The organism is Jiella avicenniae, assembly GCF_021390325.1.
Lineage (GTDB): Bacteria > Pseudomonadota > Alphaproteobacteria > Rhizobiales > Rhizobiaceae > Jiella > Jiella avicenniae.
This window is the reverse complement of record NZ_JAJUWU010000008.1, coordinates 167,758-224,261: the sequence shown is the minus strand read 5'-3', so window position 1 is coordinate 224,261 and position 56,504 is coordinate 167,758. Positions and strand designations below refer to the sequence as shown.

The window sequence follows — 56,504 nt, the reverse complement described above, 5'->3', positions numbered from 1 at the left end:
AAAGGCAAGATCGTCGACTGGCTTTCCGAGCGAGCCGACGTCGTCGTGCGTTTTCAGGGCGGCCATAATGCGGGTCATACCCTCGTCGTCGACGGCGTCTCCTACAAGCTGTCGCTGCTGCCTTCCGGCGTCGTGCGCCAGGGCAAGCTGTCGGTCATCGGCAACGGCGTCGTCTTCGATCCGCATGCCTTCGTCGCCGAGCGCAAGCGGCTGGCCGAACAGGGCGTCGCCATTGACCCGTCGAGCCTTCGCATCGCCGACAACGCCGCCCTGATCCTGTCGCTCCACCGCGAACTCGACGCCACCCGCGAGAACGCCAATTCTGGGACCAAGATCGGCACCACGGGCCGCGGCATCGGCCCGGCCTACGAGGACAAGGTCGGCCGCCGCGCCATCCGGGTCATGGATCTCGCCCATCCCGAATCCCTGCCCGAGCGGATCGAGCGGCTGCTCGCCCATCACAATGCGCTGCGCCGGGGGCTCGGCCAGGACGAGGTCGACGCCGCGGCGATCCTCGAGGAGCTCACCTCGGTCGCCGGCGAGATCGTGCCGTTCATGGACCGCGTCTGGCGGCTGCTCGACGAGCGGCGCAAGGCCGGTGCGCGCATCCTCTTCGAGGGCGCACAGGGAACGCTGCTCGACATCGACCACGGCACCTACCCCTTCGTCACCTCGTCGAACACCGTGGCCGGGCAGGCGGCAGCGGGATCCGGGCTCGGACCCGGCAGCCTCGGCTTCGTCCTCGGCATCACCAAGGCCTACACGACGCGGGTCGGAGAGGGGCCGTTCCCCAGCGAACAGGACAACGAGATCGGCCAGTTCCTCGGCGAGAAGGGCCGCGAGTTCGGCACGGTGACGGGGCGCAAGCGCCGCTGCGGCTGGTTCGACGCCGTGCTGGTGCGACAGGCGGTGGCCATCAACGGCATCGACGGCCTCGCCCTGACCAAGCTGGACGTGCTCGACGGTCTGGAGGAAATCAGGGTCGTCACCGGCTATGAATTGGATGGGAAGCGGATAGACTATCTTCCGGCAAGTCTATCCGAGCAGAAGCGGGTCGAACCGATCTACGAAAGCTTCGAAGGCTGGCAGGCGACGACGGCCGGCGCCCGCAGCTGGAGCGACCTGCCGGCCCAGGCGATCAAATATGTCAGACACATAGAGGAGCTGGTCGCTGCGCCCGTGACGCTTCTTTCGACCTCGCCCGAGCGCGAGGACACAATACTTGTTCGCGATCCGTTTCAGGACTAGAGTCGGGATCGCAGGGACTTAATCCACCACGACAAGCGAGTGACTGCATTCCATGGCGGATCTGAGCGGCGTTCTTCGCAAGACCATCGACGGCCTGCCGCGCGCAACGCCGCAAATGCGGGAAAAGGTCTACGAAAAGGCCCGGGCCGCGATCCAGCGGCAGATCGGCGCGGCCAGCCCGCCGCTCGCCGACAACGTCGTGGCGGCGCGGCTCGCCGCGCTCGAAGATGCGATCACCCGCACCGAAGAGCACTACGTCGCGCAGGAGGCTGCCGCTGCGGAGCAGGCGGGGGCTCCGGCATCGCCGGCGCCTGCCGCCGCAGCCGAGCCCGCCGCGCCGAAACCGGCCGGCCCCGTGCCGCCGCCGGCACAACCCGCCCAACCGGCCCCCACCCAACCGGCACCCGTCCAGCCGGCTCAACCGCCGCGCCCACAGCCGCCGGCGGCGGCGCAGCCCGCGGAAAATCGTCCTGCGCCCGCCCCGCAACCCGGCCCTGCCGCCGGTCCGGCGCCTCAGTCTCCGCCGCCGCAACGACCGGCGCCCGAACCGGCAAAAGCCGCTCCGGCCCAGCCGCTGCAGGCGCGCCCGGACCAGGGGCCGCCCAAGGCAGAGGCTCCCGCCCCCTCGGCGCCGAAGCCGGCGCCCCAGCCGAGATCCGACGCTCCGGCGCCCGCTGCGCCGCAGCAACGATCCGTCGAGGCCGGGGAAAGTCCGCGGCCGCAGCAGCAGCCCGCGCAGGCCCGGCCGTCGCTTCCGGCTGCGACCATGCCGGGGCAGGCGGCGGCACGAACCCCTGACGGTGTGCGGGACGAGGGGGCGTTCTTTCCCCCGGAAACCGCGGAACCCGACGCCGGCGACCAACCGCCGGCGATCGGGGCGCCGTTCCTGGTGCCGGAGGAGCGGGATGCCCGTCCCTCCGGCGGCGCGGCGCCCGGCCCGGCAGCGCATGAGACGCCGCGCGACGACGACTTCGACGGCGACCTGCGCGTCCCCCACGACATCCGTGTCGACGACAACGACATCCCGGAGGCGGACGTCAGCGCGCCGCGCTATTCCGCCCGCCGCTCCGGGCGCTCTTCCGGCCGCGCCGGCAAGGTCGCGGCAGCCGCCGCCGTCGTCCTGCTGCTCGGTGCCGCGGGCACCGCGGGGTGGATCTACCGCGACGACATCGAGGCCCTTCTCGTCACCCCTGCGGACATCGGCACGATCGCCGAGCGGTCGGGCACGGAAGCTCCGCCCACGACGAACGAAAGCGCGCCGGCCCCGGGCGAGACGGAAAGCCAGACCGCCTCTGCCGAGGAGCCGCCGGCATCGACCCGGCGGTTCACCCAGCGGCTCCTGCCGGATGGAACCGAGGTCGACGAGGGACCGGCGCAGAAGACGCCCAATGCCTTCGACGAAGGCACCAACGTCGCGGCCGCGACGAATGTCGACACCAATGCTCCGCCGGCGGGCGCGACCCCGACGATCTCGAGCGAGATCGGCGAGGACCCGGCGATCGTCGGCGGCGAGACCGAGGCGCCCGGCGTCGCGGCGCCCGAGGCGGGCGCCGATGCAGAGTCCCCGGCCGGCGTCGCGACGGATTCGTCCGCCTCAACGCCATCGGCCGCGCCGGACGCGGCCCCGGGCGAGAACGGGCTGGCCGTCGCCCAGAAGGCGGTCTTCTATCAGGAAAAGACCGAGGATCTTCCGGGCACGCAGGAGACCGGCACGGTGGTCTGGTCGCTGGTGGACGAGCCCGGAGCGGACGGTGCCTCGGCGGAGCCGGCCGTCCGGGCCGTCGTCGACGTGCCGGAAGAGAAGCTGAAGATGACCATGACGATCAAGCGCAACGCCGATTCGACGCTGCCGGCGAGCCACGTCATCGAACTGGAATTCGACGTGCCTCAGGACTTTTCCGGCCGCAGCGTCGCCAACGTCCAGCGGCTGGCGCTGAAGGAGACCGAACAGGCGCGGGGCGAGCCCCTGATCGGCGTCGCCGGCAAGATCTCCGACAACTACTTCATCATCGCCCTCAACAATCTCGACCAGGCGGTCCAGAACAATCTGGCGCTGCTCGAGAACCAGAAATGGATCGACATCCCGATCGCCTATCAGTCCGGCCGCCGAGCGCTGATCTCGATCGAGAAGGGGATTCCGGGCGAGCGCGTCTTCAAGGACGCGCTGAAGGCCTGGCAGGCGAAGACGTGAACCGATGGGAAGGGGGGCGACGTCCCGCCCGCCCGACATGTCGCAGCGCGATTTCGGCGCGAGGCCGAAGGTGCGGCGATATCGCAGTGCCAACCGGGGACATCGCCTCGCGAGCCCGCCGATGAGCCTCTGATCGAGGATCGCCGAAGGCACCGCCGCGCCGACCCGGAAGGTCTCGGGCTGGCCGTCAGCCGGCCTGCCGGCCGAGACGCTGCATCAGCGCCATGGCGCCGTGCGGCGCACGGGGTTTTCCCGACCGGATGAAATAGGCGAAGACGTCGCGCGGCGCCTTCTCGATGGGCGCATCCGGCGCGGCCTTGCAGAGGTCGCCGGGCTCGCCGCCTGCTGCAAAGGTTGCGAGCCGCTCGGACCATTCGTCCAGCGCGTCGGGCGGGTAGCAGGTCTCGACCGCGGCGTCGCCGCGCTGCAGGCGCAGATAGACGAAATCGGCGGTGACGTCGGCGATCTGCGGATGATCGTCGCTGTCGGCGCAGACGATGGCGACGCCGGCCTTGCGGCAGAGGCCGGCGAAATCGGGCGTGACGAAGCTTTCATGCCGCGGCTCGACCACGTGGCGGAGCGCAATGCCGCCGGCCGATTTCGGCAGCAGCTTCAGAAAGCCGGCGAAGTCGTCCGGGTCGAACTGCTTGGTTGCCGCGAATTGCCAGAGGATCGGGCCGAGATGCTCCCCGAGTTCGGCGATGCCGGAATTGACGAAGCGCTCGATCGACTCGCCACCTTCCGAGAGAATCTTGCGATTCACCGCGAAGCGCGGTGCCTTCAGCGAAAAGACGAATCCCTCCGGCACCTCGCTCGCCCATTTGGCGTAGGTCTCGGGCTTCTGGCTGCGATAGAAGGTGCCGTTGACCTCGATCGTCGTCAGCTTCGAGGCTGCATATTCGAGTTGCCGCTTCTTCGGCAGGTCGGAGGGATAGAAGGTCTCGTCCCAGGGCTCGAAGGTCCAGCCGCCGATGCCGGTGCGGATCGTGCCGCTCATGATCGTCTCCCGATTGTGGTTGGCGAAGGCGCTCGCTACATTGATGACGTGCCGAAGGAGAAGAGGATGGCTGTCGTCACCATACAGAAGGCGGAAACCGGCCTTGCGGAGCTTCTGGACCGGGTGGAAGCGGGCGAAGAAATCGTCATCGCGCGGGGCGACGAGCCGGTGGCGAAGCTGGTGCGGGTGGACCCCGACAAGCCCAAGGTTCGCGGATATGGTGCCCTTGCCCATTTGCGCGACAAGATCCCGTCCGACCTCTTTCTCCAGCCGATGTCCGAGGACGACTTGGCGGCTTGGGAAGGCAAATACTCGTTTCTCGGCGATAATGGCGAGTGAGAGTACTTCTCGATACTCACGCATTTCTCTAGTGGCTCACCGCCGATCCGCATCTCAGCGATGCGGCCAAATCGACGATCGAGGACATCGAAACGGATCGCTACGTGAGCGCGGTCACGGCCTTCGAACTCGCGAATAAAGTCAGAATTGGTAAACTGGAGGTCGCGCGGGAGATCATCGAAACGTTCGATGATTTCATTAGGCAAGGCCGCTTCTCCAAACTGCACGTCACCCATTCCCATGCGCTCATGGCTGGCCAGATGCTCGGAACCCACAAGGACCCGTTCGATCGTCTACTTGCCGCTCAGGCGAAGATCGAAGAACTGGCATTGATCACGGTCGACCAGGCCTTCGATCAGTTTGGCATTACACGGCTTTGGTAACCGAGAATGCCTGCGCAACGGCCTTGGAGCTCGCGAACCCTACTCCGCGGCCTCCTTCTTCACCCGCGGCCGCCGCTCCAGAAGCTCCTTCAAGAACTGTCCCGTATAGGACCGCTCGACCGTGATGACGTCCTCCGGCGTGCCGGTCGCGACGATCTCGCCGCCGCCGTCGCCGCCTTCAGGGCCGATGTCGATCAGCCAGTCGGCAGTCTTGATCACCTCGAGATTGTGCTCGATCACCACCACCGAATTGCCGCGGTCGACGAGGTCGTGCAGCACTTCGAGGAGTTTCGCGACGTCGTGGAAATGCAGGCCCGTCGTCGGCTCGTCGAGAATGTAGAGGGTCTTGCCGGTGGCCTTGCGCGACAGCTCCTTGGCGAGCTTCACGCGCTGGGCCTCGCCGCCGGACAGCGTCGTCGCCTGCTGGCCGATCTTGATGTAGCCGAGCCCGACCTCGTTCAGCGTCACCAGCTTGTCGCGCACGGCGGGGACGGCGGCGAAGAAGTTCACGCCTTCCTCCACCGTCATGTCGAGGACGTCGGCGATCGACTTTTCCTTGAAGGTGACCTCCAACGTCTCGCGATTGTACCGCTTGCCCTTGCAGACGTCGCAGGTGACGTAGACGTCGGGCAGAAAGTGCATCTCGATCTTGATGACGCCGTCGCCCTGGCAGGCCTCGCAGCGCCCGCCCTTGACGTTGAAGGAGAAGCGGCCGGGCTGGTAGCCGCGCGCCTTGGCTTCGGGCAGCGCCGCGAACCAGTCGCGGATCGGGGTGAAGGCGCCGGTATAGGTGGCGGGGTTCGAGCGCGGCGTGCGGCCGATCGGCGACTGGTCGATGTCGATCACCTTGTCGAGCAGTTCCAGCCCTTCGATCCGGTCGTGCTCGGCCGGGATGTCGCGACCGTTGGCGATACGGCGCGAGGCGGCCTTGAACAGGGTCTCGATCAGGAAGGTCGACTTGCCGCCGCCCGACACGCCGGTGACGCAGGAAAACACCCCGAGCGGCAGTTCGGCCGTGACGTTCTTCAGATTGTTGCCGCGTGCGCCGACGACCTTCAGGCGCTTGCCCTTCGGCGCCTTGCGGCGCTTCTCCGGCACCGGCACGCCGAGATCGCCCGAGAGATACCGGCCGGTCAGCGACTTCGGATGGGCCATGATCTCGCCGGGTGTGCCCGAGGCGATGACCTCGCCGCCATGGATGCCGGCGGCCGGGCCGATGTCGACCACGTAGTCGGCGGCAAGGATCGCGTCCTCGTCGTGTTCGACGACGATGACGGTGTTGCCGATGTCGCGCAGATGCTTCAGCGTGTCGAGCAGGCGGGCGTTGTCGCGCTGGTGGAGGCCGATCGACGGCTCGTCGAGCACGTAGAGCACGCCGGTGAGGCCGGAACCGATCTGCGAGGCGAGGCGGATGCGCTGGCTTTCCCCGCCGGACAGGGTGCCCGAGGCGCGCGACAGGGTCAGATAGTCGAGGCCGACGTCGTTGAGAAAATTCAGCCGCTCGCGGATCTCCTTGAGGATGCGGACGGCGATCTCGTTCTGCTTGTCGTTCATCGCGGCGGGCAGCGCCTCGAACCAGCCGGCCGCATCGCGGATCGACAGCTGCGTGACCTCGCCGATGTGCCGGCCGGCGATCTTCACCGCCAGCGCCTCGGGCTTCAGTCGGTAGCCGCTGCAGGCGGGGCAGGGCGTCGCCGACATGAAGCGCTCGATCTCCTCGCGCATGAAGGCGGAGTCGGTCTCCTTCCAGCGGCGGGCGAGATTGTTGACGACGCCCTCGAAGGTCTTGGTCGTGGTGTAGGAGCGGATCCCGTCCTTGTAGCGAAACTCGATCTTGTCGCGCCCCGTGCCGTAGAGAATGGCGGTCTTCGCCGCGTCCGAAAGTTCGACCCAGCGGTCGGTCTGCTTGAAGCCGTAGACCCTGCCGAGCCCGTCGAGGGTCTGGCCGTAATAGGGCGAGGTCGATTTCGCCCAGGGCGCGATGGCGCCGGCTTTCAGCGTCAGGGCGTCGTTCGGGACGATGAGCTTCGGATCGACCGCCTGCTGCGAGCCGAGGCCGTCGCAGGTGGGGCAGGCGCCGAAGGGATTGTTGAAGGAGAAGAGGCGCGGCTCGATCTCGGAAATGGTGAAGCCGGATACGGGGCAGGCGAACTTTTCGGAAAACAGGAGACGCTCGTGGGTCTCGTTCTTGCTGCGATTGGCGCCCGCATCCGCGAGCCGCTCCTTGGGCAGGGGCTTGTCGGCGAATTCGGCCACCGCCAAGCCATCGGCGAGCCCCAGCGCCGTCTCGATGGAATCGGCGAGGCGCGCCTTCATGTCCTCGCGCACGACGATGCGGTCGACCACCACGTCGATGTCGTGCTTGTACTTCTTGTCGAGCGCCGGGGCGTCGGCGATCTCGTGATACTCGCCGTCGATCTTGACGCGCTGGAAGCCCTTGCGCTGCAGCTCGGCGAGTTCCTTCCTGTACTCGCCCTTGCGGCCGCGGATCATCGGGGCGAGGAGATAGAGCCGCGTTCCTTCCTCCAGCGCCAGCACCCGGTCGACCATCTGGCTGACCGTCTGGCTCTCGATCGGGAGCCCGGTCGCCGGCGAATAGGGCACGCCGACGCGGGCGAAGAGCAGCCGCAGATAGTCGTAGATCTCGGTGACGGTCCCGACCGTCGAGCGCGGGTTCTTCGAAGTGGTCTTCTGCTCGATCGAGATCGCCGGCGACAGGCCGTCGATCTGGTCGACGTCCGGCTTCTGCATCATCTCGAGGAACTGCCGGGCATAGGCCGAGAGGCTCTCGACGTAGCGGCGCTGGCCCTCGGCATAGATCGTGTCGAAGGCGAGCGACGATTTGCCCGAGCCGGACAGACCGGTCATCACGATTAACCTGTCGCGCGGCAGATCGAGATCGACGCCCTTCAGATTGTGCTCGCGCGCGCCGCGTATGGAAATCGTCTTCAATTCGGCCATGAGATCCGCCGGTCCGTCCGTCGTCCGTGTCTGAGAGGCAAGGCGACTACTTAAGACTCCCGCCCGTCGACTCCAAGGCAGGGAGGAGCCGGGGATCGAATTCGCGACTCGCCTCTTGCGTGTTCATACTTTGTTCTGTAGCGTATTTCCAGTCCGGAGGCGTCTTGCCGGGCACGTCAGTTGCGAGAAGCCGGCGGATCGTGGTGGACACGGGACGCCGTCCGGAAGATGGGGACGGCGGCGCGGCGCGCCTTTCGCCGAGGGTGCGGCTCGTCTAGGGTCGGGGCGATTTTCGGAAATTTGGAGTGCGATCATGGCGGGAAGCGTCAACAAGGTCATTCTGGTGGGCAATCTCGGCGCCGACCCGGAAATCCGGCGGCTGAATTCCGGCGATGCCGTCGCCAATCTGAGGATCGCGACGTCCGAGACGTGGCGCGACAAATCCTCCGGCGAGCGCCGCGAGCGAACCGAGTGGCACAATGTGGTGATCTTCAACGAGAACCTCGTGAAGGTCGCCGAGCAGTATCTGAAGAAGGGCTCGACCGTTTACGTCGAGGGCCAGCTCCAGACCCGCTCCTGGGAGGATCAGTCCGGGCAGAAGAAATACACCACCGAGGTGGTTCTGCAGCGCTTTCGCGGTGAGATGCAGATGCTCGGCGGTCGGGGCGAGGGCGGCGAAGGCGGCAGTCGCGGCGGCGGATACGATCGTGGTGGCGGCGGCGGCGGATACGACCGGGGCGGGCCGGATCGCGGCGGCGGCGATCGCGACTATGGCGGCGGACGGTCGAACGACCTCGACGACGAGATCCCGTTCTGAGGGCGTTCGTGGATCATTCGGCGCGCTGCGCCTGAACGAGGTGCGGCTGAACGAGCGGAGACGAGACGCGATGCCGTCGACAGCGATTGCCGGACGACTTGCCGCGGCCGTCGGCGGCTTCACGCGCAGGGCCGCCGTGCTGGTTCTGCCGGCGGGTCTCGTCCTGGCCTCGTTCGCGGGCGCTGCGACGGCCGAGGGCGCAGCCACGTCGCCGGCGGCAGCGGCCGCCGCTCCCGCGGCGCAATCCGACGCCGCGACGAACACCGTGCCGCGGATCGCGGTGGTTTCCGCTTTCGAGCCGGAATGGCAAAGCCTTCGGGCGGACCTTCTCGACCCCGAGACGGTAAGGATCAACGGCACCGATTTCGTCACGGGCGAACTCGCCGGCAAGGACGTCGTCCTGTTCCTCAGCGGCGTCAGCATGGTCAATGCCGCGATGACGACGCAACTCGCTCTCGACCGTTTCGACGTCGAGGCGATCGTCTTTTCGGGGATTGCCGGCGGCGTCGATCCGGCGCTCGACATCGGCGACGTCGTGGTGGCCGAGCGGTGGGGCGAGTATCTGGAGGCGGTGTTCGCCCGCAAGGAGGGCGAGGGTTGGACGCTGCCGCCCCACGCGGCGAAGTCCTTCGCCAATTACGGCATGATCTTCCCGCAGGACGTCGAAGTTCGGTCCGACCGGGCGGATGAGCCCGAAAAGCGGTTCTGGTTCGGGGCCGACGAGGAGCTGCTCGACGTCGCCCGCGCGGTGTCCGAGAAGGTTTCGCTGGAGCGCTGCGCCGAGGCCGACACCTGCCTGTCGCGTTCGCCGAAGATCGTCGTCGGCGGGTCGGGCGTCTCCGGCATGGCCTTCGTCGACAATGCCGATTTCCGCAAATACGTGGCGGCGACGTTCGGTGCCTCCGTCCTCGACATGGAAAGCGCCGCCGTCGCCCATGTCGCCTATGCCAACGACGTGCCCTTCATCGCCTTCCGAAGCCTGTCGGACCTTGCCGGCGGCGGCGAAGGCGCGAACGAGATGGCGACGTTCTTCGCCCTGGCGTCGGAAAATTCGGCCCGCCTGGTGAAGGCGTTCGTGAAGGCGATGCCCGCGGAGGCAAACTGACCCGACTTTTGTCCGTTGCATGCGCCGAATTCCGGTTGCCCGAACGAGCCGGCCGCGGCGGATACCGCCTCGCCGTCGCGGCGGGAGCCGGACGGCAGATGGGCAGATCAGACGGCGGGCCCCTCACGTCGCCGGATTTTCTTCCGCATCCTGCGCCGCCAGGTCGCGATGGCCCGATTGCGACTGGACCTCGATGTAGACCTTACGGATGATCGGGAAGCGCTCGCGAATCCGTCGCTCCGTCTCGCTGACCATCGCCTCGATCCGCTGCGACACGACGTCGTCGCGGAAGTCTACGCTCATCGTCAGGAGGACGTCTTCGGGGCCGAGATGCAGCGTGCGCAGTTCGTTGACCGCGACGATCTCCGGCCGGTCGCCGAGCCTTTCGCGGATCAGGTTCTCGATCTCCGGGCCGGCCGGTTCGCCGATGAGCAGGCCCTTCACCTCGATGGCGAGGAGAACGGCGGTCACGCCGAGGAGGATGCCGATGACGATCGAGCCGATGGCGTCGAACTCGTGGATGCCGGTCGACCAGGACAGGCCGACGCCGATCGCGGCGATGACGATGCCGATGCAGGCGGCGCTGTCCTCGAACAGGACGACGAAGATCGACGGGTCCTTCATGTCGCGGAAGTCGCGCAGCAGGCTCTTGCCGTTGCGACGCTGCTGGAATTCCCGGAAGGCGACCGACCAGGAATAGCCCTCGAAGCAGAAGGCGAGGAACAGGACGCCGAGGGCGACGAGAGGCGAGGTCAGTTCGCTCTCGCCCGACAGGAGGCCCATCACGCCTTCATAGGTCGAGAAGCCGGCACCGAGGGCGAACAGGAAGATCGCGACGAGAAACGACCAGAAATAGATCTCGGCGCCGTAGCCGAAGGGGTGTTGGGCATCCGGGGGCTTCTTCGACTTGGCAAGACCGATCAGGAGAAATCCCTGGTTCGCCGTGTCGATCACCGAGTGAAATCCTTCCGCCAGCATCGAGGACGAGCCGGTGAACAGCGCAGCGCCGAATTTCGTGACCGCGATGGCGAGATTGGCTCCGGCGGCCGCGATGATCGCTCCCTTGCTCCCCTCGGAGCCGCCCGAATTCTGCGCCTTGCGGCTGGATTTCGCCATGGTTCGTCCTTCCGGTTCGTCTGCCGCGATGATGGCGTAATTCGCCCGGCCGCTTTTGGTTCACGCGCCGCGTGATCATTGCGTGATCGCGGGGCCCGGCGCGGGTCGGACGGCTGAATCGAGGCGGGCCTGCCGGCAGGGCGAAAGCAAGGGCGGGAGAGGGTCAGATGGCGGCCGGGGCGACGTAGGTGGTCGAATGGAGCAGCGCCGCGACGCCGTCGGCGACGAACTGGACGGCTAGCGCTGCGAGCAGCACGCCGAGAAGCCGCGAAATCACCGCCCGGCTGGTGACGCCCAGAAAACGGTCCAGGCGGTGGGCCACCGCGAGGAAGGCGAAGGTGACGAGAACCGCCGCGAAAATGACCGCGAGGAGGGCGGCCTTGCCGGTGATCCCGGGGAGATTGCCGGCAAGCAGGATCACCGCCGAGATCGCGCCGGGACCGGCCATCAGCGGGATGGCGAGGGGAAACGCCGCGACGTCGGCGGTCTCGTCGTCGTCGAGGACGCGACTGGCGCTCTGTTCCTTGCGTTCGCGCCGGCGCTCGAAGACCAGCTCGAAACCGATCCAGAACAGGAACAGGCCGCCGGCGAGACGGAAGGCGCCGAGCGTGATGCCCAGCGCTTCCAGGACGGCGAGGCCGGTGAGGGCGAAGAGCGCTAGGATGGCGAAAGTGATCGCCGACGCCCGAAGCGCGATCTTGCGGCGCTCGGTGGCGCCGGCGCCCGGCGTCAGCGCCAGGAACAGCGGGACCAGCCCGAGCGGATCGAGAATCACGAAGAGGGTGGTGAAGCCGTTGAGGAGGACGTCGAACATCGTTCCGGCCCGAAGCGCGAGGGACTGACGATGGGTAACAGGTTCGACCGCCGGAACAAGCCGGGCAGCGGCCTTTCCGGTATTTCCGGCGACGATTCGCGTCTTGGGCGCCTTCGACACGGGAATGTCGCACCAGGCGCGGGAGAATTCTTTGCTCGATCTCGCAAAGCTCTGAAAGTCATGAAGAATTTATGGTCGCCGCAGGACGCCGAAATTTGCGCTCGCGGCCTTGCCGGGCTATAGCGAAGGCTGAAATTCCCGCTGATCAGGACATCTTCTTGGCAGACGAAAACGACGACACGACGCCGCCCGCTCCGCCTTCCGGCCCGGGCAGCGGAATCGATACCATCTCCATCATCGACGAGATGCAGCGCAGCTATCTCGATTACGCCATGAGCGTGATCGTCTCGCGCGCGTTGCCCGACGTGCGCGACGGCCTGAAGCCGGTGCATCGGCGCATCCTCTATGCGATGCACGAGATGGGGCTGAACTCCACCAAGTCCTACCGCAAGTCCGCCGGCGTCGTCGGCGAGGTGATGGGTAAGTTCCATCCGCACGGCGACTCGGCGATCTACGATTCCCTCGTGCGCATGGCGCAGGACTGGTCGCTGCGTGCGCCGCTGATCGACGGACAGGGCAATTTCGGCTCGATCGACGGCGATCCGCCGGCGGCCATGCGCTACACCGAGTGCCGGCTGCAGAAGATCGCCGATCCGATGCTCGAGGACATCGACAAGGAAACGGTCGATTTCCAGGAGAATTACGACGGCCGCGAAATGGAGCCGGTCGTCCTGCCGGCGCGCTTCCCCAATCTTCTCGCCAACGGCTCCGGTGGCATCGCCGTCGGCATGGCGACGAACATCCCGCCCCACAATCTCGGCGAGGTGATCGACGGCACCATCGCGATGATCGACAATCCGGCGATCACGCTGGACGAGTTGATGGAGCACATTCCGGGGCCGGACTTCCCGACCGGGGCGCTGGTCCTCGGCCGGGCGGGCATCCATTCGGCCTATTCGACCGGCCGCGGCTCGATCCTGATGCGCGGCAAGGTGCATGTCGAGACGATCCGCGGCGAGCGCGAAGCGATCGTCATCACCGAGGTCCCGTTCCAGGTGAACAAGGCCTCGATGATCGAGAAGATGGCCGAGCTCGTGCGCGACAAGCGCATCGAGGGCATCTCGGACATCCGCGACGAATCCGACCGCGAGGGCTACCGCGTCGTCGTCGAACTGAAGCGCGACGCCTCGTCCGACGTCATCCTCAACCAGCTCTACCGCTTCACGCCGCTGCAGACGTCCTTCGGCGCCAACATGGTGGCGCTGAACGGCGGCAAGCCGGAGCAGATGACGCTGTCCGACATGCTGTCGGCCTTCATCGCCTTCCGCGAAGAGGTGGTGAACCGGCGCACGAAGTACCTTCTGCGCAAGGCGCGCGAGCGCGCCCACGTGCTGGTCGGCCTCGCCATCGCCGTCGCCAATATCGACGAGGTGATCAAGCTGATCCGCCAGGCGCCGGATCCGGCAACGGCGCGCGAGCAGCTGATGACGCGCGAATGGGACGCCAAGGACGTCGCGCCGCTCATCCGGCTGATCGACGATCCGCGCCACCGCATCTCCGAGGACGGCACATACCGCCTGTCGGAAGCCCAGGCGCGGGCGATCCTCGACCTTCGCCTGCAGCGGCTGACGGCGCTCGGCCGCGACGAGATCGGCGACGAGCTGAACAAGATCGGCGCCGAGATCCGCGAATATCTCGAAATCCTCTCCTCGCGGACCCGGGTGCGCGAGATCATCAAGGCCGAACTCGCCGCCATCCGCGACGAGTTCGCGACGCCGCGCCGCACCCAGCTCACCGAGGGCGCGGCGGACATGGAGGACGAGGACCTCATCCCGCGCGAGGACATGGTGGTGACCGTCTCCCACGGCGGCTACATCAAGCGCGTGCCGCTCGGCACCTACCGCGCGCAGCGCCGCGGCGGCAAGGGCCGCTCCGGCATGTCCTTGAAGAACGACGAGGATTCGGTGACGCGGCTGTTCGTCGCCAATACCCATACCGCGGTCCTGTTCTTCTCCTCGCGCGGCATCGTCTACAAGGAGAAGGTCTGGCGCCTGCCGCTGGCGACGCCGCAGTCGCGCGGCAAGGCGCTGATCAATCTCCTGCCGCTGGAAAAGGGCGAGCGGATCACCTCGATCCTGCCGCTGCCGAGCGACATGGACGCGGCGGAGCGGCTGAACGTCATGTTCGCGACCACCCGCGGCACGGTCCGGCGCAACAAGCTGTCGGATTTCGTCCAGGTGAACCGCAACGGCAAGATCGCCATGAAGCTCGACGAGGAGGGCGACGAGATCCTGGCGGTGGCGACCTGCACCGAGGACGACGACGTTCTCCTCACCGCGAGTTCCGGCCAGTGCATCCGCTTCCCGACGACGGATGTGCGCGTCTTTGCGGGGCGCAATTCGGTCGGCGTCAGGGGCATCTCGCTGGGCAAGGGCGAGACGGTCGTCTCGATGGCGATCCTTAGGCACGTCGATGCCACGCCGGCCGAGCGCGCCTCCTATCTGAAGATGCGCCGCGCCGTCGAAGGCGATCTCGGCGGCGATCCGGGCGGCGATGCGCCGAGCGTCGACGAGGAAGGCGTCGAGGACGTCGCGATCGATCCGGAGCGCTACGGGGAACTCGGCGCGAAGGAGGAGTTCATCCTCACCATCTCCGAATATGGCTACGGCAAGCGCTCGTCGTCCTACGAGTTCCGTACCTCCGGGCGCGGCGGCAAGGGCATTCGCGCCACCGACACAAACCGCCTCGACAAGCTCGGCCAGCTGGTCGCCGGCTTCCCGGTGGAGAGCGAGGATCAGCTTCTGCTTGTGACCGATCGCGGGCAGGTGATCCGGGTGCCGATCGAGGGCATCGGCATGAAGGGCCGGGCCACCGGCGGCGTCACCATCTTCCGCACCGCAGACGGCGAACGCGTCGTCTCGGTCGAGCGGATTCCGGATCAGGGTGCGGACGAGGCCGGCGAGGCGGAAGAGGATCTGACCGGTCCGAGCGCCGAAGGCGAAGGTGGCGGTGTGGACAGCGGCGGGGACGACTCGGCGCCGGACGAAGGTCCCGATGCGACCCCGGACGACGGGACCGACGATCCGCAGGACTGAGCTGCAAACCGAGATCCAAAGACGAACGGCCATTCCGCGGAGGCGGAATGGCCGTTTGCACGATGGACTATCGCAGCTTGGGTCGCGTCAGAACAAGACGGTCGGAATAAAATTCGTTTCAAGCCGGAATTGCGTTTCGCCGCCGACCCTTGCGGGTGCCGAAAAGTCGCACAAGTAGCCGGATGTTGAGGTCGGCTGCAGCACAGGCGCAACTTTCCCATGCGGGGCTGACTGAACGGGTGCCCCTCAGCGGCGGAGACCCTGGTCATCCAGCGTTGCCGCCGCATGACGGCCGCTCGCGCGAGCCCGCCTGAGATATGCGAAATCGGCAAGACGATCGCCGAGTGACCGAGTGACGATCAGGGCCCGAATGTCAGCGGGGGCCGAGGCCGAAACCGCTCTGCTTTTTCGCCAGCACCTTGACCCGGGCATCCTGGCGTTCTTCGTTCATCGCGATGGCGGTCGCCGTCACGAGGGTCACGACCATGGTCATCGACAGGGCGATCATCAGCATGTGCGCATCTCCATTTTCACCCTCAAACTGCCGAAGAATGCAATTCGTTCCAATTTTTAGCGACTGCGCGTCGTGACGGGGTGCGGTATGTCGGCGCGTAGACGTCTCATCCTCCGGGTGTCGACGTGACGAAAGTGTATATGCGCGCGGTCCGAGGCCAATAAACTTTCGTCCGCGGCGCGCAAATGAGCGTGATGAGGAACGGGACATGACGAGACGAGCATTCTACCCGGGCTCCTTCGACCCGATGACCAACGGCCACCTGGCGGTTCTCGAACAGGCGATGCGACTGTTCGACGAAATCGTCGTCGCCATCGGCGTCCATCCCGGCAAGAAACCGCTGTTTTCCTTCGAAGAGCGGGCGGCCCTGATCCGCGAGGCGACCGCAGGGATGGAAAGTGCCGCGGTGGTCTCCGTCGTCGCCTTCGAAGGGCTGGTCGTGGAGGCCGCGCGCGAGGCGGGGGCGGTGGCGCTGATCCGCGGAGTGCGCGACGGAACGGACCTCGACTACGAGATGCAGATGGCCGGCATGAACGGCGCCATGCAGCCGGAGATCGTGACGCTGTTTTTCCCGGCGACTCCGCAGACGAGGCCTATTACCGCCACATTGGTTCGCCAGATCGCGGCCATGGGCGGGGATGTTTCGCGTTTCGTTCCGGCCCATGTCGCGACGGCGATCAGGGGGAAACGCAGCTCGCAATAGCGGGCCGGACATCGATTGGGGTGACAGGATGAAATTCATTGCAACGCTCGGCTTGGCAGCCGTGCTCTCGCTCGCGGCCGCACCGGCTTTCGCACAGTCGAAGGCCGAGCCCGAGAACACGCTGGTGATCACGACCAAGGACGGCGAGATCGACATCCAGCTGCGCCCGGATCTGGCGCCTCAGCACGTCGCGCGGATCAAGGAACTCGCCCGCCAGAAGGCCTATGACAAGGTCGTCTTTCACCGGGTGATCGACGGCTTCATGGCGCAGACCGGCGACGTCGAGTTCGGCAAGGAAGGGGCCGCGAGTTTCGATGCGAGCCGGGCCGGCATGGGCGGCTCCAAATTGCCCGATCTGAAGGCCGAGTTCTCGCAGGAGACCTTCGATCGCGGCACCGTCGGCATGGCGCGGGCGCAAGACCCGAATTCCGCCAATTCGCAGTTCTTCATCATGCTGGCGGACGGCGATTTCCTCGACGGCCAGTACACCGTCGTCGGCGACGTGATCTCCGGCATGGACGTCGTCGACAAGATCAAGAAGGGCGACTCCCAGGCGAACGGCGCGGTCGACGATCCCGACGAAATGCTGAGCGTCCGCGTCGCGGCTGACGAAAAATAGGCCGAGCTCCGACGGCCCGCCGCTCTTCGCTTCGCGCGGGCCGCGGCGGGTCCGATCCGGCCCTCCTCTTGCGTGTCCGGCCAAAAACGCCCAAACAGCCGCGATAGACAGCCGGGGCGCATCGACGCCCCGCAACGCAAACGGCAAAGAGGACGTCCCATTGGCTTACGAAAACCCCGAAGACACGCTCGTTCTGGAGACCACCAAGGGCAAGGTGGTGATCAAGCTGCGGCCGGACATCGCTCCGAACCATGTGGCGCGGGTCAAGGAACTCGCCCGCGAGGGCTTCTACGACGGCGTGGTGTTCCACCGGGTGATCGACGGCTTCATGGCCCAGACGGGCGATCCGACGGGGACCGGCAGCGGCGGTTCGGACAAGCCCGACCTCAAGGCGGAATTCTCCGACGAGCCGCACAAGCGCGGCACCGTCTCGGCGGCGCGCACGGCCAATCCGAACTCGGCCAATTCGCAGTTCTTCATCTGCTTCGAGGACGCCCCCTGGCTGAACAAGCAGTATTCGGTCTGGGGCGAGGTGATCGAGGGCATGGACGTCGTCGACACGATCAAGCGCGGCGAGCCGGTGCGCGATCCCGACCAGATCACCACCATGCGAGTCGCCGCAGACCTCTGAGGCCGTCGTCGCGCACTGCCACCGGCGAGTGACGCCACACGGCGGCGCACGGCAACACGGTGAGCGAGGGAACGGGCGCCGAACCATGCGCGTCGATCTTTTCGATTTCGAACTGCCGGAGGAGCGGATCGCGCTCCGGCCAGCCGTGCCGCGCGAAGCGGCGCGGCTTCTGCATGTCGGCGCGGGCGGCAGGCTGGCGAATCGTCACGTCCGCGACCTGCCTGGGCTGCTCGAGCCGGGCGACGTTCTGGTCTTCAACGACACCAGGGTCATTCCCGCGCGGCTGACCGGCATCCGTCGCCGCGACGGCAGAGCCGACGGCGAGGGTGTGGCGCGGATCGAGGCGACGCTGCACATGCGGCTGTCGCCCGAGCGCTGGAAGGCCTTCGTCAGGCCGGCCAAGCGGGTGAAGGTCGGCGACCGGATCGTCTTCGGCGCCGAACGGGACGGGGCCTGTGCGATGTCGAGCCTCGTCGGCGTCGTCGAGGAGCGGGGCGAGGGCGGCGAGGCGACGCTCTGCTTCGAGTTCTCGGGGCCGGCTCTCGACGAGGCGATCGCGGCGGTCGGCGCCATTCCGCTGCCGCCCTACATCGCCTCCAAGCGGGCCGAGGACGCGGCCGATCGTCGCGATTATCAGACGATCTTCGCCAAAGAGAGCGGCGCCGTCGCGGCTCCGACGGCGGGGCTGCATTTCACGCCGGAGCTGATGGAGGAGTTCGCCGCGCGCGGCGTCGGCACGGCCTTCCTGACGCTGCATGTCGGGGCAGGGACGTTCCTGCCGGTCAAGGCGGAGGATACCGGCGACCACCGGATGCATGCCGAGATCGGCCATGTGGACGAGCCGACGGCCGAGCGGCTGAACGAAGTTCGAAGAAGCGGCGGGCGGATCGTCTCCGTCGGCACGACCTCGCTGCGGCTCCTCGAAAGCGCCGCCGGCGAAGACGGCGTGATTCGCCCGTTTTCCGGGCCGACCGACATCTTCATCACCCCGGGCTACCGGTTCCGCGCGGTCGACCGGCTGTTGACCAACTTCCACCTGCCGCGCTCGACGCTGTTCATGCTGGTCTCGGCCTTCGCCGGCCTTGAGGCGATGCGGGGCGCCTACGCCCATGCGATCGAGACGGGCTACCGGTTCTATTCCTACGGCGACGCCTGCCTGCTCGATCCCGCCGGGCGCTGACAGTTCCCCTACGCAAAAAAAAGACGGGGCAGTTCGTGCCCCGTCCATCATTGCTGCGGGTCCTCGGACCGACGGTCAGTCGAGGATCTGGATGACGTTGCGGTTCTCGTCGACCACGACCGTACGGCCGTCGACGACGCCGTATTCGTAGGGGCCGACGTCGTCCGGAAGCCGGTAGAGCGGCACCGGCTCGGGCAGCGGCGTGCCGACGGTCACCGTGTAGCCGGTGGGCGCAGCCACGGATTCATGACGCTCCTTGGTGACGTAGGTACGGATCGTGCCGTAGTCCGGTTCCGTGGTCTGGACGGTGGTGGTCGTCGTGGTGGTGGTCTGGGCGAGCGCGGCCGCCGGTGCGCCGGCGGCGATCGCTGCGGCGAGGAGCAGGTGTTTCATCGTACAAGTTCCTTTCGGATTTCGTCCCGCCTCGAAAACTCCGTTCGCGCATTCCCGTTCCCGCGACCCGGTCGCGTATCGTATCGCTCTGCAACAATTCTCGATGGGCGGAAGACAAGTCGTCAGGGGCGGGATAGTCGGCTCCACGCGATGCGGGGCGTGAGGCGCGTTGCCAGCGGGCGCCGGTCGCGCTACCGGATGCCGGCCATGACAGAACGCTTTTCCTTCCGCCTTACCGCCACCGACGGCAAAGCCCGCCGCGGCGAGATCACCATGCCCCGCGGGATGGTGCGCACGCCCGCCTTCATGCCCGTCGGCACCGCCGGCACGGTCAAGGCGATGTATCTGTCCCAGGTCCGCGAGCTCGGCGCCGACATCATCCTCGGCAACGTCTACCATCTGATGCTGCGGCCGGGCGCCGAGCGGGTGGCGCGGCTCGGCGGACTGCACGAATTTGCCCGCTGGCCGTATCCGATCCTCACCGATTCGGGCGGCTTCCAAGTGATGTCGCTCGCCGATCTGCGGAAGCTCGACGAAAAGGGCGTGACCTTCCGCTCGCATGTCGACGGCTCGGTCCATTCGCTGACGCCGGAACGCTCGATCGAAATCCAGGGTCTGCTCGACAGCGACATCCAGATGCAGCTCGACGAATGCATCCGCCTGCCGGCGGAGCGCAAGGAGATCGAGCGGGCGATGGAGATGTCCCTGCGCTGGGCGGAGCGCTGCAAGACCGCCTTCGGCGATCAGCCGGGCAAGGCGATGTTCGGCATCGTCCAGGGCGGTACCGAAATCGACCTGCGCCAGCGCTCGGCGGCGGGCCTGTCGGCGATGGATCTGAAGGGCTATGCCGTCGGCGGGCTGGCGGTCGGCGAGCCGCAGGACGTCATGCTGGCGACCCTCGACGAGACGCTGCCCGTCCTGCCGCAAGAGAAGCCGCGCTATCTGATGGGCGTCGGAACGCCCGACGACATCATCCAGTCGGTGGCGCGCGGCATCGACATGTTCGACTGCGTGATGCCGACGCGGGCGGGGCGCCACGGCCTCGCCTACACCCGCCGCGGCAAGATCAACCTGAAGAACGCCCGCCATGCCGAGGATCATCGTCCGCTCGACGAGGAATCCGATTGCCCGGCCGCCCGCGACTATTCGCGCGCCTATCTCCATCACCTCGTGCGCTCGGACGAATCCCTCGGCGGCATGCTGCTCACCTGGAACAACCTCGCCTATTACCAGGACCTGATGGCCGGCATCCGCGGCGCGATCGAGGCCCGGCGGTATGGGAATTTCATGGGCGAGACGAAAGAAGCCTGGGCGAGGGGCGATCTGCCGCCGCTCGGCTGACATCGGCCGTTCCTTCGCCCGTCACCGCCTTTCGCTGCAGCGAAAGATTGCTCAGACCGCGACGTCGTTGCCCTTGCGCAGCGAGCAGCCGGTGATCTTCATCGACCCGTCCGGCTGGCGCTGCAGCGTGTAGCTGGCGATCCAGCTCTTGCCCTTGCGGTCGGTGAGGTAGACCTCCTGACGGAAGCCGTCGCCCTCCGGCTTCAGCGCGCCGAAGACGGCACTTCGGGAATGATAGACCGGATCGTAGGCGGACTGCACCATGCCCATGAACTGGCCGGGGCTCGGGAAGATGGCCTGAATGTTCGGCGCGGCGTAGGAATAGGCTTCGGCGCCGTTGCCGGCGTTGAAGGCCTCGAGCTGGGCGGAGATCGCCGCGCGGATCTCGCCGGCATCGTCGGCGCGGGCGGAAACCGGCGCCGCGAAGGCGAGGGCGGCGCAAAGCAGCAGGGTCGGCGCGGATGTCATCGGCGGTCCTCCGTGGTCTCGATGCGGAAGATTCGCCCATGTCGCCGCCACGGACACCGCCCCCGCGGTCAATTGCCCGTGATGACCGGATATCTGCCGACGCCGTCACGCCTCCCGATCACGCCGATCGCGCGGGATCGGGATGTCAGTCGTCGTTGGCGGAGGAAAGGTCTTCGGGCCGCAGGCCTTCCTGATGGGCGCGATGGCCGAGTTCGACGACGTTCACCTCGGGACCGGGACCATCGGGTGTCAGCGGCTCGCTGACGATGGCGATCGACAGGGCCACGTCCCGGCGCGCCGCCTCGCGCAGGGCGTCGTTCAGCGTCTCCGCCGCGGCTTTCGCCCGGGCGAGGATGTCTGCGGTGCCGGCGGGAGCGCCGGGCGTTTTGTCGGTGGTGTCCATGCCCGCACATTCGAGCAAGCGCGCCGGGAAGGCAAGCGCGTCCGGGCGGATGGTCCATTCGCCGGGCGTGTATTCCCACTTCGAGGCCGCCCTCTTCTTCAACTCGCCACGAATCATAGGCAAGAGGCCTACGGGGCTTCAGACGTCGTCCTCGACGCTGCTCGGCGGTTTGCGCCGCCGACGCTCGCCGGCGTCTCGGGTCATGACATCGGAGATCTCATGCGCAAATTCCACATGATCACCACGGCCACGCTCGCGGCGCTTCTGGCGACGACGGCGCTCGCCGGCGCCCAGTCTTCCCAGCCGAACGCTCCGGCGCCGGCGGCGAGCCGGGCCGGCGGCGCGGCGCTTTCGGCGTCGGCCGAGCCGACCCGCACCGGCGACATCCGTAGGATCGTGCTCTATTCGGGCGGCGTCGCCGAGATCGTTCGCTCGGCCGAAGTCTCCGGCGATGCCACGATCGGCATGGAAGTTCTTCTCGACCAGGTCAACGACGTCCTGAAGAGCCTCGTCGTGCGCAATCCCGGCGGCGGGGTCGGTCAGGTGTCGCTGGAAGGCTCGGTCAATGCCCAGGAGCTTTCGCGCGCCGCCCTGTTCACCCCCGCCGATCTCGATTCGCTGCCGCTGCTCCTGAACAAGCTGAAGGGCGCCAGGGTGCGCATCGAGGGCGACCGCTCGGTAACCGGCACCGTGCTCGGCACCTCGCAGCCGCCGGCAGGCGAAAGCGCGGAAAAGTCGCAGAGGCCGCTCGCCATCGTGGCGGTGCTGGACGAGACCGGCTCCGTCCGCTCGCTGCCGGTCTTTGCCGACACTTCGGTGGAGATCCTCGACGAAGACACGGCCGAAGAGCTGAAGAAGGCCGTCCAGTCGCTGTCGCGCAGCCTCTCCGACGACAGCCGCCTCGTCTCCGTCAAGGTCGACGGGACGGGCGCGCGGACCATCGAGTTCGACTATGTCGTCGCCGCGCCGGTGTGGAAGTCGTCCCATCGGCTGGTGCTCGGCAAGGACGGCAAGGGCCGGCTGCAGAGCTGGGCGGTGATCGAGAACGCCACCGGCGAGAACTGGAGCGACGTCACGGTCGCGCTGTCCTCGGGTTCGCCCGTGACGCTGCGCCAGAACCTCTTCGATCCGTTTTTCAAGGAGCGGCCGGAAGTGCCCGTCTTCGTTGATAGGCAGTCGATTCCGGATGCCGATCGCGGGACGGTGCCGAGCCCTGCGATGAGCGCCAAGGCCGGCCGGTCGGTGGGCGGCGCCGCTGCCTTTGCCGACAATCTGATGGCCGCCGCGCCGATGCCGGAATCGGCCGAGTTCTCGATCGGCGAGGCGAGCGAGGTCGGCGAGGCGGTCGAGGGCGACGTCTCCGTCACCTATCCGCTGCCCCAGCCGGTGACGCTCGACGCCGGCTCGACGCTGTCGGTCCCGGTGGTCGATTCGGATGTGCCGGCCGAGCGCATCGCCGTGTTCACGCCGGATCGGGGCGAGATCCATCCGACCGCGGCGGTCCAGCTCGACAACGAGACCGGTTCGGCGCTGCCGGCCGGGATCGTCACGGTCTACGATCCCTCGGGCTATGTCGGCGATTCGACGCTTCTGCCGGTGCCGGCGGGCGAAGAGCGGCAGGTCCAGTTCGCGCTCGACCGGAAGCTGACGGTGAACACCACCGAAAAGCCGCAGGAGCTCGTCAGCGAGCTGCGCGTCGTCGACGGCGTGTTGCGCTACAAGTCGATCCAGGAGCGCCACACGGTCTATACGGCGCAGAATGCGGCCGAGGACGAGCGCAAGCTCGTCATCAACCATCCGAAGCTGTCCGGCTGGCAGCTCGTCGCCGACGGCAGGGTCGGCGAGACGGAAGACTCCTATCGCCTCGAAGCGGTGATCCCCGCAGGCGGGACCCGCGACATCGCGGCCACCTATCGATTCGTGCGCGACGAGGGCTTCGCGCTGGTCGACGCCAGCCAGTCAGAACTTCTGCGTTTCTCCAGCCAGTCGCAGGATCCGGCGCTTTCGGCCGATCTGAAGGCGATCGCCGGGATCCAGGGCGAGAAGACCGATCTCGACCGCCGGATCGACACCCTCAGCGGCCAGAAACAGGACATCTATGCCGCCCAGGACCGCATCCGCGAGAACGTCAAGGCGGTGGGTCCCGGCGATCTGCGCGACCGCTATCTCGACACGATGCGCGATCAGGAAGATCAGCTGAAAGCCATCGACCGGGAGATCGCGACGCTGAAGAGCCAGCGCGAGGAAGTCGAGGCGCGGCTGCGGGAGAAGATCGGGGCAATCTGAGGGGCCGAGGGGCGAGAGCGCAGCTGTCGCAGAGGGTCGGCGCCCTTCGCGCCCCCCTCTGTCCTGCCGGACATCTCCCCCTCGAGGGGGGAGATCGATCTCGTTCGGACGAGCCCGCAAGCCAGTCGACGGTCGGGTCGGAATCGACGCCGCAAAACAGCGCTCGGCCGCTGCCGCTGCCTGATCTCCCCCCTCGATGGGAGATGGGCGGCCGCCCAGAGGGGGGGCGCCGTAGAGCGCTTCCGTTCGCTGTAGACGCCGCGGACTTTCTTTAGCGCGTCGAAAAGCCAACGCACCTCACCCCCACAGCCGCGGGTCGGGCGGGGAGACCATCGAACCGGCATAGGTGAGGGGATGCGGGCGGTCCTTCGCCAGGAGCAGCGGGCCGTCCAGATCGACGATGTCGGCGGTCTGGGCGAGGAGGATGGCCGGGGCCATGGCGAGCGAAGTGCCCACCATGCAGCCGACCATGACGCCGAAACCGTGTCGCCGCGCTTCGCGCGTCAGCCGCACCGCCTCGGTCAGCCCGCCGGTCTTGTCGAGCTTGACGTTGACGAAGTCGTAGCGGCCGAGGAGGTGGTCGAGATCCTTGCCGACATGCAGCGATTCGTCGGCGCAGACCGGCACCGGATGGGGAATCTCCGCAAGGATCGCGTCCTTGCCGGCCGGGAGCGGCTGCTCGACGAGGACGGCGCCGGCGGCCGCGGCGGCGAGGAGATGGTCACGCAGATTGGCGTCCGTCCAGCCCTCGTTGGCGTCGAGAATGAGCCTCGCGCCCCGGGCCGCGGCCCGCACCGCGCGGATGCGCTCGCGATCGTCCTCGGTGCCGAGCTTGATCTTCAGAAGGTCGCGGCCGGAAGCTCTGGCGGCGCTGGCCATCGCGTCGGCGCTGTCGAGGCTGATCGTATAGGCGGTCTCGACCGGCCGCGGCGTCTCGCCGCAGACGATGGCCGAGACGTGGCCGCCGGTGGACTTCGCCTCGAGATCCCAGAGGGCGCAGTCGAGGGCGTTGCGGGCCGCGCCGGCGGCGACCGCCTCTGCGAGACTGTCGCGCGAACCGCCCCGTTCGATCAGATCCCGGACCCCCTCGATCTGATCGCAGACGCTCTCGATGCTTTCGCCATAGCGCGGATAGGGAACGCATTCCGCCCGGCCCCTGCCGTATTCGTCGGCGATCTCGCAGCTCACCACGGCGGCTTCGGTCTTGACCCCCCGCGCGATCCGAAACGGCTGGAGCAGCGGAAAATGCTCCACTGTGACCGAAAGACGACGCGGCATGGTAAATGATCTCCTTCACGGCGGCTTTGGTTTATTCCCACGAAGCCCTGTGCCAGTGAAGGGGGGTGCCGCGACTTCGCCGGACGGATCGCCGCGGATCTTCGGCGGACCTCGGGGAGACGGCCGATGCCGACGGCCGGAATGAATGCGGATCGAGGAACGATGCTGGAGGCCGTGAAGCCCGAGGAGACCGCCAAGCGCGGCCGCCTGTCTGCCGTCAAGCCTGCTCTCGAAGGCGAGAAGCAGGACGGCGGCGTGCGGCTCGTCGCCAGCGGCGACTGGCTGGCCCGCACCGTCGGAGCGATGGAATCCCTCCTCGCCGAAACCGCCGGCTCCGATCTCGGCAAGCGGATCACCGTCGACTGCTCGAAGGTCGGCCGGATCGACACCGCCGGCGCCTTCGTCATCGAAAGGCTGTCGCGCGAACTTTCGGGCGAGGGGCGCGATGTCGAACTCGCCGGCGTCTCGAAGCGGGACGCGGCGCTCTTCGCGGCCGTCCGCGGGACGATGGACCGGAAGGTGCCGCCCGGCAAGCCGGCGCAAGTCTCGCCGCTGACCGGCTTTTTCGGGGCGATCGGCGGCGGCGTCTACGGCGCCCGGGACGAGGCCGTCGCGTGGCTGAACATCATCGGCGGTGCGATCTACGGCGCCGGCTACCGCCTGACGGGCCGCACCCGCTCGCGCCCGGCCGCCGTGTTCAACCAGCTCGACCAGATGGGGGTGAAGGCGATTCCGATCATCGTCCTCATCACCTTCCTGATCGGCGGCATCATCGCCCAGCAGGGCGCGTTCCAGTTGCGCCGCTTCGGCGGCGAGGTCTATGCGGTCAATCTCGTCGGCATCCTGGTCCTCAGGGAAATCGGCGTGCTGCTCGCCGCGATCATGATCGCCGGACGCTCGGGCAGCGCCATCACCGCCGAGATCGGCTCGATGAAGATGCGCGAGGAAATCGACGCCCTGCACGTCATCGGGCTGAACCCGATCGGCGTCCTGGTGTTTCCGCGTCTCGTCGCCCTGACCATCGCGCTGCCGCTCCTGACCATCCTCGCCAATCTGGCGGCGCTGCTCGGCGGCATGCTGACGCTGAAGCTCTATTCCGACATCTCCTTCGCCAACTACCTGCAGGGCATCCAGAACAGCGTCGATTTGTTCACTGTCTTTGCCGGCCTGATCAAGGCACCCTTCATGGCGATCGTCATCGGCATCGTCGGCGCCCTGGAGGGAATGAAGGTGGGTGGCAGTGCCGAAAGCCTCGGCCTCCACGTCACCTCCTCCGTGGTCAAGTCGATCTTCCTCGTCATCGTCATGGATGGCCTGTTTGCGATCTTCTACGCCTCGATGGGACTGTGACCCGGTGACACTCGACCCTGCGGTTCAGAACGAAGAAACTGCGGATCCGGCCGCCTCGGCGGCACCGGATGCGGCGGACGACGTGCTGATCCGCGCCCGCGGCGTGAACGTCTCCTTCGGCTCCAAGAAAATCCTCGAAAACCTCTCGCTCGACGTCAGGCGCGGCGAAATCCTCGGCTTCGTCGGCCCGTCCGGCGCCGGCAAGTCGGTGCTCCTGCGCACCATTCTCGGCCTCAATCCGAAGCAGGGCGGCACGATCGAGGTCTTCGGCATCGACTATCACCAGGCGAGCGAGCGCGAAAAGCTCTCGGTCGAGCGCCGCTGGGGCGTCCTGTTCCAGCAGGGCGCGCTGTTTTCGGCCCTGACGGTCGCCGAGAACATCGAAGTGCCGATGCGCGAATATCTCGACCTGTCGCCCAAGCTGATGCGCGAACTGACCCGGCTGAAGATCGATCTCGTCGGCCTCGCCCAGGATGCGGCGGACAAATATCCGTCCGAGCTGTCCGGGGGCATGATCAAGCGCGCGGGGCTCGCGAGAGCGCTCGCCCTCGATCCGGAGATCGTCTTCCTCGACGAGCCGACCTCCGGCCTCGATCCGATCGGCGCGGCCGATTTCGACCAATTGATCATGACGTTACGCGACACGCTGGGTCTCAGCGTCTACATGGTGACCCACGATCTCGACAGCCTGTTCCAGGCCTGCGACCGCATCGCCGTCCTCGGCGACCGCAAGGTGCTGGTCGAGGGACCGCTGTCGAAGATGCTGGCCTACGATCACCCCTGGGTGAAATCCTACTTCCACGGCAAGCGCGCCCGCACCATCGTCACCGACGATGCCGAGGCGGCGCGGCCGATGCCCTCCGATGGAGCCGCCTGATGGAAACCAAAGCCAACTACGTCCGCGTCGGCATCTTCACGCTCGTCGTCCTCGCGCTCGCCGTCGGCTTCACCTATTGGAGCGTCTTTGCCTCCAGCGGCGACAACCGCGTGCCGCTGCTGGTCAGGATCGAAGGCTCCGTGACCGGGCTCCAGCAGGGCAGTCAGGTGCTGTTCAACGGCCTGCCGGTCGGCCAGGTGACGTCGCTGCGGATCGACAACAACAATCCCGGCGTCGTCATCGCCACGACGATGGTCGACCCGTCGATCCCGATCAAGGAGAACACCCAGGCCAATATCGGCTTTCAGGGACTGACCGGCTACGCCTTCATCGAACTGAAGGGCGGCAATCCCGCGGGTGACAATCTCATCGACGAAGCCAGGCAACAGGGCGTCACCCCCGTCATCCGCGCCAATCCCTCGGACGTGACGGACATCCTGGCGACGGCGCGCGACATCGCCGACCGGGCGAACACCATCCTCGGCGAATTCGAGAGCATCGTGAAAGGGGCGGGGCCGGGCGTCCAGACCACGGTCGCCAACGTCGCCAAGACGTCGGAGAACGTCGAGACCTTCACCGCCGCACTCGCCCGCAACACCGACAACATCGATTCCTTCGTCGACAGCCTGTCCGCCCTGACCGTCAGCGCACGCAACGTCGCAGATGCCTTGCCCGGCGCGATCGAGCGGGCGCAGGACATTCTCGCCTCCGTCGACACCGACGAGGTCGGCCAGATCGTCGACAACGTGACGCAGGTGACGGCGAACATCCGCGAAGGCTCGGAACGGATCGGCAGCGTCATGGATTCGGTCCAGTCGGCGGCGAACGGTGTCGGCAAGATCGGCGACGTGATCAACCGGAACGCCGACGGCATCGACAATTTCGTCAGCGCGCTGGGTCCCTTCGCCGTCACGGCGACGGGTGTCGCGAACCAGCTCGACACGACGCTCCAGAGCGCCGATCGGGTGATCGCCGCGGTCGACCCGGAGAAGGTCTCGACCACTCTCGACGGCGTCTCGACCACGGCGACCAACGTCGCGGCGCTGAGCCAGAAGCTGAGCGACCAGTCGGGCGCGATCGACACGATCGTGCAGGGCGCGTCGAACGCCGTCACCAACGTCGAAGCCGTGACCCGAACCGTCGCCGACCGTCGCGAGGATCTCGACCGGACGCTCGCCAATCTGGCACCGCTCTCCGACACCGCGAACCGGGTCGCCAACCGTCTCGACGTAACGCTGCAGAACGCCGACCGGGTGGTCGCATCGATCGATCCGGACAAGGTCGCCTCGGCCGTCGATTCCTTCTCCGCCGTCGCCAGCAACGCCGCATCGATCACCGACACGGTGAACCAGCAGAAGGAGGCGATCTCCTCGGCGATCAGCGGGCTGTCGAACTCGGCCCAGAACGTCGACCGGATCACCACCACCGTCGCCCAGCGCTCGGACGACATCGACGCGCTGCTCGCCAATCTCGGGCCGGTATCCGATCAGGTCGGCCAGGCCGCGACGACTTTGAACCAGACGCTCGACTCGGCCAACCGGGTGGTGGCGGCGGTCGATCCCGAAAAGGTCTCGGCGACGCTGGACCAGGTTTCCAGCGCGGCGACCGACGTCGCCTCGATCACCCGGACGGTGGATCAGCAGAGGGAGGCGATCTCCTCGGCGATCAGCGGCTTCGCCAACTCGGCGCAGAACGTCAACCGGATCACCACCACCGTCGCCCAGCGGATGGACGCCATCGACCAGCTTCTCACCAGCCTCGGCCCGATCAGCGCCAACGTCACCGAAGCCTCGACGAAGCTCAATTCGACCCTCGACAGCGCCAAGGGCGTGGTCGATTCGGTCGACACGGCGATGATCAACAAGTCGCTCGACAACGTCGGCGCGATCACCGATGCGGTGCGCGAGAAGACGCCGGAGATCCAGTCGATCGTCGAGCGGGTGAACTCCGCCGTCCTGACCATCGACACCGCCGTCAAAGGCTTCTCCGAGACGCGGGCGCAGCTCGACACGCTCCTCGCCAGCATCGATCCCGGCAAGGTCAACCAGGCGGTTGAGAACGTCTCGGCGGCCACCGACAACGTCGCCAAGGCCGCCGATTCGATCGCCGGCGTTGCCAACGACATCGGCGAGAAGCGGCCGCAGATCGACAGCATCATCGAGAACGTCCAGACGACCAGCGAGAGCCTGAAGGCCGCCTCGGCGAAGATCGACGGCGTGTTGACGTCGATCGACGGGGTCTTCGCCGGCGCCGGCAACGGCACGCAGCTCGGCTCCGACCTTGCGGGAGCGCTCCAGTCGGTGCGGGGGGCGGCGCAATCGATCCAGGAGCAGGTGACGCCGATCTCGGCCAATCTGCAGCGTTTCTCCACTCAAGGGCTGCAGCAGTTCCAGTCGCTGGTCCGCTCGGTCGACAGGACTGTGAACCGCATCGACGATGCGGTCTCAGAGTTCTCCGACAATCCGAGCCGTATCCTCTATGGCGGTGACAACGTGAAGCAGTACGACGGGCGGACGCGGCGCTAGCCGAGCCGCCCGGCCGGCCCACACACCTGAAGACGGCGTCGAACGCCATCTCCGGCTGCGGTTTGTGGCAATCTCGTCCCGCCGTGGAAGTTTGTGCGCAAGCCGCCTGGGCGCGGCCTTTGGTGCGATTGACAGGCCCGGTTGCGGATGCAAGCAACGGGGTGGCCTGCCGAACCGGCGGGCTTCCGGGCGTCTTGCGGAAAGCCATGCCGCCGCGCCGTTGGAAGAGGGGATGACCGCGACGATGACCGGCGTGAAGCTACCAATGATGGCCGCACTCGTGGCGGCTCTTCTCGCCGGCTGCAGCTCGGTGCCGCCGGACACGTTCGAGATCGCTTCGCCGACCAACGTCGCCGTGCGCAGCGGCAGCCGCGCGCAACTGCTCATCCCCGAGCCGACCGCGATCAAGACGCTCGACAGCGACAAGATCGTCGTCAAGACGTCGCCTTACGCGATCGAATATCTCGGCCAGAGCCAGTGGAGCGACAGGCTGCCGCGCATGGTGCAGCTGCGGCTGCTGCAGGCCTTCGAGAATACCGGCCGGATCGGCGCCGTCGGCGTGCCGGGCCAGGGGCTGGCGATCGACTATCAGCTGATCATGGAAATCCGCCGCTTCGAGATCGACACGGCGGGCGCCGCGACGGCGCGGATCGACATTTCGGTGAAGGCGCTCAACGACCGCAACGGCACCGTCCGGCAGACGAAGATCTTCTCCGCCTCGTCGCCCGTCTCCGGCGCCGGCAATTCCGCCTATGTGGCAGCGCTCAACCGTGCCTTCGACCAGATCTCGGGCGAAATCGTCACCTGGACCCTCGGGCTGATCTGAACGGCAGAGGCGTACGGCGCTCGTTGGGCTTGCGTCGTCGGGGGCGGGGTCGGGGACCTACAGCATTCACACGTCTCATCTCGCCCTTCAGCGGTTGGCGCAGCGCTTCGACGTCGCAGAGTGGGCCGAAGCATCACCGCTTCGTCATCCCGGGCTTGACCCGGGACCCATTCCAAATCGGTGACGCCGTTTCGCCTGCCGTTCCCAACGCATTGTTTCTTGCAACGAATAGGCGCTTCGAGACCGAGGAATGATCCCGGCTCGGGGGCCGGGATGACGAAGCTTTGGGCCTTGCGCCGATTGTTAGAAGCGCATGCCATCGCCCTTCCTGGCTGATCCCAGTTGCATCTGCCCGGATGCGCTCCGGCGTCTTCCTACGGTCCGCCACCCTCCGCGAGCCGGGTCGTCGAATGGCGGACGCTCGCCACGGTCGCCTCGACGTCCTGCCAGGGGAGGCGTCCCCGGGCAAACTGGCTGCGGACGTAGCGAACGAGGTCTGCGATCTGCCGGTCCGTGAAGGTCTCGGCGAAGCCGGGCATGGCGCTGTGCGCGCCGCTCTTCGCCGGCTCGACGCCGGAGAGAATCACCTGGATCAGATTGTCCGGGCGTTCGGCGCCGACCGCGCTCGTCAGGGCGAGCGGCGTGCCGGCATTGAACAGCGTTCCTTGCGCCTCGCTGCGGTGGCAGACGGCGCAGGCGCCGTCATAGAGGCGGGCGCCCGAGCTTCGGGCGGGGCGGATGTCCGCCTCGCTGTCCGCCACCAGTCGTGCCGCCGAGGCCCTGCCATCGCTCGTCGGCGCGGGCTCGTCACGGGATGCCAGATAGACGGCCATCGCCCGGATGTCGGCGTCCGGCAGTTCGGCGAGGGAGGCGACGACCGGCGCCATCGGCCCGGCGGCGGCGCCATGTTCGGCAGAGCGGCCGGTCCTGAGATAGGCGTAGAGCGCATCCTCGGTCCACGGCACAGGGGCGTCGCTCGCTCTGCCCAGCGCCGGCGCCTGCCAGCCGTCGACGAAGCCGCCGGCAAGATGCGCCGAGCCACGCTTTTCCGCGCCCAGCGCATTGCGCGGCGAATGGCAGGCGCTGCAATGGCCGAGGCCTTCGACGAGATAGGCGCCGCGATTCCATTCCGTGCCTCGGGCCGGATCGGAGACATAGGGTGCCGCCTTGTGGAACAGCGCGTTCCAGCCGGCCATCAGGGCACGGACGCCGAAGGGAAAGGCAAGGGTGGTCTCCGGCGCTTTCGCGCGCACCGGCGGCGCGGCCATCAGATGGGCGTAGAGCGCCTGGAGGTCGGCCTCGGAGGTCCGGGCGAAGGACGTATAGGGAAAGGCCGGGTAGAGATGCCGGCCGTCGCGGGAGATGCCCTCGCGCATTGCGCGGGCGAAGGCCGGGTAGGACCAGGCGCCGATGCCGGTCTCGGGGTCGGGCGTGATGTTGGTCGAATAGACGGTGCCGAACGGCGTCTCGATCGCCCGTCCGCCGGCATTCGTCGCGCCGCCCGGGCTGGTGTGACAGACGGCGCAGTCGCCGAGAGCGGCGAGCTGGCGGCCGCGCGCCAGCGTTTCGGCGGAATAGACCGTGGGGTCCGGCGGGGCGACCGGAGCGATCGGCGCGCGCAGGGTCAGGCCGACAGCGGCGGTGCCGAGCGTCGCCGCAAGGCCGGCGGCGAGCGGCGCGGCAAGGCGGCGCCAGAGTTTCGGGCGGGCGGGAGGAGCCGAAGCCGCCGGCCAATCTGACGGAGAGCCGCCGAGCTTTGCAGCTTCGGGCTTCGCGCCGGCCGCGGCGTCGAGACCGGCCTTGATCCGTTCCGGCGTAAAGGGCAGCTCGCGGAACCTCACGCCGGTGGCGTCGAAGATCGCGTTGGCGATGGCGGCAGCGCTCGGCACCGAGGCGGATTCGCCGACGCCGAGGGGCGGCTCGGCCGGGCGCGGCAGCATCAGGACGTCGACGTCCGGCACCTCGGGGAAGTTGGCGATCGGATAGCTGCCCCAGTCGCGGCTCTCGACGGTCGAATTCTCGAACGTCACCTCTTCCTTCAGCACCCGGCTGGCGGACTGGACGACGTTTCCGTGAATCTGATGCTGGACGCCGGCGGGGTTGATCATCATTCCGGCGTCGTGGCCGACGGTGACCCGCTCCAGCGCAACCTCGCCGGTGCGCCTGTCGACCGCGACCTCGGCGATCCAGGCGGCATGGGCAGCGGCCGTGCCCGGGAAGGCGCCGTGGACGTAGACGGCATAGGCGAACCCCTGGCCGTAGAGCGTCTCGCCGTCGCTCGTGCGCCGGGGCGCGGTGCGCTCGACCCAGTTGCCGCGCTCAGCCGTCGCGCGGACGAGCTCGGCGGCGCGCGGGTCCTTCAGATGCTTCAGCCGGAAGTCGACGGGGTCGGTGCCGGCTTCGGCGGCGAGTTCGTCGACGTAGCTTTCGTGAGCGAAGGAGTTCGGCATGGCCGAGACGCCGCGCATCCACGAGGCGCGGACGATCGGCGCCATGTCCTGAACGCGGATGCGCTCGGTCTCGTAGCGATAGGGCGGGATCGCCGTGCGGTCGCCCATGTCGGAGGGCTGCGGGTCCGGCGTGATGGCGCCGGTGAGAAGCAGCGCGAGGTTCGGGCCGCGATTGGAAGGGTAGCGGGTCTCGAAATCGTAGGCGGCGAGGGCGCCGTCTGCGCTAAGGGCGCCGTCGATTTCGATGAGCTGCGCCGCGCCCTTCGGCTCCCAGGCATGTTCCTGCTCGCGGGTGAGCTGTACCCGGACGGGACGCCCGACCGCGCGGGACAGAAGACACGCATCGGCGCTGACGTCGTCGGCACAGTTGCGGCCGTAGCAGCCGGCGGCCTCGTGCCGGCGGATGTCGATCGATTCCGGCCGCATCTGGAGAAGCGTCGCAAGATCGCCGCGCAGCATGTGCGGGTTCTGGGTGCCGGACCACAGCGTCAGGAAGCCGCCGCGAAAATCGGCCACCGCGCAGGAGGGACCGATCGAGGCGTGCATCTGATAGGGCCAGACGTAGCGCCTTGTCAGCCTGTGGGCCGCGCCTTCGAGGGCGGCGTCGACGTCGCCTCGCTCCGAAAGGGTTCGGGGCTTGCCGGGATGGGTCTTCAGCGTTTCCGCGACGTCGTCCATGTCCGGCAGCGGCGGCGGGACGGCCCACTCGATCTTGAGGCGTCGGGCGGCTTCCGCCGCCTGTTCCTCGCGCTCGGCGACGACGCCGACGAAATCGCCGATGACGACGAGGTCGACGAAGCCCGGCAGCGCGGCGACGGAGCCGCGGTCGACGGCGATCAGGCTTCTGCCGATGAAGTCGCCGCTGTCGCGCCCGGCATAGGGCGGGCGGACGACGCGGCCGTGCAGCATGCCGGGAACACGGACGTCGTGGACGTAGATCGCTTGGCCGCTCGCCTTGTCCGGGATGTCGACGCGGGGCTGGGACGTGCCGACGAGACGGTAGCTTTCGGGTGCCTTGACCGGTGCGGCGTCGTCGAGCGCCACGCGGGTCGTCTCGCCGCCGAGGAGTTCGCCGAAGCCGAGGCGGCGGTTGCTGGCGGGCGCGAAGACGAGACCGTCCTCGATCCGGAGCTCTTCGGGCGAGACGTCGAGGATCGCCGCCGCCCTTGAAAGGAGGACCTGCCGGGCCGTTGCCGCGGCCCGGCGCAGCGGCACGGCGGCGACCTGGATCGTCTCGCTGGCGATGGTCGGGCCCTGGTCGGGGGTGCGCGCCGTGTCGCCGAGCACCATGGCGACGGTGTCGGCGGAGACGTCCAGCTCCTCGGCGACGATCTGGGCGAGGGCGGTGGCGATGCCGGTACCGAGATCGACGTGGCCGTTGTAGCCGGTGACGTGGCCGTCGGCATGGACGACGAGGAAGGTTTCGGTGGTGCCGCCGCCGGCGGAGATGCGCTCGACGACGAGGGTGGCGGCGGTCGCGGCAGGGGCGCGCTCGTCCGTCATTGGACGGAGCTTTCGGACTGAACCCTGCCGGATGTGCGTGTCCCTTCGAGGCATTCGTGGCCGCGGCCATGCTGACGGTTGGGCGCGGCCTCCGAAACCTCGTCATTCTCGGGCACCGTCCCGAGAATCCAGAGATCGAAAGGCGCGATCGGCTTCAGCTCCGAGAGGCGCAAGCGGCAGGCGTCGCGGCAGCCGCCCCTGGATTCTCGGGACGGGGCCCGAGAATGACGAAGCGGCGGGGTTTCGGCATCGCCGGTCAATGCAGACACCGTTGGGTTTGCCGCTGAAGCCGCTTTGAGGTGTGTTGGCCCTGCAGAGATCGGCTTGCGACGAAGCGTCGACGTTTGCGCCCCCAATTCATGCCCCCGCGTTATTTTGAAGCTTTGTCGGAGGATGTTGTCTAGGTGTCGTTTCCTCGCCATTGTGCATCTTTTGCAGCCGTTCCGCTGGGGCCAACCCACAGGCTCGCCGCGCGGCGGCGAGGATCTCCAGATGCGTCCCGCAGCGACAGAGGTTGTAGCGGAGCGCCTCGCGGATCTGCCGTTCGTCGGGTGCGGTTTCGCGAAGGGTCAGCGCCTTCAGCGCCATGATCATGCCGTTGAGGCAATAGCCGCACTGGGCGGCCTGCTCGGTGACGAAGGCCTCCTGCACCGGGTCGAGACGGCCGTCTTTCGCGAGGCCCTCCAGGGTGACGATGCTGCGGCCGGCGAGGGAGCCTACGGGAATCGTGCAGGCGCGGGCCGCCATGTCGTCGATCAGCACCGTGCAGGCGCCGCACTGGCCGAGGCCGCAGCCGAATTTCGGACCGTTCAGTTCGAGATCATTGCGCAGGACGGTGAGAAGCGGCGCGGTGGCGGGCACGGCGAGGCGGTGGCTCGTGCCGTTGACGGTGAGGGTGATCTCGGCATCCGGTGAGGGGGACATGGCGCTGCGTCAGACGGCGAGATACTGGTCGCGCACCGCCGTATTCGCCTCGAGTTCGGCGATCGTTCCGGAAAAGCGGATGCGACCCTTTTCGAGGATATAGGCGCGGTCGGAGATCAGCCGGGCGAAGTGGAGGTTCTGCTCCGACAGAAGGATGCTGAGCCCCTCGCGCTTCATGGCGAGGATCGCCTCGGCCATCTGCTCGATGATCTTGGGGGCGAGGCCTTCCGACGGCTCGTCGAGAAGGACCAGCGACGGGTTCCCCATGAGCGTCCGCGAGATCGTCAGCATCTGCTGCTCGCCGCCGCTCATCTGGCCGCCGGGGCGCCGCCGCATTTCGGCGAGGTTGGGGAAGAGGTCGTAGAGCCGCTCCGGGGTCCAGGTGGTGACGCCGTCGCGGGCCGGCTGGCGGCCGACCTCGAGGTTTTCCTCGACGGTGAGTTCGCCGAACACCCGCCGGTCCTCCGGCACGTAGCCGAGGCCGCGCCTTGCGATCTCGTATGTCGGCTGCCTGGAAATCTCGGCATCCTCGAAGCGGATCTCGCCCTCGCGCCGGTCGACGAGGCCCATCAGCGACTTGAAGGTGGTCGACTTGCCGGCGCCGTTGCGGCCGAGAAGGGCGACGACCTCGCCACGGCCGACCGAAAGGCCGACGTCGAAGAGGATCTGGATCGGCCCGTAGAAGCTGTTCAGCCGGGCGACGTCGAGCTTTGCCGCTGCATGCGTCATGCGCTCGCCCTCCTCGCCGCGGCCGCCTGGTCGTAGACGAGGCCTTCTCCGAGATAGACGGCCCGAACCTGCGGGTCCTGGCGCACGTCCTCCGGCCGGCCCTCGGCGATCAGCCGGCCACGGTTCAGAACCATCATCCGGTCGGCATGGGCGAAGACGACGTCCATGTCGTGCTCGGTGAAGAGGACGCCGATCTGCCTCTCCTTGGCGATCCGCGCCGTCAGCCCCATCAGTTCGACCCGCTCCAGCGGCGCCATGCCGGCGGCCGGCTCGTCCATCAGGAGCAGCTTCGGATCGTTGGCGAGGGCCATGGCGAGTTCCAGCCGCTTGACGTCGCCATAGGCCATGTCGGCACAGGGACGATCGGCGAAATCGGCCATGCCGATGAGGTCGAGGACAGCCTCGGCTTCGGCGCGATGGGCCTGGCCGGCCCGGGCGAGAAAACCCCAGCCGCTTTCGCGCGAGGCGAACACGGTCTGGACGTTCTCGCGCACGGTCATGGACTTGAACACCTGTGCCACCTGAAACGTCCGACCGACGCCGAGATGCCAGATCTGGCGGGGCGACAGGCCCGAGACGTCGCGGCCGTCGATCCTGACGCGGCCGGAGCCGGCGGGGATCTGGCCGCCGACCATGTTGAAGCAGGTGCTCTTGCCGGCGCCGTTCGGCCCGATCAGCGCCAGCATCTCGCCGGGGTGGAGTTCGAAGGAGACGTCCTGAACGGCATGGACGCCGCCATAGGACTTCGACAGATGCTCGACCTGGAGCAGCGGCGCGGCGCTCATCGGGAGCCCTCCGCCGGCAGGGCGATGGTTCGCTCGGTCCGGCCGCCGCTGCGCCAGCGCTCGACCGGGCCGGCCACGAAGGCCGAGAGCGAGCCGACGATGCCCTGCGGGAAGGCCACGACGAGGAAGACGATGAAGCCGCCGAGGACGAGCCGCGACAGATCGGTGGCGCTCATCAGCCAGATCGAGGCCATGGTGTAGACGATCGCGCCGACCACCGAGCCCGAGACCGTGGCGACGCCGCCGAGCAGCACCATGACGAGCGCGTCGATCGAGGTCGGGATGGCGAGGACGTCGGGAAAGATGCTGCCCTTCAGGAACGCGAAGAGCGCGCCGGCGAGGCCTGCCGCCGTGCCTGAGATGGCGAAGGCGACGTATTGCGTGCGCTGGCGGGAGATGCCGACCGCCTCGGCCCGGACCGCCGAATCCCGCACTGCCCGCAGCCGGTAGCCGAAGGACGAGAAGACGAGATGGCGCAGGGCGAGGACCGCGACGACGGCCACGGCAAGCGTCAGCCAGTAGAAGGTGGCGGGGCTCGACGCCCAGTCGGCCGGCCAGACCCCGAGAATGCCGTTGTCGCCGCCGGTCACCTCGACCCACTGGAAGGCGATCGACCAGGTGATCTGGGCGAAGGCTAGGGTGAGCATGGCGAAATAGACGCCGGAGAGCCGGACGCAGAACCAGCCGAAGACCAGGGCGCCGACGAGGCCGGTCAGCGGGCCGACGAGGAGCGCCAGTTCCATCGGCAGGTCGAACCATTCGACGGTGAGCGCCGCGCCATAGGCGCCGAGGCCGAAATAGGCGGCATGGCCGAAGGAATCGAGGCCGCCGGTCGACATCTGGAACTGCAGGCTCATGGCGAAGACGACGGCGATGAGGATCTGCGCACCGACGCTGAGGCCGTAGGAGCCGAGGACGAGCGGCAGCAGCGCCGCGACGAGGACGGCGGCGGCGACCGCGGCGGCGGTGGCGTTCGACCAGGGCCGCCAGGGCCGCGTCGCCTCGCCGATGGTCGTCACGCCGGTCTGGATCGGCTTGCCGAGGAAGCCCCAGGGCCGGATGACGAGGACGACGGCCATGACCAGGAACATCAGGACGAGCGAGATGCCGGGCAGGACGAGAATGCCGAAGGCGTTGAGTTCGGAAATCAGCACGGCGGCGAGGAAGGCGCCGGTGATCGAGCCGAGGCCGCCGATGACGACGACGACGAAGACCTCGGCGATGATCGTCAGATCCATCTGGTGGGTGACGGCCGTGCGGGGGATCTGCAGCGCGCCGCCGAAGGCCGCGAGGAAGATGCCGAGGGTGAAGACGCCGGTGAACAGCCATTTCTGATTGACGCCGAGCGCCGCCACCATGTCGCGATCCTGGGTCGCGGCGCGCACCAGGACGCCCCAGCGGGTGCGATGCATCAGGAGCCAGAGCGCGCCGAGGACGAGGGGGCCGAGGACGATCAGCAGGAGATCGTAGGTCGGCACCGGCAGGCCGAAGACCGGTACGGCGCCCTCGAGGCCCGGTGCGCGGGGGCCGACGAGGTCCTGCGGACCCCAGATGATGTGGACGAGATCCTCCACCATCAGCGTGACGCCGAAGGTGGCGAGTAGCTGGAACAGCTCCGGCGCTTGGTAGATACGGCGCAGGAGCAGCATCTCGAGGATGGCGCCGAGAACCGCGACGATGGCAGCGGCGAGGAGGATGCCGGCCCAGAAGCCGAAGACGCCCTCCAACCTCAGGGTCAACGAGTACGCGACATAGGCGCCGAGCATGTAGAAGGCGCCATGGGCGAAGTTGACGATCCGGGTCACCCCGAAGATCACCGACAGGCCGCATGCCGCCAGAAAGAGCGACGAGGCGTTGGCGAGCCCGGTCAGGAACTGCGCGATATAAAGTGCCATCGGTCCGCAGTCCCTGCCCAGATTGCGTTGCTGCCTCGCGCCGTTCTCAGTTCTGCGGCCGCAGCTCCTTCACCTCGTCGTCGGACGGCAGGTAGTCCGCCCCGTCCTTGTAGGTGAAGTCGACCATCACGCCCTTGCCGTCCTTGACGGCGGTCTTGCCGACATAGGCGCCGAGGGTCGACTGGTGATCGATCTCCCGCAGGGTGATCTCGCCGAACGGGGTGCCGAGCTTCAGGCCCTTGGCGGCGGCGATCAGGTCTTCCGTCTCCGTCGACCCGGCCTTCTTCAGGATTGCGGCGATGGCCTTGAACTCGACATAGCCGACGAGCGAGCCGAGATAGGGGTGCTCGCCGTATTTCGCTTCGTAGGCCTTCATGAAGGCGGTGTGCTCGGGCGTCTCGATGGCGTACCAGGGATAGCCGGTGACGATCCAGCCCTCCGGCGCCTCGGCGCCCAGGGGCTCGAGATATTCCGGTTCGCCGGTGAGGAAGCTGACGACGGAGCGATCCTCGAACAGGCCGCGGGTCGTGCCCTCGCGCACGAACTGAACAAGATCGGCGCCGAACTCGACGTTGAGGATCGCCTCGGGATCTGCGGCGGCGAGCGCCTGAGCGACGGCACCGCCGTCGATCTTGCCGAGCGGCGGCCACTGTTCGGCGACGAATTCGACGTCGGGCTTGGCCTTCTTCAGGAGTTCCTTGAAGACCTTCACCGCGGACTGGCCGTATTCGTAGTTCGGAGCGACGGTCGCCCAGCGCTTGGCCGGCAGCTTCGCCGCCTGCTCGGCGAGCATCGCCGCCTGCATGTAGTTCGATGGGCGGAGCCGGAAGGTGTATTCGTTGCCCTCGGACCAGGTGATCGCGTCGGTCAGCGGTTCGCCGGCGAGATAGAGCACGTCCTTGTGGCTGGCGAAGTCGGCGATGGCGAGACCGACATTGGAAAAGAACCCGCCGGTCAGAAGCACGACGCCGTCGCGCGAGACGAGTTCGTTGGCGGCGGTGACGGCCGCCGCCGGCTTGCCGCCGTCGTCCTTGGAAATGACGGTCAGCGTGTCGCCGTTGATCCCACCATTCGCGTTGATCTCCTCGACGGCCAGCTGCCAGCCCTTGCGGTAGGGCTCGGTGAAGGCGGGTAGGGCGGAGTAGCTGTTGATCTCGCCGATCTTGATGTCGTCGGCCCAGCCGGTGGCGCCGGTGGCCATGAGGCCTGCGCCGACCAGCATCGAGATGCAGCCCAATCGAGACAATGTCTTCAGCATTTCCAGCCTCTCGTCCTGTTGCTCGTAGGCCGCCGCCGCGCCCTCGCGAACGTCCGGCCCTCGGTCCATGCCGTTAGTATACGAACGATCTTTCTGCCCGCCGTCAAGTCACTTCGCGGCTGCGCCCAGAATTTGTTCAGGCGTCGGCCGGGCGCGGCGCCGAGCCTCGACTGTGGCCGCTTCGCCCGTTCACCGCAACGCCCTGAGGCAGCGCAGGAACACCGCGCGATCCCGCTCGTCCAGGACGGAGAGGGTTCGGTCGCTGGCCTTGCGGGCATTGGCGAGATGACCCTCGAAGGCGGCGCGCCCCTCGTCCGAAAGCGATATCAGCAGCTGCCGGCCATCGTCCGGGTCCCGCCGGCGCAGCACGAGACGGCGGGCCAGAAGGCGTTGCACGACGCCCTTGATCGTGGCGACGTCCATCGCCGTGTAGCGACCGAGCAGGTTCTGGGAGCATTCGCCGATCTCGGCGAGTTTGGCGAGGACCGCCCACTGGGTCGGCGTCACGTCGCCGCCGAAACACTCGGAAAACAGGCCGGCGTGGCGCTGCTGGGCCTGGCGGAGCAGGAAGCCGACCTGCTCGTCGAGAATGTAGTCCCCGGCTTCGTTCGGCGCGTCGGCGAGATGTCGTGCTGTGTCCAAACCGTCGTTCCCCTTCGTTGCCCGGCCGGGCAGCCGCCGGCAATCATACGATGTATTCGCCCCGCGGCGCACTGGCGTCCCGCCGTCCCGGGGAGCCGCCCGGTTGCCAAAGCCTGCTTCGCGCATCATAGTCCGAAGATCGTTCGTATGCGAATGATATGTCGAGACACTCACCGGAAAGAAGAGGGGCCGTGCATGGCGCATGAGGTGCAGCAGGCGGGCAAGCCGGACGAGAAGCTGGTGATCCGCAATGTCGGGCTGATGCTGTCGGGCGACATCGAAACGCCGATCCTCGATGCGGACACCATCGTCTCGGTCGGCGGGCGCATCGCCGCGATCGGCAAGGCGGCCGATCTCGATCTCGACGGGGCCGACACGATCATCGACGCCAACGGCACCGTCGTGGCACCGGGGCTGATCGACAGCCACGTCCATCCCGTGGCCGGCGACTGGACGCCGCGCCAGAGCCAGCTGAACTGGATCGACTCGACGCTCCATGGCGGGGTCACCACGATGATTTCGGCGGGCGAGGTGCACACGCCGGGCCGGCCGCGCGACGTCGCCGGCGTCAAGGCGATGGCGATCTACGCCCAGCGGATCTTCTCGAACTTCCGCCCGAGCGGCGTGAAGGTTCTCGCCGGTGCGCCGGTCATCGAGCCCGGCATGGTCGAGGACGATTTCGCCGAGATGGCGAGCCAGGGGGTGAAGTTCCTCGGCGAGGTCGGGCTCGGCGGGGTGAAGGACGGTGCGACGGGCCGCGAGATGGTCGCCTGGGCGCGCAAGCACGGCTTCAACTCGACGATCCACACCGGCGGCCCGTCGATCCCCGGCTCCGGCCTGATTGACGCCGACGTGGTGCTGGAGGTCGATCCGGACGTCGTCGGCCACGTCAACGGCGGCCACACGGCGCTGCCGGACGGCGAGATCCGCTGCATCTGCGAGGGCTGCCGGCGCGGCCTCGAGCTCGTCCACAACGGCAATGAACGCGCCGCGCTCTATACGCTGAGAATTGCCCAAGAAATGGGCCAGCTCGAGCGGGTGATCCTCGGCACCGACGGCCCGGCCGGCTCGGGCGTCCAGCCGCTCGGCATCGTCCGGATGGTGTCGATGCTTTCCTCGCTCGGCGAGGTTCCGGCCGAAATCGCCTTCTGCTTCGCGACCGGCAACACCGCGCGGATGCGCGCCCTCGACTGCGGGCTGATCGAGGTCGGCAAGTCGGCCGACTTCGTCTTCATGGACAAGGCCCAGCATTCCGCCGGACGGGACTTCCTCCACTCGATCGCGCTCGGCGACCTGCCGGGAGTCGGCATGACGGTGATCGATGGCGTCGTGCGCTCGCATCGCAGCCGCAACACGCCGCCGGCGGAGAAGATCCCGAGCCTCGTCGGCGGGTGAGGAAGGGCCGCGCGGCGACCTTTCCCTCTCTCGTTTTCCGGCGCGCATCGGAAGGTTTTCCGGCGCAGCCGATGGGAAAGCGCCGGAGCCGCGGCCCGGCTATTCCGGCCGCACCAGGACGTGTTTCTTGCGCCCGACCGAGAGCTTGATGACGCCGTCCTTGAGATCGGCCTCGCCGAGGCTCGCGCGGGGATCGGACACCGTCTGGTCGTTGACGCGCACGGCACCGCTCTGGACGTGGCGGCGCGCCTCGCCGTTCGAGCCGGCGAGACCGGCCGCGACGACGAGCGACAGGAGCCCGGCGCCGCCGGCAAGTTCGGACCGCGCCACCATGACGGTCGGCAGCGTTTCGGCAATCGCACCTTCCTCGAAGGTCACGCGCGCCGTCTCGGCGGCTTCCTCGGCGGCTTCGCGGCCATGGACGATCGCGGTCGCCTCGGTGGCGAGCACCTTCTTGGCCTCGTTGATCTCCGCCCCGCCGAGCGCCTCGAGCCTGGCGATCTCGTCGAGCGGCAGGCGCGTGAAGATCTTCAGGAAGCGGCCGACGTCGGCATCCTCGGTGTTGCGGAAATACTGCCAGAAGTCATAGGGGCTGAAGAGGTCGCCGTTGAGCCAGACGGCACCCGACGCGGTCTTGCCCATCTTGGCGCCGGAGGCGGTGGTGAGCAGCGGCGTCGTCAGGGCGTAGAGCTGCGGCGTGCCCATGCGGTGGCCGAGATCGACGCCGTTGATGATGTTGCCCCACTGGTCCGAGCCGCCCATCTGCAGCCGGCAGCCGTAGCGGCGGGAGAGCTCGACGAAGTCGTAGCCCTGCATGATCATGTAGTTGAATTCGAGAAAGGACAGCGACTGCTCGCGGTCGAGCCGGATCTTGACGGAATCGAAGGAAAGCATCCGGTTGACGGAGAAATGCCGGCCGACGTCGCGCAGGAACTCGACGTAGTTGAGCTTCAGCAGCCAGTCGGCATTGTTCACCATGACCGCGTCGGCCGGCCCCTCGCCGAACTTCAGGATGCGGGCAAAGATCTTCTTGATCCCGCTGATGTTCTCTTCGATCGCTTCGACCGTCAAAAGCTTGCGCTGCTCGTCGCGGAAGGACGGGTCGCCGACCATCGAGGTGCCGCCGCCCATCAGAGCGATCGGCCGGTGGCCGGTCTCCTGCAGCCAGTAGAGCATGGTCGCCGAGATCAGGTTGCCGATGTGCAGGCTCGTCGCCGTGGCGTCGTAGCCGACATAGGCCGTCACCGTCTCCGTGGCGAAGAGTTCGTCCAGCCCGGTCTCGTCGGAGACTTGGTGGATGAGGCCGCGCTCTGCGAGCGTGCGGAGAAAGTCGGACTTGAAGCCGGTCATGGGGGTGCAGGTCCTGTCGATAGGGTCGCGGTTGGCTGTGGCCATACCTGCGGGGTGTTTAACAGCCTGCGGCACGATTTCCAGATGCGATGGGTAGATTCGCGAGCGTGGCTGGGTTGGGTGGTGGATGCATGATCCAACGGCCTCGATTTTCCACTGGAAGCGCGCCGGAGGCTCGCAACATGTTGTGTTTTCGGCTGAAGCGACACATCGTCCGTTTGCCATGCCCGCCAACAAGTCTCAGCACTTTGTACCTCGGTGTTATCTGCGCGCCTTCTGCACGGACGTTGAAGGCGCCGCCATCAATCTATTCAACATGGCTCGCGAGCGACCGATTGAAGCGGCGCCGGCGAAGGGACAGTGCGCAAAACCTTATTTCTACGGGCGCGACGGCGCTCTCGAGCAAGCGTTGCAAGGGCCCGAAGGTGAATACGGCGAGATTATCCAGCATGTCTCCGAAGATCCTGCTGCCGCGACAACAGAGGACGTCCGACGCCTTCACGCGTTCATGCTGCTGCAGTCCTACAGGAGCGCAGCATGGATAGACGGCGCAATGCGGTTGGCGGAGGCGGAACGGATGATGGTAGCCGACGAGGCTACACCAGAGTTGCTGGAAAGCCTAGTTATGACGCACGAGATGGCCCTTCATCTCGCGCTCAATGCTTTCAAGGACAGCGTGAGAGATACGGCCCACCTACGCACGCGGGTTATCCTTAATTGCACGGCGGTGCCATTCTTCACATCCGACGATCCGGTAATCTACACTAACCGCTTCCACCTGCAAAAGGACGTGTTGGGAGGGGCAGGCCTTGGCAGTCCGGGCGCCATGATACTCATGCCGCTAACGCCACAGCTTCTGCTGCTGTCATTCGACCCGGCCATCTACCGTCTAGAGAAAAAGCTGGGTGAACTTGGTGTCATGGAGCGTGCCACAGACGTGGCCGCCTTCAACGATCTGCAGGCGGTCCGTGGTCATGCCAATCTATATTTCCGGGACTGGAGTGACCGGCAGATGGTTGCGTCAACTTATCAGAACGCTAAGTCGCGTCGCAGGTCGACATGGTTCAGCGTGGAAATGCTGCAGGAGACAGCTCCCGAAAGCCATACCTTCGTTGCCGTATCAGGCGACCGGGTCGACGACCCTAACCGCAGGGAAATCATTCATACGCAGCGTCATGTACCTGCGCCGGCGGCGTGGCCCATGTTGTTGACATACACGGCGCACGCCCGACGCGCCCGACGTGGCGTCAACTCTGCCACCCTGTGGGGATGAACTTCGCAACTGCCAAGCCCGTTCAAAGATCGACATTGCCCCGGGTCTTTGATTGGCAACGATCCGCAACGCTCTCAACGTCTGCTAGCTTATTCTCGGCATCTAAATGTACTAAGCGACTCAAAGCCGCGGGGACCTCCCTGCGGCTTTTCAGTCTCGTCCGATTGCGCGAATTTGATGGTTCAGCGCAGGCGCTTCGGTCGCGGATCGGAGAGTTCGCCGGCGAGCCGCCGGTCGAGATAGTCGGCGCATTCGGCGATCAACTCGTCGGTGTGCTCGGTATAGAAGTGGTTCGCCTCTTCCATCGTCTTCTGGGTGATGACGATGCCCTTCTGGGTCTTCAGCTTGTCGACCAGGGTCTGGACGTCGCGCGGCGGAGCCACGCGGTCCTTGCCGCCATGGATGATCAGGCCGGACGAGGGGCAGGGGGCGAGGAAGGAGAAGTCGTAGGAGTTCGGCTGCGGCGAGACCGACAGGAACCCCTCGATCTCCGGCCGGCGCATCAGGAGCTGCATGCCGATCCAGGCGCCGAAGGAATAGCCGGCGACCCAGGTCTGCTTGGAATCGGGATGCAGGCTCTGCACCCAGTCCAGCGCCGAGGCGGCGTCGGAGAGCTCGCCGGTTCCGTGGTCGAACTCGCCCTGGCTGCGGCCGATGCCGCGGAAATTGAAGCGCAGCGTCGTGAAGCCGCGCTCCACGAACATGTAGAACAGCTGATAGACGATCTGGTTGTTCATCGTCCCGCCGAAGCGCGGATGCGGGTGCAGCACGATCGCGATCGGGGCGTTCTTTTCCTTGGCGGCCTGGTATCGGCCTTCCAGGCGACCCGCCGGGCCATTGAAGATCACTTCGGGCATATAGATACTCTCTGATCGCGGGCGGAACCGCAGCATTGGCGACGGTTGACGAAGCCAGGCCGGCTCCGTAGGTTCCAGTTTGGAAGAATTCAAAACTGGCGCTGCCGTGTAAGGGCGCTTTCTAGTCCTTTCGGGGACGAAATTTCAAGAAATTTGCGTCGGCGATACGAGACGACCTCTGCGAGTTGAGATGACCGGGCGCCGCGAGCGGATCTATCTGGACCACAACGCCTCGGCACCGCTGCTGCCCGAAGCCCGGGACGCGGCGGTGGCTGCGCTCGACCTCGGCAATCCCTCCTCGGCCCACCGCGAAGGCCGCGCGGCCCGTGCCGCCTGCGAAGAGGCCCGCGCGTCGGTGGCACGGCTGATCGGCGGGGCAAAGGGTTCGATACCGGCCGAGAACGTCGTCTTCACCAGCGGCGCGACCGAGGCGGCGGCGCAGCTTCTCTCGCCGCACTGGCTCGTCGCCGGCCAGCCGGTCGAGATCGCGCGGCTCGCCGTCGTCGAGACCGATCATCCGGCGACGCGGGAGGGCGGCGCCTTCGCAGCCGAGGCGGTCACGCGGCTGCCGGTCGACCGGAACGGCATCGTCGATCCCGGCGCGCTGGCGGCGTTCGTCGAAGCGGCCGGGTCGGTCGGCCCAGCGATGCTGGCGGTCTCCTGGGCCAATTCCGAAACCGGCGTCATCCAGCCGATCGAGGCGATTCGGGCGGTGCTGGAGGCGCGGCGCGGGGACCATCCGGTGCTCGTGGTGCTCGACGCCGCCCAGACGGTCGGGCGCATCGCCGTCGATCTCGCCGCCACGGGCGCCGATGCGATCGTCCTGTCCGGCCACAAGATGGGGGCTGCGAAGGGCGTCGGCGCGATCGCGCTCCGGAGCCTCGCCACGCGCCCCTTCGCGCTCCTGCGCGGCGGTGGACAGGAGCGCGGCATGCGCGCCGGGACCGAGGCGCTGCCGGCCATCGCCAGTTTCGGCGCGGCGGCCGGAGCCGCGTTTGCGCGAGGCACCGGGGCCGGGGAGCGGCTCGGCGCCCTGCGCGATCGCCTGGAACGGGACCTGCTGCGGCGCCTGCCGGAGCTCATCATCCTCGGAAAGGACGCCGAGCGGCTTCCCAACACGGCCGCGATGGTGCATCCCGGCGTCAAGGCGGAGACGGCGCAGATCGCCCTCGATCTTTCCGGCATCGCCGTATCGGCCGGCTCGGCCTGTTCGTCCGGCAAGGTCGGGCCGAGCCATGTCGTCGCAGCCATGGCGAAAGCGGGACTCGACGTCGATCCGGCGCTCGGCGCGATTCGCGTCAGTTTCGGTCCCGAAACCAGCGAAGGGGCTCTCGAACGGTTCGTTTGCGAGTATGAGAAGCTGGCCCTTCGGGCGGTCGCGAGAACGGGATCCGCAGCCGCCGCCTGAGCGCTTGCGATTATTTGGAATGGCACTAAAAACGCGGCCATTCGAGACTTATCTTGACGAGCGGGAGCAAGTTTTCCCAATCGTATCACCCGACCACCGGACCTTGACTCCGGCGAGTATGGAGCGAGACGTATGCCTGCAGTCCAGGAGACCATCGACCAGGTCCGACAGATCGACGTCGACCAGTACAAATACGGCTTCGAGACGCTGATCGAGATGGACGTCGCCCCGAAGGGGCTGAACGAAGAGATCATCAAGCTCATCTCGGCCAAGAAGGGCGAGCCCGACTGGATGCTCGCCTGGCGGCTGGAGGCGTTCGAGCGCTGGAAGACCATGGAGAGCCCGGACTGGGCCCGCGTCGACTATCCGCCGATCGACTATCAGGACATCCACTACTACGCCGCGCCGAAATCGATGTCCGGCCCGGCCTCGCTGGACGAGGTCGATCCGGAGATCCTGCGCACCTACGAGAAGCTCGGCATCCCGCTCAGGGAGCAGGAGATCCTCGCCGGCGTCGTCAAGCCCTCGGAGGAGGACGTCACCGAAGACGACGATCGCCTGCCGGCGCCGAGCGGCCGCGTCGCGGTCGATGCGGTGTTCGACTCGGTCTCCGTCGCGACGACCTTCAAGAAGGAGCTGCAGAAGGCCGGCGTGATCTTCATGCCGATCTCCGAGGCGATCCGCGAGCATCCGGAACTGGTGAGGAAATATCTCGGCTCCGTGGTTCCGACGTCGGACAATTTCTTCGCGACGCTGAACTCGGCCGTCTTCACCGACGGGTCCTTCGTCTACGTGCCGAAGGGCGTCCGCTGCCCGATGGAGCTGTCGACCTATTTCCGCATCAACGAGCGCAACACCGGCCAGTTCGAGCGAACCCTGATCATCGCCGACGAGGGCGCCTACGTCTCCTATCTCGAAGGCTGCACCGCGCCCCAGCGCGACGAGAACCAGCTTCATGCCGCCGTGGTAGAGCTCGTCGCGCTCGACGATGCCGAGATCAAATATTCGACCGTCCAGAACTGGTATCCCGGCGACAAGGACGGCAAGGGCGGCATCTACAACTTCGTCACCAAGCGCGGCGACTGCCGCGGCAGGAACTCCCGCATCTCCTGGACGCAGGTCGAGACCGGCTCGGCGATCACCTGGAAATATCCGTCCTGCATCCTGAGGGGCGACAACTCGCGCGGCGAGTTCTACTCGATCGCCGTGTCGAACGGCCGCCAGCAGATCGATTCCGGAACGAAGATGCTGCATCTCGGCAAGAACACGACGAGCCGCATCATCTCCAAGGGCATCTCTGCCGGCAATTCCAACAACACCTATCGCGGCCAGGTGATGGCCAACCGGAAGGCGACCAACGCCCGCAACTTCACCCAGTGCGACTCGCTTTTGATCGGCAACGACTGCGGTGCGCACACCGTGCCCTATATCGAGGCGAAGAACGCGACGGCCCAGTTCGAGCACGAGGCGACCACCTCGAAGATCTCCGACGACCAGCTGTTCTACTGCATGCAGCGCGGCATCCCGGAGGAGGAGGCGATCGCGCTGATCGTCAACGGCTTCGTCAAGGACGTCATCCAGCAGCTGCCGATGGAGTTCGCGGTGGAAGCGCAGAAGCTGATCGGGATTTCGCTGGAAGGCTCGGTGGGGTGAGTGTCAAACGATCGTCATCCTCCCCCTCGTGGCGAGGATCTACTGGGGTTTCACAGCCAGAAGCGTCACCGAATGAGACGCCAGTAAGACGGTTCATCGCCTCATCGGCAGTAGATCCTCGCCACGAGGGCGAGGATGACGGCGCCGGAAGGGAGGCGGAGGCGCCTCGACATAGGCTAACCGTCATGCTTGTGGCGACGACGTGATGTCGTGACCGGCTTCGTCTACATGATGTCGGACAAGCCGCGAGGTGTCGTCTACATAGGAGTGACGAGCGACCTTACGGGTCGCGTCTGGGAGCATAAAAGCGAGGTTCATAAGGGCTTCACGTCGCGATACGAAGCGAAGCTTCTCGTCTGGTTCGAGCTGCACCCGAACATCGTCCTGGCGATCCGGCGGGAAAAATCGCTGAAGCGTTATTCGAGGGCGTGGAAGATCAATCTCATCGAGGGGCTCAACCCGACATGGCTGGATCTTTACGAGCGGGTGGGCGAGATCGAAAATGTCTACATGCCGCATCCGAATTCGCGGGAGTGGTTGGATTACAATTAGGGGCCGACGGTTTTGAGTTGAGATGGCGGTGGATCCTCGGGACAAGCCCGAGGATGACGCCGCGGTGGGGTTGAAGGGCGCGCATCAGCCGCTCCGGTTCGTCATCCTCGCCCCTGTGGCGAGGATCTACCGTCCGTGCCGGATCAAAAGCACTTGCCGGGGAACGGGCGGGCGATCGGTTGCGTAAACATGAGAGGCCGGGGCAATGAGCATTGATTTATCACCACGCTACGCCCGCCTTCGCGAGATCGAGGACCGGATCGAACAGGCCCGCGAGGCGGTGGCGATGGCCGAGGGTTCGATGACCGACCCGGTCGTCGCCGACGAGATCGAGGCGCTGCAGGCCGAACGCCAGGGGCTCCTCGCAGAGATTGAAACCGCGGATGCTGCCGATCCGGCGCGTCCCGACGACCACACGAACGAACGCTAGAGACGAAAAGAAACCATGCTCGAAATCAAGAACCTCCACGCCCGCGTCGCCGATGAGGGCACCGAGATCCTCAAGGGCGTCGACCTGACGGTGAAGGACGGCGAGGTCGCGGCGATCATGGGGCCGAACGGCTCCGGCAAGTCGACCCTGTCCTACATCCTCGCGGGCCGCGACGACTACGAGGTGACCGAGGGCGACATCCTCTACAACGGCGAGTCGATCCTCGAGATGGACCCGGCCGAGCGGGCCGCCTCGGGCGTGTTCCTCGCTTTCCAGTATCCGCTGGAGATCCCCGGCGTCGCGACGATGACGTTCCTCAAGACGGCGATGAACGCCCAGAGGAAGGCGCGCGGCGAGGCCGAGCTGATGACGCCGGAGTTCATGCGCCGGGTCAAGGCCTCCGCGGCGGAGCTGAAGATCGACGCCGAGATGCTGAAGCGGCCGCTCAACGTCGGCTTTTCCGGCGGCGAGAAGAAGCGCGCCGAGATCCTGCAGATGGCGCTGCTCGAGCCGAAGCTCTGCGTCATGGACGAGACCGATTCCGGCCTCGACATCGACGCGCTGAAGATCGTCGCGGACGGCGTCAACGCGCTGCGCGGGCCGGAGCGCTCCTTCCTCGTCATCACCCACTACCAGCGCCTGCTCGACTACATCGTGCCGGACACGGTCCACGTCCTCTACAAGGGCCGGATCATCAAGTCCGGGGACAAGGACCTCGCGCTGCAGCTCGAGAACGAAGGCTACGGCCAGATCATCGGCGAGGCTGCGTAATCATGAGCGTCACCGAACTGAGACCGAGAACCCCGGCCGAGACGGCGCTGGTCTCGCTGGCGGAAGCCACCGGCAGCGGCGAGGACGCGCGCCGCGCCGCGATCGAGGCGCTGCGTCGCGAGGGTCTGCCGCATCGGCGCATCGAGGCCTGGCACTATACCGACCTGCGGAACCTGATGGGACGCCGGCTCGGCAAGGATCAGGCGATCGAGGCGCTCGCCGCGAAGGAAGCCGGCGAGGCAGAAACGGTGCTCTCGCCGCTGGTCGCCGGTTCGACGGTGGTCGATCTCGACGCGCCGGAGCGGGCGAGCGCGCCAGAGGGTGCGACGATCGTGGCCGGCGACGAACTCGCCGACTGGCACGAGAGCCCGAACCATCTGGACCGGCCGGTCGACACGGTGCGGCTCGTCAACGCGGCCTTCGGGGCCCGCGCGGCGACGCTCGCGGTCGCAGCCAAAACCGAGCTTGCGGCGCCGATCGAGCTGCGCAGCGGCATCGGCGCGCAATCCCATTCCGCCGTCAGAGTCAGCGTCGGCGACGGGTCGAAGGCGACGTTCGTCGAGCGCGTCGAGGGCGGTGGCTCGCCGGCTCCCTCCAGCGCGGTGTCGCATCTGTCGATCGGCGACGGCGCCGAGGTGCTGTGGGTCATCGATCAGACGAAGGGCGAGGCGGCAGCCCATCTCGGCCAGCTCAACGTCTCCGTCGGCGCCGACGCCACCTTCAAGCTGTTCCTGCTCAACGCCGGCGGGCAGCTGGTTCGCCAGGAGGTCCATGCGGTCACCCGGGGCGAGGGGTCCGAGATCGTCATGCGCGGGGTGAACCTTCTCGAAAAGGACCAGCATGTCGACGTGACGACGACGCTGCGCCACACCCATCCGAACACCACGGCGACCGAGACCTTCCGCAACGTGCTGATGGGCGGCCACGGGGTCTTCCAGGGGATGATCAAGGTCGCGCGGGAGGCACAGAAGACCGACGCGAAGATGGCCTGCAACACGCTGCTTCTGTCGGAGGATGGCGATTTCTCGGCCAAGCCGGAACTCGAAATCTTCGCCGACGACGTGCAGTGCGGCCACGGCGCCACGGCGGGCGAGATCAACCAGGACCATCTGTTCTATCTGATGTCCCGCGGTATTCCCGCGGCTCAGGCGAAGGCCCTTCTGGTCAAGGCTTTCGTCGACGAGATGGTCGAAGAGCTGGAGATCGACGAGGCCCTGGGCGAGGCGCTCACGGCCAAGATCGACGCCTGGCTCGAAAAGAGCCACTGAGGCGCGGCCCCGTGACTGCCTCCGTAACCCTCGATCACTGCGTGATCCACGTCTCCGACTGGGATCGGTCGGAGGAGTTCTACCGCGAGGTCATGGGCGCGGAGATCATCCACGAAGACGTCGGCTTCGCCATCCGTTTCGGCGAGCAGCAGCTGAACTGCCACGGCCCCGGCAAGGATGCGGTCCCGCTGGCGCGCCGGCCGGTGATGCCGGGCAACAGCGACCTGTGCTTCCGCTGGCATGGTCCGATCGCCGGCGCGGCCGAGCATTTGGCGGCGAAGGGCGTTGCCGTCGAACTCGGTCCGGTCGAGCGCCGCGGTGCTCTGGGAAGCGGACGAAGCGTTTATTTCCGCGATCCCGACGGATCGCTCATGGAGTTCATATCCTATGACGGCTGAAGCCAGACTGCGGGATCCGCTCGGCTACGACGTCGAAGAGATCCGTGCCGACTTTCCGATCCTGTCGAAGGAAGTCTACGGCAAGCCGCTGACCTATCTCGACAACGGCGCGTCGGCCCAGAAGCCGAAGGCCGTGCTCGACGCCATCATGCGCGCCTACAGCGAGGACTACGCGAACGTCCATCGCGGCCTGCACTATCTCTCGAACCGTTCAACCGAGGCCTTCGAGGACGCACGCGCCAAAGTCGCGGCGTTCCTGAACGCAGCGTCGGCCGAGGAAATCGTCTTCACCCGCTCGGCGACGGAATCGATCAATCTCGTCGCCTATGGCTTCGGCATGGAGACGATCGGCGAGGGCGACGAGATCGTCGTCACCCAGATGGAGCATCATTCCAACATCGTGCCGTGGCACTTCATCCGGGAGAGGAACGGCGCCAAGCTCGTCTTCGTGCCGGTCGAGGACGACGGCTCGATCAGCGTCGAGGCTTTCGAGAAGGCGATCACGCCGAAGACGAAGCTGATCGCGACGACGCATATGTCGAACGTCCTCGGCACCGTCGTCGACGTCAAGGCGGTCTGCGCACTGGCTCGCGCGAAGGGCATTCCGACCCTCGTCGACGGCAGCCAGGGCGCGGTTCACCTGCCGGTCGACGTGCAGGACATCGGCTGCGACTTCTACGTCTTCACCGGCCACAAGGTCTACGGGCCGACCGGGATCGGCGTTCTCTACGGACGTCAGGCGATGCTGGAGGCGACGCGGCCGTTCAACGGCGGCGGCGAGATGATCGCCGAGGTCACCGAGGAGGGCGTCACCTACAACGCCCCGCCGCATCGCTTCGAGGCGGGCACCCCGCCGATCGTCCAGGCGATCGGCCTCGGCGCGGCCCTCGACTACATGGCGAGGGTCGGCCGCGAGAAGATTGCCGCCCATGAAGAGACGTTGCGCGCCTTCGCCCATGAGCGCCTCAAGGACATCAATTCGCTGCGGATCTACGGCGAGGCGCCGGGCAAGGGAGCGATCGTCTCCTTCGACCTCGAAGGCATCCACGCCCACGACGTCTCGATGGTGATCGACCGCGAAGGCGTCGCGGTGCGCGCCGGCACCCATTGCGCGCAGCCGCTCTTGAAGCGTTTCGGAACCACCTCCACATGCCGGGCTTCGTTTGGTATGTACAACACCCTGGCCGAGGTCGACCGACTGGCTGAAGCCCTCGAAAAGGCGCGGCGCTTTTTCGCCTGACGCCCAAAGCGAGAAGACGACACCGATGACAGACCGAGCCGAAACCACGACCAGCGCGCCGGCACCGAACGAACTCGCCCCCGCCGCGCCGACGGACGACACCGCGGCGGCCAACATGGCGATGGCTTCGGGCAGCGAGGCTGCTACGGCGATCCCGGCCGAAGAGCTCTCGCGCCTCACCGACGACATCGTCGGGGCGCTGAAAACCGTCTACGATCCGGAGATTCCGGCCGACATCTACGAGCTCGGCCTGATCTACAAGATCGACATCGACGACGAGCGCAACGTCGACGTCGAGATGACGTTGACTGCGCCGGGCTGCCCGGTCGCCGGCGAGATGCCGATCTGGGTCGAGAATGCCGTCGGCTCGGTGGACGGCGTCGGGCAGGTGAAGGTCGAGATCGTGTTCGATCCGCCCTGGACGCCGGAGCGCATGAGCGAGGAAGCCCAGGTCGCCGTCGGCTGGTTCTGAGGGGGGAGGCGGATATGGCACCGCCGCTCGCCGGGCTTCTCGAAACCTGCCTCTATGTCGACGACATGGCGCGGGCGAGCGGCTTCTACCGGCGGCTCCTCGGGCAGGAGCCCCTGTTGGCGGAGCCGCGGATCACCGTCTTCCGGCTGGCGGATGGGACCGTCCTGATCCTGTTCCAACGCGGCGCGACGCTGGAGCCGGTCGAGATACCGGGCTCGGGCGCGATTCCGCCCCATGACGGCAGCGGACCGCTGCATTTCGCGCTGGCGATCCCCGAAGGGTCCGAAGATCGCTGGCGCCGGCATCTCGCCGAAATCGGCGCTGCCGTCGAAAGCGAGGTGGACTGGCCGAAGGGGAGGGGCCTCAGCCTCTATTTTCGCGATCCGGACGGCCATTGCGGCGAACTCGCCACGCGGCGCTTGTGGGAGCGCATTTGACCTCGCCATCGCGGCACGGCGCTCGGACCCGTTCGTGGCTCGAAGGTCGTCCGACCGGTCGAATCGTGCAGTTCGTGGCGATCCGCCCCTCCGCCGGCTCGCTCGGCAACGGCCCGGTGCAGCGGAAAAGGTTGCAGTCTCCCGTCCAAATTGCCATTTCTTTAACCGTGATCAAGCTCGCATCCAGCTTTGTCCGGCACCTTCCGCTTCGGCATCTTGCGGCTCGGAGCGGGTTCGCTAGGTGACCACGTAATTCTCGAAGACTGAAAGGAGCGATCCCATGGGCCGTTTCACCGTCATGAGCATGACCAGCGCCGCCGCCGAGCGGATCAAGGGCATTTTGGCCGCCAGCGACATGGCCGCGCAAGGCGTCCGCGTCGGCATCAAGAAGGGTGGCTGCGCCGGCATGGAGTACACGATCGACCTCGCAGGAGAAGGCCGGGCGAACGAAGACGTCATCGAGCGGGACGGCGCCAAGGTGTTCGTCGCGCCGGAAGCCGTGCTGTTCCTGCTCGGCACCGAGATGGACTACGAGGAAACGGTGTTGCGGTCCGGCTTCGTGTTCAAGAACCCGAACCAGACCTCCGCCTGCGGCTGCGGCGAATCCGTCGAGTTGAAGCAGGCCGACCTCGCGGCCATGGCCGCCGCACAGCAGGCCGGCTGAAGACTCTGCTGCGGAAGGAGCCGGAGGAGACGGGAAGGCGATGGACGAAGAGTTCCTGCGCGATCTCTTCCGTTCGCTGAATCAGATCGCGATTCGCCGGCTGTTCGGCGGTCAGGCGATTTACAGCGAGGGCCGCATCGTCGCCCTCGTCATCGGCGGCACGCTTCACCTCAAGGGCGATCCCGAGAGCGAGGTGGTCTATGCCGAAGCCGGTCTCGATCGCTGGACCTATGCGCGGCCGGGCAGGGCAGCGGTGAACATGCCGTATTGGCGATTTCCCGAAGACGCCTATGACGATCCCGACGAAGCGGAGCGATGGATCGCGGTGGCCGATGCCGCCTCCCGGCGCGTCGCCACCCAGGCGGAAGGAAAGCCCGGCCGAAAGACCCGACACAGGTCGACCGGCCGCTGACCGCCGCATTTCAGAACACCGGCGGGCGTTCGCAGCGTGGCCGGAGGGACCGCCGTCGACGGGCCGACGCGTCTTGCGTCCTCAGCTGCCGGCATCGCGTGCCATGGCGGGTTCGACGAAACTTCCTCCCCGGACGACGAAAAAAGGGTGGATCGGCCTTCGATCCACCCTCAAGTCTTCAGGCATTGCCAGTGCATCGGCCCGTCACGTCCAGTCGCCGCGCCATTCGATCCTCTCGGCCGCCCGCAGGGCCTCGTCCCGCGACAGACCGACGTCCCTGAGCTGATCCGCGCTCAACGCCAGCAGGTCCCGCCGCATCTTCCTGCGCCGTCCGGCAGCCCGGACGACGAATAGCGCGCCGGCGACCATCGAGCGCAAGCTGCTCGACAGTCCGGGCAGGGCGTTCACCCGATCCTGCGTCCGCGCGACCCGCCGCAGCGGACGAGCCTCGATCTGGGCGATACGGGCATGGTGCATTGTCATGGTGACATCTCCTTCGATTGCACCCATGATGTAATGTCGCTCTTGTACGCCGATCGAATATGCTTACAATGCGATTTTCAGCATGGTGACAAAGAGAGGCGTTAGGGTGACAATACAATTCGACATCTCGCCCGACGAGACTTCGCCCTTCTATCTCCGTCTGGCCGACGCGATCGAGCGGGCGATCGTCGAGGGCGTGCTGAAGCCGGGTGACAAATTGCCCCCCCAGCGCGATATCGCCTTCGACCTCAAGGTCACCGTCGGGACGATCGGCCGGGCCTACCAGATCGCCCGGGAGCGGGGCCTGACCACCGGGGAGGTCGGCCGCGGGACCTATGTCCGGCAGATCGATGCCGAGTCGGAGAAGCCCGAGGCCCGACAGTTCCTGACGAATGCCACCGCGGATTCGCTGCCCGGCCAAGAGAGCGACGACGTCAAGCTCGACTCCACCTCGGCGCCCATGGTCGGACAGGCGGAGGACGTGGCGTCGACCTTCGCGGCCGTTCTGCAGGATTCGACGGCCAAGGCGCTCGATTATGTCCGCGGCGTCCCGCAGGGCTGGCTGGAGGCCGGTGCCGCGTGGCTGGAGACGGGCGGCTGGACGCCCGAGGTCGGCAATGTCGTGCCGACGCTGGGGGTCAATGCCGCGATTCAGGGGATCATTGCGGCCGCCACCCATCCCGGCGACCGGATCGTCTTCGAGGACCTGTCCTATGCATCCGTCGCACGCGCCGC

Annotated in this window: 49 protein-coding genes and 2 pseudogenes (2 of these 51 only partly in view); 32 read left to right on the top strand and 19 right to left on the bottom strand. The window is 66.9% G+C overall.

The window, feature by feature from the left end; translation table 11 throughout:
- A protein-coding gene (locus LZD57_RS10020; protein WP_233719469.1) for an adenylosuccinate synthase crosses the window boundary here: on the top strand, window positions 1-1,248 show its 3' portion. Its footprint begins 45 nt before the window's first position; the window shows 1,248 of its 1,293 coding nt (coding positions 46-1,293); its start codon lies off the left edge, out of view; it ends in the stop codon at window positions 1,246-1,248.
- Window positions 1,249-1,300: 52 nt separating this feature from the next.
- Entirely contained in the window at window positions 1,301-3,439 is a 2,139-nt protein-coding gene (locus LZD57_RS10015; RefSeq protein ID WP_233719536.1) for a hypothetical protein, read from the top strand.
- Between the two features lie 187 nt (window positions 3,440-3,626).
- On the opposite strand, the gene LZD57_RS10010 is transcribed toward LZD57_RS10015, so the two are convergent.
- A complete protein-coding gene (locus LZD57_RS10010; RefSeq protein WP_233719468.1) occupies window positions 3,627-4,436 on the bottom strand; it encodes a DUF72 domain-containing protein in 810 nt (269 codons plus the stop codon).
- 66 nt (window positions 4,437-4,502) lie between these two features.
- On the opposite strand from LZD57_RS10010, the gene LZD57_RS10005 reads away from it, so the two are divergent.
- Both LZD57_RS10005 and LZD57_RS10000 read left to right on the top strand, forming a co-directional pair.
- Window positions 4,503-4,775: a type II toxin-antitoxin system Phd/YefM family antitoxin gene (locus LZD57_RS10005; RefSeq protein WP_233719467.1), complete on the top strand. Its 273-nt coding sequence runs from the start codon at window positions 4,503-4,505 to the stop codon at window positions 4,773-4,775.
- Window positions 4,776-4,822: 47 nt separating this feature from the next.
- A pseudogene (locus LZD57_RS10000) lies at window positions 4,823-5,158 on the top strand (type II toxin-antitoxin system VapC family toxin); the annotation flags it as partial.
- 39 nt (window positions 5,159-5,197) lie between these two features.
- Here LZD57_RS10000 and uvrA read toward each other — a convergent pair.
- A complete protein-coding gene (gene uvrA / locus LZD57_RS09995) occupies window positions 5,198-8,119 on the bottom strand; it encodes an excinuclease ABC subunit UvrA (RefSeq protein WP_233719465.1) in 2,922 nt (973 codons plus the stop codon).
- Window positions 8,120-8,432: 313 nt separating this feature from the next.
- On the opposite strand from uvrA, the gene ssb reads away from it, so the two are divergent.
- Both ssb and LZD57_RS09985 read left to right on the top strand, forming a co-directional pair.
- Window positions 8,433-8,936, top strand: a complete 504-nt coding sequence (ssb, locus tag LZD57_RS09990) for a single-stranded DNA-binding protein (protein WP_255699883.1) — start codon at window positions 8,433-8,435, stop codon at window positions 8,934-8,936.
- 70 nt (window positions 8,937-9,006) lie between these two features.
- Complete coding sequence (locus tag LZD57_RS09985) at window positions 9,007-10,041, top strand: 5'-methylthioadenosine/S-adenosylhomocysteine nucleosidase (RefSeq protein WP_233719464.1); 1,035 nt, start codon at window positions 9,007-9,009, stop codon at window positions 10,039-10,041.
- Between the two features lie 123 nt (window positions 10,042-10,164).
- Here LZD57_RS09985 and LZD57_RS09980 read toward each other — a convergent pair whose 3' ends face one another.
- Window positions 10,165-11,157 carry a cation diffusion facilitator family transporter gene (locus LZD57_RS09980; protein ID WP_233719463.1) on the bottom strand — a complete coding sequence of 331 codons (993 nt, stop codon included), beginning with the start codon at window positions 11,155-11,157 and terminating at the stop codon, window positions 10,165-10,167.
- Between the two features lie 163 nt (window positions 11,158-11,320).
- Window positions 11,321-11,971 (bottom strand): MarC family protein, encoded by a 651-nt coding sequence (locus LZD57_RS09975; protein WP_233719462.1) that lies wholly within the window; start codon window positions 11,969-11,971, stop codon window positions 11,321-11,323.
- Window positions 11,972-12,336: 365 nt separating this feature from the next.
- Between LZD57_RS09975 and gyrA the strand changes: the two are divergent.
- Window positions 12,337-14,964, top strand: a pseudogene (gene gyrA, locus LZD57_RS09970) (DNA gyrase subunit A); the annotation flags it as partial.
- A 535-nt stretch (window positions 14,965-15,499) separates the two neighbouring features.
- Here the strand turns inward: gyrA and LZD57_RS09965 are convergent.
- Entirely contained in the window at window positions 15,500-15,640 is a 141-nt protein-coding gene (locus LZD57_RS09965; RefSeq protein WP_233719461.1) for a hypothetical protein, read from the bottom strand.
- A gap of 208 nt (window positions 15,641-15,848) precedes the next feature.
- On the opposite strand from LZD57_RS09965, the gene coaD reads away from it, so the two are divergent.
- The 4 genes from coaD to queA all read left to right on the top strand — a co-directional run bounded on the left by coaD (window position 15,849) and on the right by queA (window position 18,773).
- Window positions 15,849-16,343 carry a pantetheine-phosphate adenylyltransferase gene (gene coaD, locus LZD57_RS09960; RefSeq protein WP_233719460.1) on the top strand — a complete coding sequence of 165 codons (495 nt, stop codon included), beginning with the start codon at window positions 15,849-15,851 and terminating at the stop codon, window positions 16,341-16,343.
- A 28-nt stretch (window positions 16,344-16,371) separates the two neighbouring features.
- Window positions 16,372-16,962 (top strand): peptidylprolyl isomerase, encoded by a 591-nt coding sequence (locus LZD57_RS09955; protein ID WP_233719459.1) that lies wholly within the window; start codon window positions 16,372-16,374, stop codon window positions 16,960-16,962.
- Window positions 16,963-17,122: 160 nt separating this feature from the next.
- Entirely contained in the window at window positions 17,123-17,593 is a 471-nt protein-coding gene (locus LZD57_RS09950; RefSeq protein ID WP_233719458.1) for a peptidylprolyl isomerase, read from the top strand.
- A gap of 85 nt (window positions 17,594-17,678) precedes the next feature.
- Complete coding sequence (gene queA / locus LZD57_RS09945; protein ID WP_233719457.1) at window positions 17,679-18,773, top strand: tRNA preQ1(34) S-adenosylmethionine ribosyltransferase-isomerase QueA; 1,095 nt, start codon at window positions 17,679-17,681, stop codon at window positions 18,771-18,773.
- 75 nt (window positions 18,774-18,848) lie between these two features.
- Here queA and LZD57_RS09940 read toward each other — a convergent pair whose 3' ends face one another.
- The gene (locus LZD57_RS09940; RefSeq protein ID WP_233719456.1) at window positions 18,849-19,166 is read right to left on the bottom strand and encodes a DUF1236 domain-containing protein; all 318 of its coding nucleotides are present in this window, start codon (window positions 19,164-19,166) and stop codon (window positions 18,849-18,851) included.
- A 207-nt stretch (window positions 19,167-19,373) separates the two neighbouring features.
- Here LZD57_RS09940 and tgt point away from each other — a divergent pair, with 207 nt between their 5' ends.
- Window positions 19,374-20,507 (top strand): tRNA guanosine(34) transglycosylase Tgt, encoded by a 1,134-nt coding sequence (gene tgt / locus LZD57_RS09935; RefSeq protein WP_233719455.1) that lies wholly within the window; start codon window positions 19,374-19,376, stop codon window positions 20,505-20,507.
- A gap of 51 nt (window positions 20,508-20,558) precedes the next feature.
- On the opposite strand, the gene LZD57_RS09930 is transcribed toward tgt, so the two are convergent.
- Together LZD57_RS09930 and LZD57_RS09925 are read right to left on the bottom strand one after the other, a co-directional pair.
- Window positions 20,559-20,975 (bottom strand): DUF4864 domain-containing protein, encoded by a 417-nt coding sequence (locus tag LZD57_RS09930; RefSeq protein WP_233719454.1) that lies wholly within the window; start codon window positions 20,973-20,975, stop codon window positions 20,559-20,561.
- A 145-nt stretch (window positions 20,976-21,120) separates the two neighbouring features.
- Window positions 21,121-21,480: a hypothetical protein gene (locus tag LZD57_RS09925; protein ID WP_233719453.1), complete on the bottom strand. Its 360-nt coding sequence runs from the start codon at window positions 21,478-21,480 to the stop codon at window positions 21,121-21,123.
- Between the two features lie 117 nt (window positions 21,481-21,597).
- Here LZD57_RS09925 and LZD57_RS09920 point away from each other — a divergent pair, with 117 nt between their 5' ends.
- Window positions 21,598-23,664, top strand: coding sequence for a DUF4139 domain-containing protein (locus LZD57_RS09920; protein WP_233719452.1), 2,067 nt, complete (start codon window positions 21,598-21,600; stop codon window positions 23,662-23,664).
- A 297-nt stretch (window positions 23,665-23,961) separates the two neighbouring features.
- On the opposite strand, the gene dgcA is transcribed toward LZD57_RS09920, so the two are convergent.
- On the bottom strand, window positions 23,962-24,942 hold the full coding sequence (gene dgcA / locus LZD57_RS09915) for an N-acetyl-D-Glu racemase DgcA (RefSeq protein WP_233719451.1): 981 nt from the start codon (window positions 24,940-24,942) through the stop codon (window positions 23,962-23,964).
- A gap of 162 nt (window positions 24,943-25,104) precedes the next feature.
- Between dgcA and LZD57_RS09910 the strand changes: the two genes are divergently transcribed.
- The 4 genes from LZD57_RS09910 (at window position 25,105) to LZD57_RS09895 (ending at window position 30,520) form a co-directional block, all read left to right on the top strand.
- Window positions 25,105-26,292, top strand: coding sequence for an ABC transporter permease (locus tag LZD57_RS09910; protein ID WP_233719450.1), 1,188 nt, complete (start codon window positions 25,105-25,107; stop codon window positions 26,290-26,292).
- Window positions 26,293-26,296: 4 nt separating this feature from the next.
- The gene (locus LZD57_RS09905; protein WP_420844782.1) at window positions 26,297-27,169 is read left to right on the top strand and encodes an ABC transporter ATP-binding protein; all 873 of its coding nucleotides are present in this window, start codon (window positions 26,297-26,299) and stop codon (window positions 27,167-27,169) included.
- Complete coding sequence (locus tag LZD57_RS09900; RefSeq protein WP_233719449.1) at window positions 27,169-29,694, top strand: MlaD family protein; 2,526 nt, start codon at window positions 27,169-27,171, stop codon at window positions 29,692-29,694. Before LZD57_RS09905 ends, LZD57_RS09900 begins: the two co-directional genes overlap by 1 nt.
- Window positions 29,695-29,926: 232 nt before the next feature.
- On the top strand, window positions 29,927-30,520 hold the full coding sequence (locus tag LZD57_RS09895; RefSeq protein ID WP_233719448.1) for an ABC-type transport auxiliary lipoprotein family protein: 594 nt from the start codon (window positions 29,927-29,929) through the stop codon (window positions 30,518-30,520).
- Window positions 30,521-30,894: 374 nt separating this feature from the next.
- On the opposite strand, the gene LZD57_RS09890 is transcribed toward LZD57_RS09895, so the two are convergent.
- The 7 genes from LZD57_RS09890 to LZD57_RS09860 all read right to left on the bottom strand — a co-directional run bounded on the left by LZD57_RS09890 (window position 30,895) and on the right by LZD57_RS09860 (window position 40,706).
- Window positions 30,895-34,473: a molybdopterin cofactor-binding domain-containing protein gene (locus tag LZD57_RS09890; RefSeq protein WP_233719447.1), complete on the bottom strand. Its 3,579-nt coding sequence runs from the start codon at window positions 34,471-34,473 to the stop codon at window positions 30,895-30,897.
- A gap of 357 nt (window positions 34,474-34,830) precedes the next feature.
- A complete protein-coding gene (locus LZD57_RS09885; RefSeq protein ID WP_233719446.1) occupies window positions 34,831-35,397 on the bottom strand; it encodes a (2Fe-2S)-binding protein in 567 nt (188 codons plus the stop codon).
- Between the two features lie 9 nt (window positions 35,398-35,406).
- On the bottom strand, window positions 35,407-36,126 hold the full coding sequence (locus LZD57_RS09880; RefSeq protein ID WP_233719445.1) for an ABC transporter ATP-binding protein: 720 nt from the start codon (window positions 36,124-36,126) through the stop codon (window positions 35,407-35,409).
- Window positions 36,123-36,911 carry an ABC transporter ATP-binding protein gene (locus tag LZD57_RS09875; protein WP_233719444.1) on the bottom strand — a complete coding sequence of 263 codons (789 nt, stop codon included), beginning with the start codon at window positions 36,909-36,911 and terminating at the stop codon, window positions 36,123-36,125. Before LZD57_RS09875 ends, LZD57_RS09880 begins: the two co-directional genes overlap by 4 nt.
- Window positions 36,908-38,806 (bottom strand): ABC transporter permease, encoded by a 1,899-nt coding sequence (locus LZD57_RS09870; RefSeq protein ID WP_233719443.1) that lies wholly within the window; start codon window positions 38,804-38,806, stop codon window positions 36,908-36,910. The genes LZD57_RS09875 and LZD57_RS09870 overlap by 4 nt, the downstream gene beginning before the upstream one ends.
- Before the next feature lie 46 nt (window positions 38,807-38,852).
- Window positions 38,853-40,028 carry an ABC transporter substrate-binding protein gene (locus LZD57_RS09865; RefSeq protein WP_233719528.1) on the bottom strand — a complete coding sequence of 392 codons (1,176 nt, stop codon included), beginning with the start codon at window positions 40,026-40,028 and terminating at the stop codon, window positions 38,853-38,855.
- A gap of 225 nt (window positions 40,029-40,253) precedes the next feature.
- The gene (locus tag LZD57_RS09860) at window positions 40,254-40,706 is read right to left on the bottom strand and encodes a MarR family winged helix-turn-helix transcriptional regulator (protein ID WP_233719442.1); all 453 of its coding nucleotides are present in this window, start codon (window positions 40,704-40,706) and stop codon (window positions 40,254-40,256) included.
- A 195-nt stretch (window positions 40,707-40,901) separates the two neighbouring features.
- Between LZD57_RS09860 and LZD57_RS09855 the strand changes: the two genes are divergently transcribed.
- Window positions 40,902-42,101, top strand: coding sequence for an amidohydrolase family protein (locus LZD57_RS09855; protein WP_233719441.1), 1,200 nt, complete (start codon window positions 40,902-40,904; stop codon window positions 42,099-42,101).
- A gap of 99 nt (window positions 42,102-42,200) precedes the next feature.
- On the opposite strand, the gene tyrS is transcribed toward LZD57_RS09855, so the two are convergent.
- A complete protein-coding gene (gene tyrS, locus LZD57_RS09850) occupies window positions 42,201-43,451 on the bottom strand; it encodes a tyrosine--tRNA ligase (protein ID WP_233719440.1) in 1,251 nt (416 codons plus the stop codon).
- A gap of 127 nt (window positions 43,452-43,578) precedes the next feature.
- On the opposite strand from tyrS, the gene LZD57_RS09845 reads away from it, so the two are divergent.
- A complete protein-coding gene (locus LZD57_RS09845; protein WP_233719439.1) occupies window positions 43,579-44,724 on the top strand; it encodes a DUF4238 domain-containing protein in 1,146 nt (381 codons plus the stop codon).
- 182 nt (window positions 44,725-44,906) lie between these two features.
- On the opposite strand, the gene LZD57_RS09840 is transcribed toward LZD57_RS09845, so the two are convergent.
- Window positions 44,907-45,581: an alpha/beta hydrolase gene (locus LZD57_RS09840; protein WP_233719438.1), complete on the bottom strand. Its 675-nt coding sequence runs from the start codon at window positions 45,579-45,581 to the stop codon at window positions 44,907-44,909.
- Window positions 45,582-45,771: 190 nt separating this feature from the next.
- On the opposite strand from LZD57_RS09840, the gene LZD57_RS09835 reads away from it, so the two are divergent.
- The 12 genes from LZD57_RS09835 (at window position 45,772) to LZD57_RS09780 (ending at window position 55,286) form a co-directional block, all read left to right on the top strand.
- The gene (locus LZD57_RS09835; protein WP_233719437.1) at window positions 45,772-46,989 is read left to right on the top strand and encodes a cysteine desulfurase family protein; all 1,218 of its coding nucleotides are present in this window, start codon (window positions 45,772-45,774) and stop codon (window positions 46,987-46,989) included.
- A 132-nt stretch (window positions 46,990-47,121) separates the two neighbouring features.
- A complete protein-coding gene (gene sufB / locus LZD57_RS09830) occupies window positions 47,122-48,642 on the top strand; it encodes a Fe-S cluster assembly protein SufB (RefSeq protein ID WP_233719436.1) in 1,521 nt (506 codons plus the stop codon).
- 210 nt (window positions 48,643-48,852) lie between these two features.
- Window positions 48,853-49,194 (top strand): GIY-YIG nuclease family protein, encoded by a 342-nt coding sequence (locus LZD57_RS09825; RefSeq protein WP_233719435.1) that lies wholly within the window; start codon window positions 48,853-48,855, stop codon window positions 49,192-49,194.
- Window positions 49,195-49,399: 205 nt separating this feature from the next.
- Complete coding sequence (locus LZD57_RS09820) at window positions 49,400-49,624, top strand: hypothetical protein (protein ID WP_233719434.1); 225 nt, start codon at window positions 49,400-49,402, stop codon at window positions 49,622-49,624.
- 15 nt (window positions 49,625-49,639) lie between these two features.
- Window positions 49,640-50,395 carry a Fe-S cluster assembly ATPase SufC gene (gene sufC, locus LZD57_RS09815; protein ID WP_233719433.1) on the top strand — a complete coding sequence of 252 codons (756 nt, stop codon included), beginning with the start codon at window positions 49,640-49,642 and terminating at the stop codon, window positions 50,393-50,395.
- 2 nt (window positions 50,396-50,397) lie between these two features.
- A complete protein-coding gene (sufD, locus tag LZD57_RS09810; protein ID WP_233719432.1) occupies window positions 50,398-51,663 on the top strand; it encodes a Fe-S cluster assembly protein SufD in 1,266 nt (421 codons plus the stop codon).
- 11 nt (window positions 51,664-51,674) lie between these two features.
- Window positions 51,675-52,061, top strand: coding sequence for a VOC family protein (locus LZD57_RS09805; RefSeq protein WP_233719431.1), 387 nt, complete (start codon window positions 51,675-51,677; stop codon window positions 52,059-52,061).
- Window positions 52,051-53,301, top strand: a complete 1,251-nt coding sequence (locus LZD57_RS09800) for a cysteine desulfurase (RefSeq protein ID WP_233719430.1) — start codon at window positions 52,051-52,053, stop codon at window positions 53,299-53,301. The genes LZD57_RS09805 and LZD57_RS09800 overlap by 11 nt, the downstream gene beginning before the upstream one ends.
- Before the next feature lie 115 nt (window positions 53,302-53,416).
- A complete protein-coding gene (locus LZD57_RS09795) occupies window positions 53,417-53,773 on the top strand; it encodes an SUF system Fe-S cluster assembly protein (protein ID WP_233719527.1) in 357 nt (118 codons plus the stop codon).
- 14 nt (window positions 53,774-53,787) lie between these two features.
- Window positions 53,788-54,210, top strand: coding sequence for a VOC family protein (locus tag LZD57_RS09790; RefSeq protein ID WP_233719429.1), 423 nt, complete (start codon window positions 53,788-53,790; stop codon window positions 54,208-54,210).
- 280 nt (window positions 54,211-54,490) lie between these two features.
- Window positions 54,491-54,874 carry a Fe-S cluster assembly scaffold SufA gene (sufA, locus tag LZD57_RS09785; protein WP_233719428.1) on the top strand — a complete coding sequence of 128 codons (384 nt, stop codon included), beginning with the start codon at window positions 54,491-54,493 and terminating at the stop codon, window positions 54,872-54,874.
- Between the two features lie 40 nt (window positions 54,875-54,914).
- On the top strand, window positions 54,915-55,286 hold the full coding sequence (locus tag LZD57_RS09780; RefSeq protein WP_233719427.1) for a TfoX/Sxy family protein: 372 nt from the start codon (window positions 54,915-54,917) through the stop codon (window positions 55,284-55,286).
- 204 nt (window positions 55,287-55,490) lie between these two features.
- Here the strand turns inward: LZD57_RS09780 and LZD57_RS09775 are convergent, their stop codons facing one another.
- Window positions 55,491-55,769 (bottom strand): YjiS-like domain-containing protein, encoded by a 279-nt coding sequence (locus LZD57_RS09775; RefSeq protein WP_233719426.1) that lies wholly within the window; start codon window positions 55,767-55,769, stop codon window positions 55,491-55,493.
- 106 nt (window positions 55,770-55,875) lie between these two features.
- Between LZD57_RS09775 and LZD57_RS09770 the strand changes: the two genes are divergently transcribed.
- Window positions 55,876-56,504: the start of an aminotransferase-like domain-containing protein gene (locus LZD57_RS09770; RefSeq protein WP_233719425.1), read on the top strand. The gene runs 793 nt beyond the window's last position; only the first 629 of its 1,422 coding nucleotides appear in the window; the start codon lies at window positions 55,876-55,878; its stop codon lies beyond the right edge, outside the window.

Excerpts from the sequence above, each read along its gene's own strand:
- LZD57_RS10015 (WP_233719536.1), top strand. The coding sequence starts at position 1,301 with ATGGCGGATCTGAGCGGCGTTCTTCGCAAGACCATCGACGGCCTGCCG.
- LZD57_RS10010 (WP_233719468.1), bottom strand. The coding sequence starts at position 4,436 with ATGAGCGGCACGATCCGCACCGGCATCGGCGGCTGGACCTTCGAGCCC.
- LZD57_RS10005 (WP_233719467.1), top strand. The coding sequence starts at position 4,503 with ATGGCTGTCGTCACCATACAGAAGGCGGAAACCGGCCTTGCGGAGCTT.
- uvrA (WP_233719465.1), bottom strand. The coding sequence starts at position 8,119 with ATGGCCGAATTGAAGACGATTTCCATACGCGGCGCGCGCGAGCACAAT.
- ssb (WP_255699883.1), top strand. The coding sequence starts at position 8,433 with ATGGCGGGAAGCGTCAACAAGGTCATTCTGGTGGGCAATCTCGGCGCC.
- LZD57_RS09985 (WP_233719464.1), top strand. The coding sequence starts at position 9,007 with ATGCCGTCGACAGCGATTGCCGGACGACTTGCCGCGGCCGTCGGCGGC.
- LZD57_RS09980 (WP_233719463.1), bottom strand. The coding sequence starts at position 11,157 with ATGGCGAAATCCAGCCGCAAGGCGCAGAATTCGGGCGGCTCCGAGGGG.
- LZD57_RS09975 (WP_233719462.1), bottom strand. The coding sequence starts at position 11,971 with ATGTTCGACGTCCTCCTCAACGGCTTCACCACCCTCTTCGTGATTCTC.
- LZD57_RS09965 (WP_233719461.1), bottom strand. The coding sequence starts at position 15,640 with ATGCTGATGATCGCCCTGTCGATGACCATGGTCGTGACCCTCGTGACG.
- coaD (WP_233719460.1), top strand. The coding sequence starts at position 15,849 with ATGACGAGACGAGCATTCTACCCGGGCTCCTTCGACCCGATGACCAAC.
- LZD57_RS09955 (WP_233719459.1), top strand. The coding sequence starts at position 16,372 with ATGAAATTCATTGCAACGCTCGGCTTGGCAGCCGTGCTCTCGCTCGCG.
- queA (WP_233719457.1), top strand. The coding sequence starts at position 17,679 with ATGCGCGTCGATCTTTTCGATTTCGAACTGCCGGAGGAGCGGATCGCG.
- LZD57_RS09940 (WP_233719456.1), bottom strand. The coding sequence starts at position 19,166 with ATGAAACACCTGCTCCTCGCCGCAGCGATCGCCGCCGGCGCACCGGCG.
- tgt (WP_233719455.1), top strand. The coding sequence starts at position 19,374 with ATGACAGAACGCTTTTCCTTCCGCCTTACCGCCACCGACGGCAAAGCC.
- LZD57_RS09930 (WP_233719454.1), bottom strand. The coding sequence starts at position 20,975 with ATGACATCCGCGCCGACCCTGCTGCTTTGCGCCGCCCTCGCCTTCGCG.
- LZD57_RS09920 (WP_233719452.1), top strand. The coding sequence starts at position 21,598 with ATGCGCAAATTCCACATGATCACCACGGCCACGCTCGCGGCGCTTCTG.
- dgcA (WP_233719451.1), bottom strand. The coding sequence starts at position 24,942 with ATGCCGCGTCGTCTTTCGGTCACAGTGGAGCATTTTCCGCTGCTCCAG.
- LZD57_RS09910 (WP_233719450.1), top strand. The coding sequence starts at position 25,105 with ATGCTGGAGGCCGTGAAGCCCGAGGAGACCGCCAAGCGCGGCCGCCTG.
- LZD57_RS09900 (WP_233719449.1), top strand. The coding sequence starts at position 27,169 with ATGGAAACCAAAGCCAACTACGTCCGCGTCGGCATCTTCACGCTCGTC.
- LZD57_RS09895 (WP_233719448.1), top strand. The coding sequence starts at position 29,927 with ATGACCGCGACGATGACCGGCGTGAAGCTACCAATGATGGCCGCACTC.
- LZD57_RS09890 (WP_233719447.1), bottom strand. The coding sequence starts at position 34,473 with ATGACGGACGAGCGCGCCCCTGCCGCGACCGCCGCCACCCTCGTCGTC.
- LZD57_RS09885 (WP_233719446.1), bottom strand. The coding sequence starts at position 35,397 with ATGTCCCCCTCACCGGATGCCGAGATCACCCTCACCGTCAACGGCACG.
- LZD57_RS09880 (WP_233719445.1), bottom strand. The coding sequence starts at position 36,126 with ATGACGCATGCAGCGGCAAAGCTCGACGTCGCCCGGCTGAACAGCTTC.
- LZD57_RS09875 (WP_233719444.1), bottom strand. The coding sequence starts at position 36,911 with ATGAGCGCCGCGCCGCTGCTCCAGGTCGAGCATCTGTCGAAGTCCTAT.
- LZD57_RS09870 (WP_233719443.1), bottom strand. The coding sequence starts at position 38,806 with ATGGCACTTTATATCGCGCAGTTCCTGACCGGGCTCGCCAACGCCTCG.
- LZD57_RS09865 (WP_233719528.1), bottom strand. The coding sequence starts at position 40,028 with ATGCTGGTCGGCGCAGGCCTCATGGCCACCGGCGCCACCGGCTGGGCC.
- LZD57_RS09855 (WP_233719441.1), top strand. The coding sequence starts at position 40,902 with ATGGCGCATGAGGTGCAGCAGGCGGGCAAGCCGGACGAGAAGCTGGTG.
- tyrS (WP_233719440.1), bottom strand. The coding sequence starts at position 43,451 with ATGACCGGCTTCAAGTCCGACTTTCTCCGCACGCTCGCAGAGCGCGGC.
- LZD57_RS09845 (WP_233719439.1), top strand. The coding sequence starts at position 43,579 with ATGCATGATCCAACGGCCTCGATTTTCCACTGGAAGCGCGCCGGAGGC.
- LZD57_RS09840 (WP_233719438.1), bottom strand. The coding sequence starts at position 45,581 with ATGCCCGAAGTGATCTTCAATGGCCCGGCGGGTCGCCTGGAAGGCCGA.
- LZD57_RS09835 (WP_233719437.1), top strand. The coding sequence starts at position 45,772 with ATGACCGGGCGCCGCGAGCGGATCTATCTGGACCACAACGCCTCGGCA.
- sufB (WP_233719436.1), top strand. The coding sequence starts at position 47,122 with ATGCCTGCAGTCCAGGAGACCATCGACCAGGTCCGACAGATCGACGTC.
- LZD57_RS09820 (WP_233719434.1), top strand. The coding sequence starts at position 49,400 with ATGAGCATTGATTTATCACCACGCTACGCCCGCCTTCGCGAGATCGAG.
- sufC (WP_233719433.1), top strand. The coding sequence starts at position 49,640 with ATGCTCGAAATCAAGAACCTCCACGCCCGCGTCGCCGATGAGGGCACC.
- sufD (WP_233719432.1), top strand. The coding sequence starts at position 50,398 with ATGAGCGTCACCGAACTGAGACCGAGAACCCCGGCCGAGACGGCGCTG.
- LZD57_RS09800 (WP_233719430.1), top strand. The coding sequence starts at position 52,051 with ATGACGGCTGAAGCCAGACTGCGGGATCCGCTCGGCTACGACGTCGAA.
- LZD57_RS09795 (WP_233719527.1), top strand. The coding sequence starts at position 53,417 with ATGGCGATGGCTTCGGGCAGCGAGGCTGCTACGGCGATCCCGGCCGAA.
- LZD57_RS09790 (WP_233719429.1), top strand. The coding sequence starts at position 53,788 with ATGGCACCGCCGCTCGCCGGGCTTCTCGAAACCTGCCTCTATGTCGAC.
- sufA (WP_233719428.1), top strand. The coding sequence starts at position 54,491 with ATGGGCCGTTTCACCGTCATGAGCATGACCAGCGCCGCCGCCGAGCGG.
- LZD57_RS09780 (WP_233719427.1), top strand. The coding sequence starts at position 54,915 with ATGGACGAAGAGTTCCTGCGCGATCTCTTCCGTTCGCTGAATCAGATC.
- LZD57_RS09775 (WP_233719426.1), bottom strand. The coding sequence starts at position 55,769 with ATGACAATGCACCATGCCCGTATCGCCCAGATCGAGGCTCGTCCGCTG.